Source organism: Actinomadura livida, assembly GCF_014648675.1.
Taxonomy (GTDB): Bacteria; Actinomycetota; Actinomycetes; order Streptosporangiales; family Streptosporangiaceae; genus Spirillospora; species Spirillospora livida.
Genome location: NZ_BMRO01000004.1, coordinates 510,785 through 558,351, shown reverse-complemented (window position 1 = coordinate 558,351; position 47,567 = coordinate 510,785). Strand labels below are relative to the sequence as shown.

Annotated in this window: 51 protein-coding genes and 1 tRNA gene; 19 read left to right on the top strand and 33 right to left on the bottom strand. The window is 72.9% G+C overall.

The genetic code is table 11. The annotated features are described in order from the left end of the window. Positions 1-124: 124 nt before the first annotated feature. The 3 genes from IEZ03_RS12390 to purU form a co-directional block, all read right to left on the bottom strand. Positions 125-685 carry a hypothetical protein gene (locus tag IEZ03_RS12390; protein WP_184888094.1) on the bottom strand — a complete coding sequence of 187 codons (561 nt, stop codon included), beginning with the start codon at positions 683-685 and terminating at the stop codon, positions 125-127. A gap of 1 nt (position 686) precedes the next feature. Further along, on the bottom strand, positions 687-1,295 hold the full coding sequence (locus tag IEZ03_RS12385) for a DUF6286 domain-containing protein (protein ID WP_184888096.1): 609 nt from the start codon (positions 1,293-1,295) through the stop codon (positions 687-689). 121 nt (positions 1,296-1,416) lie between these two features. Continuing rightward, a complete protein-coding gene (purU, locus tag IEZ03_RS12380) occupies positions 1,417-2,265 on the bottom strand; it encodes a formyltetrahydrofolate deformylase (RefSeq protein ID WP_132054874.1) in 849 nt (282 codons plus the stop codon). Positions 2,266-2,464: 199 nt separating this feature from the next. Between purU and IEZ03_RS12375 the strand changes: the two genes are divergently transcribed. The 5 genes from IEZ03_RS12375 to IEZ03_RS12355 all read left to right on the top strand — a co-directional run bounded on the left by IEZ03_RS12375 (position 2,465) and on the right by IEZ03_RS12355 (position 7,101). Beyond that, positions 2,465-3,409, top strand: a complete 945-nt coding sequence (locus IEZ03_RS12375) for a CE1 family esterase (RefSeq protein ID WP_184888099.1) — start codon at positions 2,465-2,467, stop codon at positions 3,407-3,409. Between the two features lie 52 nt (positions 3,410-3,461). Beyond that, a complete protein-coding gene (locus IEZ03_RS12370) occupies positions 3,462-4,646 on the top strand; it encodes an amino acid deaminase/aldolase (protein ID WP_184888101.1) in 1,185 nt (394 codons plus the stop codon). A 163-nt stretch (positions 4,647-4,809) separates the two neighbouring features. Then, entirely contained in the window at positions 4,810-5,484 is a 675-nt protein-coding gene (locus IEZ03_RS12365) for an SIMPL domain-containing protein (RefSeq protein WP_184888103.1), read from the top strand. Next, positions 5,481-6,749 carry a family 4 glycosyl hydrolase gene (locus tag IEZ03_RS12360; protein WP_184888105.1) on the top strand — a complete coding sequence of 423 codons (1,269 nt, stop codon included), beginning with the start codon at positions 5,481-5,483 and terminating at the stop codon, positions 6,747-6,749. The genes IEZ03_RS12365 and IEZ03_RS12360 overlap by 4 nt, the downstream gene beginning before the upstream one ends. A 52-nt stretch (positions 6,750-6,801) precedes the next feature. After that, positions 6,802-7,101, top strand: a complete 300-nt coding sequence (locus tag IEZ03_RS12355; protein WP_221480876.1) for an anti-sigma factor family protein — start codon at positions 6,802-6,804, stop codon at positions 7,099-7,101. Here IEZ03_RS12355 and IEZ03_RS12350 read toward each other — a convergent pair. Then, complete coding sequence (locus IEZ03_RS12350; protein ID WP_184888107.1) at positions 7,052-7,360, bottom strand: DUF3618 domain-containing protein; 309 nt, start codon at positions 7,358-7,360, stop codon at positions 7,052-7,054. The genes IEZ03_RS12355 and IEZ03_RS12350 overlap by 50 nt on opposite strands. Before the next feature lie 141 nt (positions 7,361-7,501). On the opposite strand from IEZ03_RS12350, the gene bcp reads away from it, so the two are divergent. Continuing rightward, positions 7,502-7,969, top strand: a complete 468-nt coding sequence (gene bcp / locus IEZ03_RS12345) for a thioredoxin-dependent thiol peroxidase (protein WP_184888109.1) — start codon at positions 7,502-7,504, stop codon at positions 7,967-7,969. A 56-nt stretch (positions 7,970-8,025) separates the two neighbouring features. Here bcp and IEZ03_RS12340 read toward each other — a convergent pair. Beyond that, a tRNA-Leu gene (locus IEZ03_RS12340) sits at positions 8,026-8,110 on the bottom strand. Then, entirely contained in the window at positions 8,073-9,686 is a 1,614-nt protein-coding gene (locus tag IEZ03_RS12335) for an MFS transporter (RefSeq protein ID WP_184888111.1), read from the bottom strand. The genes IEZ03_RS12340 and IEZ03_RS12335 overlap by 38 nt, the downstream gene beginning before the upstream one ends. A gap of 75 nt (positions 9,687-9,761) precedes the next feature. Here IEZ03_RS12335 and IEZ03_RS12330 point away from each other — a divergent pair, with 75 nt between their 5' ends. From IEZ03_RS12330 to IEZ03_RS12315, 4 genes are all read left to right on the top strand, one after another. Next, positions 9,762-10,478: a TetR/AcrR family transcriptional regulator gene (locus tag IEZ03_RS12330; RefSeq protein WP_184890882.1), complete on the top strand. Its 717-nt coding sequence runs from the start codon at positions 9,762-9,764 to the stop codon at positions 10,476-10,478. 74 nt (positions 10,479-10,552) lie between these two features. Next, a complete protein-coding gene (locus IEZ03_RS12325; RefSeq protein ID WP_184888113.1) occupies positions 10,553-11,608 on the top strand; it encodes an anti-sigma factor RsbA family regulatory protein in 1,056 nt (351 codons plus the stop codon). A 31-nt stretch (positions 11,609-11,639) separates the two neighbouring features. Beyond that, on the top strand, positions 11,640-12,554 hold the full coding sequence (locus tag IEZ03_RS12320; protein ID WP_184888115.1) for an MEDS and STAS domain-containing protein: 915 nt from the start codon (positions 11,640-11,642) through the stop codon (positions 12,552-12,554). Positions 12,555-12,559: 5 nt separating this feature from the next. After that, positions 12,560-13,501, top strand: a complete 942-nt coding sequence (locus IEZ03_RS12315) for an anti-sigma factor RsbA family regulatory protein (RefSeq protein WP_229808237.1) — start codon at positions 12,560-12,562, stop codon at positions 13,499-13,501. Here the strand turns inward: IEZ03_RS12315 and rdgB are convergent. The 13 genes from rdgB to clpS form a co-directional block, all read right to left on the bottom strand. Further along, complete coding sequence (gene rdgB / locus IEZ03_RS12310; RefSeq protein ID WP_184888119.1) at positions 13,498-14,103, bottom strand: RdgB/HAM1 family non-canonical purine NTP pyrophosphatase; 606 nt, start codon at positions 14,101-14,103, stop codon at positions 13,498-13,500. The two genes, IEZ03_RS12315 and rdgB, sit on opposite strands and share 4 nt — an antisense overlap. Then, the gene (gene rph / locus IEZ03_RS12305; protein WP_184888121.1) at positions 14,100-14,834 is read right to left on the bottom strand and encodes a ribonuclease PH; all 735 of its coding nucleotides are present in this window, start codon (positions 14,832-14,834) and stop codon (positions 14,100-14,102) included. Before rph ends, rdgB begins: the two co-directional genes overlap by 4 nt. Positions 14,835-14,854: 20 nt before the next feature. Further along, complete coding sequence (locus tag IEZ03_RS12300; RefSeq protein WP_184888124.1) at positions 14,855-15,604, bottom strand: MBL fold metallo-hydrolase; 750 nt, start codon at positions 15,602-15,604, stop codon at positions 14,855-14,857. Between the two features lie 30 nt (positions 15,605-15,634). Then, positions 15,635-16,516 carry a glutamate racemase gene (gene murI, locus IEZ03_RS12295; RefSeq protein WP_184888126.1) on the bottom strand — a complete coding sequence of 294 codons (882 nt, stop codon included), beginning with the start codon at positions 16,514-16,516 and terminating at the stop codon, positions 15,635-15,637. A 166-nt stretch (positions 16,517-16,682) separates the two neighbouring features. After that, on the bottom strand, positions 16,683-17,474 hold the full coding sequence (locus tag IEZ03_RS12290; RefSeq protein ID WP_184888128.1) for a thioesterase family protein: 792 nt from the start codon (positions 17,472-17,474) through the stop codon (positions 16,683-16,685). Positions 17,475-17,631: 157 nt separating this feature from the next. Beyond that, on the bottom strand, positions 17,632-18,579 hold the full coding sequence (locus IEZ03_RS12285; protein ID WP_184888130.1) for a PLP-dependent cysteine synthase family protein: 948 nt from the start codon (positions 18,577-18,579) through the stop codon (positions 17,632-17,634). Between the two features lie 15 nt (positions 18,580-18,594). Further along, positions 18,595-18,867, bottom strand: a complete 273-nt coding sequence (locus IEZ03_RS12280; protein WP_132051242.1) for a MoaD/ThiS family protein — start codon at positions 18,865-18,867, stop codon at positions 18,595-18,597. 308 nt (positions 18,868-19,175) lie between these two features. Further along, on the bottom strand, positions 19,176-19,604 hold the full coding sequence (locus IEZ03_RS12275; RefSeq protein ID WP_184888146.1) for a M67 family metallopeptidase: 429 nt from the start codon (positions 19,602-19,604) through the stop codon (positions 19,176-19,178). A 78-nt stretch (positions 19,605-19,682) separates the two neighbouring features. Next, entirely contained in the window at positions 19,683-20,660 is a 978-nt protein-coding gene (locus tag IEZ03_RS12270; RefSeq protein ID WP_229808236.1) for an anti-sigma factor RsbA family regulatory protein, read from the bottom strand. Further along, a complete protein-coding gene (locus IEZ03_RS12265) occupies positions 20,657-21,511 on the bottom strand; it encodes an MEDS domain-containing protein (RefSeq protein ID WP_184888149.1) in 855 nt (284 codons plus the stop codon). Before IEZ03_RS12265 ends, IEZ03_RS12270 begins: the two co-directional genes overlap by 4 nt. A gap of 18 nt (positions 21,512-21,529) precedes the next feature. Next, on the bottom strand, positions 21,530-22,441 hold the full coding sequence (locus IEZ03_RS12260) for an MEDS domain-containing protein (protein WP_184888151.1): 912 nt from the start codon (positions 22,439-22,441) through the stop codon (positions 21,530-21,532). 136 nt (positions 22,442-22,577) lie between these two features. Further along, positions 22,578-23,105, bottom strand: coding sequence for a DUF2017 domain-containing protein (locus IEZ03_RS12255; protein ID WP_184888156.1), 528 nt, complete (start codon positions 23,103-23,105; stop codon positions 22,578-22,580). Positions 23,106-23,153: 48 nt separating this feature from the next. After that, positions 23,154-23,450: an ATP-dependent Clp protease adapter ClpS gene (gene clpS / locus IEZ03_RS12250; protein WP_131979896.1), complete on the bottom strand. Its 297-nt coding sequence runs from the start codon at positions 23,448-23,450 to the stop codon at positions 23,154-23,156. Between the two features lie 103 nt (positions 23,451-23,553). On the opposite strand from clpS, the gene IEZ03_RS12245 reads away from it, so the two are divergent. Then, on the top strand, positions 23,554-24,906 hold the full coding sequence (locus IEZ03_RS12245; RefSeq protein WP_184888158.1) for a nicotinate phosphoribosyltransferase: 1,353 nt from the start codon (positions 23,554-23,556) through the stop codon (positions 24,904-24,906). Positions 24,907-24,981: 75 nt separating this feature from the next. Next, positions 24,982-25,563, top strand: a complete 582-nt coding sequence (locus IEZ03_RS12240; RefSeq protein WP_184888160.1) for an isochorismatase family protein — start codon at positions 24,982-24,984, stop codon at positions 25,561-25,563. 84 nt (positions 25,564-25,647) lie between these two features. Here IEZ03_RS12240 and IEZ03_RS12235 read toward each other — a convergent pair whose 3' ends face one another. The 5 genes from IEZ03_RS12235 to IEZ03_RS12215 form a co-directional block, all read right to left on the bottom strand. Then, a complete protein-coding gene (locus IEZ03_RS12235; RefSeq protein WP_184888162.1) occupies positions 25,648-26,910 on the bottom strand; it encodes a phospholipase D-like domain-containing protein in 1,263 nt (420 codons plus the stop codon). Positions 26,911-27,048: 138 nt separating this feature from the next. Further along, positions 27,049-28,791, bottom strand: a complete 1,743-nt coding sequence (locus IEZ03_RS12230; protein ID WP_184890884.1) for a DEAD/DEAH box helicase — start codon at positions 28,789-28,791, stop codon at positions 27,049-27,051. A gap of 36 nt (positions 28,792-28,827) precedes the next feature. Beyond that, positions 28,828-29,793 carry a zinc metalloprotease gene (locus tag IEZ03_RS12225; protein WP_229808235.1) on the bottom strand — a complete coding sequence of 322 codons (966 nt, stop codon included), beginning with the start codon at positions 29,791-29,793 and terminating at the stop codon, positions 28,828-28,830. A 259-nt stretch (positions 29,794-30,052) separates the two neighbouring features. After that, entirely contained in the window at positions 30,053-30,313 is a 261-nt protein-coding gene (locus tag IEZ03_RS12220) for a DUF3039 domain-containing protein (protein ID WP_184888166.1), read from the bottom strand. Between the two features lie 9 nt (positions 30,314-30,322). After that, the gene (locus IEZ03_RS12215) at positions 30,323-30,898 is read right to left on the bottom strand and encodes a YqgE/AlgH family protein (RefSeq protein WP_132051222.1); all 576 of its coding nucleotides are present in this window, start codon (positions 30,896-30,898) and stop codon (positions 30,323-30,325) included. Positions 30,899-31,068: 170 nt separating this feature from the next. Between IEZ03_RS12215 and IEZ03_RS12210 the strand changes: the two genes are divergently transcribed. Further along, the gene (locus tag IEZ03_RS12210; protein ID WP_184888168.1) at positions 31,069-31,686 is read left to right on the top strand and encodes a hypothetical protein; all 618 of its coding nucleotides are present in this window, start codon (positions 31,069-31,071) and stop codon (positions 31,684-31,686) included. Between the two features lie 167 nt (positions 31,687-31,853). Here the strand turns inward: IEZ03_RS12210 and IEZ03_RS12205 are convergent, their stop codons facing one another. The 3 genes from IEZ03_RS12205 to IEZ03_RS12195 form a co-directional block, all read right to left on the bottom strand. Further along, complete coding sequence (locus IEZ03_RS12205) at positions 31,854-33,257, bottom strand: NAD-dependent malic enzyme (protein ID WP_184888170.1); 1,404 nt, start codon at positions 33,255-33,257, stop codon at positions 31,854-31,856. 115 nt (positions 33,258-33,372) lie between these two features. Beyond that, positions 33,373-34,029, bottom strand: a complete 657-nt coding sequence (locus IEZ03_RS12200) for a cytidylate kinase-like family protein (RefSeq protein ID WP_229808234.1) — start codon at positions 34,027-34,029, stop codon at positions 33,373-33,375. Between the two features lie 94 nt (positions 34,030-34,123). Further along, positions 34,124-35,083: a tetratricopeptide repeat protein gene (locus tag IEZ03_RS12195; protein ID WP_184888174.1), complete on the bottom strand. Its 960-nt coding sequence runs from the start codon at positions 35,081-35,083 to the stop codon at positions 34,124-34,126. Between the two features lie 474 nt (positions 35,084-35,557). Here IEZ03_RS12195 and IEZ03_RS12190 point away from each other — a divergent pair, with 474 nt between their 5' ends. Both IEZ03_RS12190 and IEZ03_RS12185 read left to right on the top strand, forming a co-directional pair. Next, positions 35,558-36,385, top strand: coding sequence for an ATP-binding cassette domain-containing protein (locus IEZ03_RS12190; protein ID WP_229808233.1), 828 nt, complete (start codon positions 35,558-35,560; stop codon positions 36,383-36,385). Beyond that, the gene (locus IEZ03_RS12185) at positions 36,378-37,631 is read left to right on the top strand and encodes a hypothetical protein (RefSeq protein ID WP_184888178.1); all 1,254 of its coding nucleotides are present in this window, start codon (positions 36,378-36,380) and stop codon (positions 37,629-37,631) included. The genes IEZ03_RS12190 and IEZ03_RS12185 overlap by 8 nt, the downstream gene beginning before the upstream one ends. On the opposite strand, the gene IEZ03_RS12180 is transcribed toward IEZ03_RS12185, so the two are convergent. Continuing rightward, entirely contained in the window at positions 37,617-37,928 is a 312-nt protein-coding gene (locus IEZ03_RS12180; protein ID WP_184888180.1) for a DUF3817 domain-containing protein, read from the bottom strand. The two genes, IEZ03_RS12185 and IEZ03_RS12180, sit on opposite strands and share 15 nt — an antisense overlap. A 119-nt stretch (positions 37,929-38,047) precedes the next feature. Between IEZ03_RS12180 and IEZ03_RS12175 the strand changes: the two genes are divergently transcribed. Beyond that, positions 38,048-38,755 (top strand): DUF4230 domain-containing protein, encoded by a 708-nt coding sequence (locus tag IEZ03_RS12175; RefSeq protein ID WP_184888183.1) that lies wholly within the window; start codon positions 38,048-38,050, stop codon positions 38,753-38,755. Positions 38,756-38,909: 154 nt separating this feature from the next. Here IEZ03_RS12175 and IEZ03_RS12170 read toward each other — a convergent pair whose 3' ends face one another. Continuing rightward, on the bottom strand, positions 38,910-40,106 hold the full coding sequence (locus tag IEZ03_RS12170) for an acetyl-CoA C-acetyltransferase (RefSeq protein WP_184888184.1): 1,197 nt from the start codon (positions 40,104-40,106) through the stop codon (positions 38,910-38,912). Between the two features lie 107 nt (positions 40,107-40,213). On the opposite strand from IEZ03_RS12170, the gene mce reads away from it, so the two are divergent. The 3 genes from mce (at position 40,214) to IEZ03_RS12155 (ending at position 43,939) form a co-directional block, all read left to right on the top strand. Continuing rightward, on the top strand, positions 40,214-40,636 hold the full coding sequence (gene mce / locus IEZ03_RS12165) for a methylmalonyl-CoA epimerase (protein WP_184888186.1): 423 nt from the start codon (positions 40,214-40,216) through the stop codon (positions 40,634-40,636). Between the two features lie 341 nt (positions 40,637-40,977). Then, positions 40,978-42,315, top strand: a complete 1,338-nt coding sequence (locus IEZ03_RS12160; RefSeq protein ID WP_184888188.1) for a DivIVA domain-containing protein — start codon at positions 40,978-40,980, stop codon at positions 42,313-42,315. A gap of 151 nt (positions 42,316-42,466) precedes the next feature. After that, positions 42,467-43,939: an AI-2E family transporter gene (locus IEZ03_RS12155; protein WP_229808232.1), complete on the top strand. Its 1,473-nt coding sequence runs from the start codon at positions 42,467-42,469 to the stop codon at positions 43,937-43,939. 31 nt (positions 43,940-43,970) lie between these two features. Here the strand turns inward: IEZ03_RS12155 and IEZ03_RS12150 are convergent, their stop codons facing one another. From IEZ03_RS12150 to IEZ03_RS12135, 4 genes are all read right to left on the bottom strand, one after another. After that, entirely contained in the window at positions 43,971-44,762 is a 792-nt protein-coding gene (locus tag IEZ03_RS12150; protein ID WP_184888190.1) for an alpha/beta fold hydrolase, read from the bottom strand. Positions 44,763-44,875: 113 nt separating this feature from the next. Continuing rightward, the gene (locus IEZ03_RS12145; RefSeq protein ID WP_184888192.1) at positions 44,876-45,598 is read right to left on the bottom strand and encodes an alpha/beta hydrolase; all 723 of its coding nucleotides are present in this window, start codon (positions 45,596-45,598) and stop codon (positions 44,876-44,878) included. A gap of 9 nt (positions 45,599-45,607) precedes the next feature. Next, positions 45,608-45,850 carry an Rv1322 family protein gene (locus IEZ03_RS12140; protein ID WP_308427961.1) on the bottom strand — a complete coding sequence of 81 codons (243 nt, stop codon included), beginning with the start codon at positions 45,848-45,850 and terminating at the stop codon, positions 45,608-45,610. Between the two features lie 82 nt (positions 45,851-45,932). Further along, on the bottom strand, positions 45,933-47,507 hold the full coding sequence (locus IEZ03_RS12135; RefSeq protein WP_184888196.1) for a 3-hydroxyacyl-CoA dehydrogenase family protein: 1,575 nt from the start codon (positions 47,505-47,507) through the stop codon (positions 45,933-45,935). Positions 47,508-47,567: the final 60 nt, after the last annotated feature.

Genomic DNA, 47,567 nt, shown 5'->3' with positions numbered 1-47,567 from the left:
GCTCCGGCTCGCCTAGCGGCTCGCTGCGCGATCAGGTTTCTTGCTTCGCTCGAAACCTGCCTTCGGACGCGATCGCAAGCGTTGAGGTTGTCGCGGGGTTGCTGCGGTGGCTGAGGTGGTCGGGTCAGGCGGGTTCGGGTTGGGCGCGGTGGCGGCGGGGTGGGCGTGGGAGGTCCGGGCGGAAGCGGATCACCACGGGGAGGTCGGGCATGCCGACGGCTTCGCGGTAGCGCTCCACCGGGCCCGCGCCCAGTTCGCCGTAGACCTCGCTGATCAGCGTGTCGCCCGCGCAGGCGAGCCGCAGCAGCAGGCGGGGCCGGTCGGCCGTCCCCGAAAGGCGCACGCCGCAGTCGCGGACGCCGGGCATGGCGCGCGCGTCCCGGTTCAGGTCGTCCGCGGCCGCGCGGGCGCGGATGCGGGTCTCCGGGTCGACGTCCGGCCACCACCGGTGGACGACGCGGCGGACCTGGACGACCAGCCACAGCTGCCCGGCGAGCGCCAGGACCTCCGCGACGCCCGCGGCGACCGGCAGGAACCAGCCGTGGCCGCCGGCGAACCGGGCGAGCGCGGGGTCGAGCAGCGGGCCGTCCGCGGCGGCCGCGCCGAAGGCGCCGAGCCCGGCGGCGAGCGCCGCGGCACCGCAGGCGAGCAGGACGGCCCCGGTGGCCGCGATCGGGATGCGCATGTCAGTCCCTCCGCCAGCCGAGCCGGACGTCGACCTGCGGCCGGCGCATCGGCTCGATGCGGTCCAGCCGGGCGCCGACCGCCTGGCGGACGAGGTCCGCCAGGTTCGCCGGGTTGCGGTAGCCGGTCGTGACGCGGACGACGAGGACGCCGCGGAACGGCCCCGGGCCGCGCACGCGGGCGCGTTCGATGCCGGGGACGCCGAGCGCCGCGTCCGCGACCGTCCGGCGCAGCGCGGTGCGTCCGATGGCGCCCGCCTGCCGCGGGTCGGAGCCCGCGAGCGGGACGCCCCTGAGCCGCCCCGGCAGCGCCGCCAGCAGGAACGCGGCACCGGCGAAGGTGATCGCGCCCGCGGCCGGCAGGACGTCGCGCCAGGTGTGCCGCCGGAGCGCGTCCGCCACCGCGGCCACGCCCGGCACGGGGTGGACGCCGGAGCCGAGCGCGGCGGCCAGCAGTTCGATGGCGGCGACCCCGCACCCCGTGGTCACCAGCAGCGCGCCGGCGAAGCCCGCGAACGCGCGGCGCGGCCGGAACTCGCGGACGGCGAGCCGCCGCGCCTGCCGCCTGTTGTGCTCCTCCTCGATCAGGTCCCTGACCAGCATCTCGGCCATAGCCACCCCCGTGAGCCATCGGCACGTCCGGCATCATCACCCATGGTGAGGCATTGTCACGTGGAGTGAAACACGCCATGCCGACATCTCGCGCGTTCGCCGGGGTGGCGGGGGCCGCGGGTCAGCGGAAGACGACCGTGCGGTCCCCGTTGAGGAGGATGCGGTGCTCGCAGTGCCAGCGGACCGCGCGGGCGAGGGCGAGGCACTCGACGTCGCGGCCGACCGCCACCAGCTCCTCGGGGCTGTGGCCGTGGTCGACGCGGGCGACCTCCTGCTCGATGATCGGCCCCTCGTCCAGGTCGGCGGTCACGTAGTGCGCGGTGGCGCCGATCAGCTTCACGCCGCGCGCGTGCGCCTGGTGGTAGGGGCGGGCGCCCTTGAAGCTCGGCAGGAACGAGTGGTGGATGTTGATGATCGCGCCGGGCAGCTTGGCGCAGAAGTCGTCGGAGAGTATCTGCATGTACCGGGCGAGGACGACGAGGTCGGCGCCGTAGTGCTCGACCAGCGTCAGGATCTCGGCCTCCTGGGCGGCCTTGCCGCCCGGCCCGACCGGCAGGTGGTGGTAGTCGATCCCGTACGACTGGGTGAGGGGCCGCAGGTCGGGGTGGTTGGACGCGACCGCGACGATGTCTATGTCGAGCAGCCCGGAGCGCGTCCGGTACAGCAGGTCGTTGAGGCAGTGCCCGCCCTTCGACACCATGATCAGCACGCGCGGCCGCTCGGCGAGCGCGTGCAGCCGCCACTGCAGGCCGAGCTCGGGCACCAGCGCCGCGAACGCGCCGCGCAGCTCGTCCGGGTCGGTGTCGTCCAGGGTCGCGAACTGCACCCGCATGAAGAAGGTGCCGGAGTCGCCGTCGCCGAACTGCTGGCTCTCCAGGATGTTGCAGCCGCGCTCGGCCAGCAGCCCCGAGACGGCGGCGACGATGCCGGGCCGGTCGGGGCACGACAGGGTCAGCACATATTCGTTCAACGGTCTCAACTCTTGTGTTCGCGGTGGGACGAGGCGGGGCCCTGGCGCGATGGGGCAGCTCAGGGCGTGTCCCCATCGAGCTTACGCGGCGTCCGTCCCTCCCGCCGCCTTACCGCCCGCGACGGCGAGCCGGGAGGGACGGAGCGAGCGGCTACTCATCAGTAGTTTGGGGGCTCGCTTTGAGGTTAGTTTTGCTTCCATGCGGCGAATCGGGTTCGTGGTACTGGCGGTGACCCTCGCTCTCGCGGGATGCACGACCGAGACCGGCGACGGCGGCGGAGACGGGGACGGGGGCGGGGACAGACGGCCCGCGAAGGTGGACGGCATCCCCACCGCGCAGGGCACGCACAAGCAGAAGCTCGACGTGGGGACGATCGGGCACCGCGAGTTCCTGCTGCACGTGCCGGCGAAGGTGGCCGGCGGCGAATGGCGGGACGGCAAGCCCGCCGACCCGCCCGCGCTGGTCCTCGCCCTGCACGGCGGGCTCGCCACGATGGAGAAGATGGAGGAGATCTCCGGCTTCAACCGGCAGTCCGACGAGAACGGATTCCTCGTCGCCTACCCCAACGGCTTCATGACGACGTGGAACGCCGGCGACTGCTGCGGCGCCGCGAAGATCGGCGACGTGGACGACGTCGGGTTCCTCACCAAGCTGATCGACAAGCTCACCCGCGCGGGGCTGGCCGACCCGAGGCGGGTCTACGTGACGGGCTTCTCCAACGGCGCCGGGATGGCGTACCGGATGGCCTGCGAGCGGCCCGGCAAGGTCGCGGCGATCGGGGTCGTGGAGGGCGCGCTGGTGACCGACTGCGACCCCGGCGAGCCCGTCTCGGCGATGATCTTCCACGGGACGGCGGACGGGAGCGTCCCGTACAACGGCGGCGGGAACCGCGACTTCAACGACCGGCGGCCGTTCCCGCCCGTGTCGAAGGCGGTCGAGTTCTGGCGCCGGGCCGGCGGGCTGCCCGAGCCGGAGCGGCGGGTCAAGGCGCTGACCGGGAACACCGAGTGCCAGAGCACCGGGAAGGGCGACCGGGGCGTCGCGGTGACCTTCTGCAAGATCAACGGAGGCCGGCACGCATGGCCGGACCGGGCCGGGGCCATGCTGTGGGACTTCTTCGCCGCGCACCCGCGTCCCGAATGAGCGGTACGTGAGAGGTTCTCACATTCGGGGTTTCTATGGCAGTCTGACCACCATGAACCTCCGGGACCGCTACGACGCCGCGACCGCCGCAATCGAGGCGCCGTTCGCCGTCGTCGACCTGGCGGCCTTCCGCGCGAACGCCGCCGGCCTCGTCCGCCGCGCCGCCGGCAAGCCCATCCGGGTGGCGAGCAAGTCGGTGCGCTGCCGGCCGCTGCTGGAGGACGTCCTCGCCATGGACGGCTTCGCCGGGGTCATGGCGTTCACGCTCCCCGAAGCCCTCTGGCTGGCCGCGGAGGGCGTCAGCGACGACATCCTCGTCGCCTACCCCACCACGGACCGGACCGCCATCGCCGCGCTCGCCGCCGACCCCGCCGCCGCCCGCACCGTCACGCTCATGGTCGACTGCCCCGAGCACCTCGACCTGATCGAGTCCGCCGCCGGCGACCGCGACATCCGCGTCTGCATCGACGTGGACGCCTCCTACCGCCCCCTCGCCGGACGCGTCCGGATCGGCGCGCTGCGCTCCCCGCTGCGCACCCCCGCCCAGGTCCGCGCGTTCGCCGAGCAGATCCTCAAACGGCCTTCGCTCCACCTCGCCGGGCTGATGGCGTACGAATCGCAGATCGCCGGGGTCGGCGACGTCCCGCCCGGACGTCCCGCCCGCGGCCGCGTCATCCGCACCATGCAGCAGCGGTCCCGCCTCGAACTCGCCCGGCGCCGCGCCGCGATCGTCCGCACCGTCTCGGAACTGACCGAGCTCGAATTCGTCAACGGCGGCGGCACCGGCAGCGTCGAGAAGACCGCCGCCGAACGCGCTGTCACCGAGGTCGCGGCGGGCTCCGGCCTCTACCAGCCGCACCTGTTCGACCAGTACTCCAACTTCAGCGGACGCCCCGCCGCGCTCTTCGCCCTCCCCGTCGTGCGCCGCCCCGCGCCCGGCGTCGCGACCTGCCTCGGCGGCGGCTACCTCGCCTCCGGCCCCGCCGACGCCGTCCGCCTCCCCCAGCCCTACCTGCCGACCGGCCTCGTCTACGACCCCAACGAGGGCGCCGGCGAAGTGCAGACCCCCCTCCTCGGCCGCTCCGCCGACCTCCTCGCCATCGGCGACCGCGTCTGGTTCCGCCACACCAAGGCCGGCGAACTCTGCGAACGCTTCGACACCCTCCACCTGATCGAAGACGACAAGGTAGTAGGCACGGTCCCGACGTACAGAGGCGAAGGCCGCACCTTCTTGTAGCCCCCTGCGCCCCCCGTCCAAGCATCCCCATGGGCCGACAAGACGTTGACTTGCGGCGTGTTGTTGTTATGAAGCGCTTCATAACAACAACACGCCGCAAGTCAACGAAACGGTGGGGGGTGCTCTGGGCTCCTGGGGGTGGGTGGGGACGTAGGTTGGGGGGATGAGCGATGCTCCCTTGATCAGTGTTCGTGGTGAGGCCGTGCTTGAGGTCGAGCCGGAGATCGCGCGGGTGGTGGTGCATGTCCAGTCGCAGGAGTCCGACCGGCGGGACGCGCTCGACCGGCTGACCGAGCGCAACCGGCAGTGCCTTGAGCTGGTCAGGTCGTACGGGGACGCCGTCGAGAAGCTGGAGACGGGCGGGGTGTCGATCGTGCCGCTGCTGAAGTACAAGCGGCGGGAGGGCGACGTCCGCGCCTATCGGGGGACCGTGCAGATCAAGGTCGTCGTCGCGGACTTCGGGGTGCTCGGGGAGCTCGTCACCCGGCTGGGCGACATGGAGCGCACCTACGTGGACGGGCCCGAGTGGCTGCTGCGGCGGGACAGCGAGGTCTACGCGCGGGCCGCGCGGCAGGCCGCCCACGAGGCCGTCGAGCGGGCCCGCCGGTACGCCGAGGCGCTCGGGTCCCGGCTCACCGGGCTCGTCGAGCTGTCGGACGAGGGGCTCGGCAGGGCCCAGGACGCGGGCGGCCCGGTCACGCTGGCCGCCGCGTACGGGCGGGCCGCCGGGGCGCCCGAGGAGCCCGAGCCGATCGACCTGGAGCCCGCGAAGCAGGTCGTCCGGGCCGCGGTCGAGGCCCGGTTCACCGTGTCGCCGCCCGACCTGGAGCCCCGGTGAAGATCGCGATCATCGGGGCCGGCAGCGGCTACATGCCGGGCGTGATCCGCGGAATCCTGCACCGCGCCGAGGACCTGGCGGGCACCGAGCTGGCCTGCCACGACATCGACACCGGGCAGCTGGTGACCATGACGCGGCTGGCCCGCGCCATGTTCTCCGCCAGGGGCGCCGGCATCGCCGTCTCCGCGCACACCGACCTCAAGGCCGCGCTGGACGGCGCCTCCTACGTGTTCACGACGTTCCGTCCGGGCGGGCTCGCGGCGCGCCATCTGGACGAGTCGATCCCGCTCAGGCACGGCGTCGTCGGGCAGGAGACCGCCGGGCCGGGCGGGTTCCTGATGGCGCTGCGGTCCGTGCCCGTCCTGCTGGAGATCGCGGCGGCCGCGCCGGACGCCTGGATCGTCAACTACACCAACCCGACGAACATCGTCACCGACGCCGTCGCCCGCACCACCGGGGCGCGCGTCATCGGACTGTGCGATCAGGCCATCGGGGACACCGAGATGTGGGCCGACCTGCTGGGCCTGCCGTTCGAGGGGCTGGAGGCCGACTGGATCGGCCTCAACCACGCCACCTGGGCGCAGCGGCTCCGGCTCGACGGCCACGAGCTCGACCTGCCGGGGCTGCTGGACGAGCTGGAGATCCCGGGCGGCGGTGCGACGCCGTGGCGCGACCCGTCCCGCATGGCCGAACTCGCCAAGACGCTCGGATTCCTGCCGAACTCCTACGCCAAGTACTACTTCTTCCACGACGACGTGGTCGAGGAGCTGCGCGCGAAGGGCACGACCCGCGCGCAGGACATCCTCGCGATGCTCCCCGCCTACTACGAGCAGGTCGCCGCCGAGTCGCGGAAGGCCGACCCCGACCCGTCCCGCGAGCGCGGCGGCGGGGAGCACGGCGAGTTCGCCGTGGACGTCATCTGCGCCCTGCACCGCGACGAGGGCCGCCGGATGATCGTCAACACGCGCAACAACGGCGCGATCTCCTCGCTGGACGCCGACGCGATCGTCGAGGTCCCCTCGCTGGTCGGGCGCGCCGGGCCGGTCCCGCTGACGATGGGCCCGCTCCCCGGGCCGGTGCGCGGGCTCACCCAGGCGATCCACGCCTACGAGCGGCTCGCGTCCGAGGCGGCCGTCACCGGCGACCGCCGGACCGCCCTGCAGGCCCTCATGGCGCACCCGTTCGTCCGCGGCAAGCACACCGCGGAGAAGATCCTGGACGAGGGGCTCGCCGCGCACCGCGACCACCTGCCGCAGTTCACCTGACCGTGACCTCGTCCGCCTGAACGGGGGACGCCCCTGCCCCGTACCCAATGGTGTGGGAGGAACGGACTGCGGGGAGTACCGCATCGGCCTCGGCGTCTACGCCCTCGGACGGCTGCCCGGCGCCGAGGCCGACGAGCTGTCGGCGCATCTGCGCGACTGCCCGTCCTGCCGCGCGGAACTCGCCGAGCTGCGCGACGTCGCCGAGCTGCTCGCCCGCAGCGTCCCGCAGGCGCCCGGCCACGGCCCCGTGACGCGCAGAGGCGCCGGCCGCAGACCGCGGACCGGCGCCTCCCTGAACGGCCTCAACGGCGCCTGCGCCTACGGCTCCAGAGGACCAGGGCGGCCACGGTGACGGCGGCGGCGCCCGCCAGCACCACGCGCTTGTCGATCCCGCCGCGCTCCGGGTCGTCGGCGTCCGCGGGCGCGCCGATCATCGCGCCGACGGCCTTGGCGACCTGACCCGCCTCCTCTTTCAGCCGGTCGGCGCCCCGCCGCGCGACGTTCTTCGGATTCGTCCGGTCGGCGATCTCGTCGACCGTGCGTGCGAGCTCCTGGACGTTGCGCTCTATGTACCTTTCCAGCGCCTCCGGGTCGCTGGGCCTGTCGTCCATGCCGTGTCCTTATCGTGTGGGGCGAAACCGTGACCAGCGAAGCATGATCCGGACAGTCTCGCAGGTCTTCCCCCGGAACGCCCGCCGCACCCCCCGGCCCGGTACGGTTGGAGCCACCATCCGAGCGAAAGGCGGGACAGGGTGTCCGAGCGGCTGCAGCCGGGCGACGTCGCCCCCGAGTTCGAGCTTCCCGACGCCGACGGGTCCCCGGTGTCGCTGGCCGCGCTGCGCGGCAAGCGCGTGATCCTGTACTTCTACCCGGCGGCCATGACCCCCGGCTGCACCAAGGAGTCGGTCGACTTCGAGGGCAGCCTCGGCGAGCTCGACGCCGCGGGCGTCGCCGTCGTGGGCGTCTCCCCCGACAAGCCCGCCAAGCTCGCGAAGTTCCGGGAGAAGGAGGGCCTGACCTTCCCGCTGCTCTCCGACCCGGACGCCGAGGTCCTGAAGGCGTACGGCGCGTACGGGGAGAAGAAGCTGTACGGCAAGGTCGTCGTGGGCGTGATCCGCTCCACCTTCCTCATCGACGCCGACGGCAGGATCGAGAAGGCGTACTACAACGTGAAGGCCACCGGCCACGTGGACCGCCTCCGCCGCGACCTCGGCATCTGAACCGGAGACACGAAAGGACCGGCCCGCGTCGCGGGCCGGTCTTCGCACGCGGAGGGTGCGGGCGGGGGGATTCGAACCCCCACGGTGTCTCCACCAACAGGACCTAAACCTGCCGCGTATACCTGGTTTCGCCACGCCCGCCTGCGCCTCCCACCGGAGGCGCGTTCAGCTTAGCGGCTCGGTCCGCGGGGTGTGGGTGGTCGCCGTTCGCGGGCGGCCCGGCGGGGTCCGCCGTGCGGGCACGGCGGGCGCGGGACAGGGCGGCCACCGCGACGGCGGTGCCGGCGAGCGCGATCGCGGCGGTCAGCATCGCCGACTGGACGCCGGCGGCGAACGCCGTCCGGGCCTCCGCGGCGATCCCGGGCCCGGCCCGCAGCGCCATCGCCAGGGACTCCTTCGCCTGCTCGGCGACGGGTGCCGGCACGCCCTCCGGGGCCAGGTTCGCGCGGTAGCCGGACTGCAGGACGCTGCCGAGGACGGCGATGCCGAGCGCCCCGCCGAGCTCCCTGGCCAGGTCGTTCACCGCCGACCCGACGCCCTGCTTGTCGCGGGGCAGCGCGTCGATGATCGCGGCCGTGGCGGGGGTCATCGCGAGGCCCATGCCGGCGCCGAGCGGGAGCAGGCCCGCCAGCAGGAGCCAGTAGCCGCTGGTCTCGTCCAGCAGGGAGAAGACCAGCAGCGCCGCGCTCACCAGCAGCAGCCCGGCGGTGATGACGCGGGGCGCGCCGAACCGGGCGGCCAGCCGGGGCGCGACGACCCGGGCGGACGGCATCATCGCGAGCGCCATGGGGACGAGGCTCAGCGCGCCGATCAGCGCGCTGTCGCCCTTCACCAGCTGCAGGTACTGCAAGACGATGAAGATGAACCCGAAGAAGGCGAAGAACTGCAGCGTGATCGACAGCGTCCCGGCGGAGAACGGCCGGATACGGAAGAGCCGCGGGTCGAGCAGCGGGTGCGGCCGCCGCAGCTCCCAGGCGACGAAGCCGGCGAGGACGAGGACGCCCGCGGCGAGGCCCGCGAGTGTCCGGACGCTCGCCCAGCCCGCGACGGGCGCCTCGATGATCGAGTAGACGAGCAGGCCCAGCCCGGCGACGGTGATGGCGGCACCGGTGAGGTCCAGCTTCGGCGCGTCCGGCTCGGCGGACTCGGGGACGGCCGCGAGCGTCGCGATGAGCGCGGCCGCCGCCAGCACGACGTTCAGCACGAACACCGAGCGCCATGACCAGAACTCCAGCAGCGTGCCGGAGGCGAGCAGCCCGAAGACGGCGCTCGCGCCGGCGACGCCCGCCCACATGCCGACCGCCCGGGTGCGCGCCTCCGCGGCGAACGTCGAGGTGATCGTGGACAGCGTGGCGGGCATGACGAGGGCCGCGCCGACGCCGAGCACGCCGCGCATCGCGATCAGCCAGTTCGGGTCGCTGACCAGCGCGGCGGCGGCCGAGCCCGCGCCGAAGACGACGAGCCCGGCGGTGAGGGCGCGGCGGCGCCCGTAGCGGTCGCCGATGGCGCCGCCCAGCAGCAGCAGCGCCGCGAAGACGAGCGCGTACGCGTCGATGATCCACGCCAGTTCCGTCTGCCCGGCGCCGGTGTCGCGGGCGATGGACGGGACGGCGGTGTTGAGGGACGCCACGGCGGACACCACCGTGGCGAGGGAGAGCATCACGGTGGGCAGGACCGCGCGGTGCGCGGTTCGCCCCTCCGGAATGACGGCGGCCATGGCGAGCCTCCTAGTGCGTCTTCTCTCTTCGGCCACCTCGAATCTGGCCGCCGCACCGGCTATATTTCAACCGTGATGAATAAATCGGGGGCCTCGCGCGGGCGGCGGCGCGGGAGCCCGGACACCCGGCGGGAGATCCTCGCGGTGGCCCGCCGCCGGTTCCTGTCCGACGGCTACGGGCCGGTCACGATGCGCTCCATCGCCGCCGAGGCGGGCGTCGACGCCGCGCTGATCAGCTACTTCTTCGGGTCGAAGAAGGGGCTGTTCGGCGCGGTGCTGGGTCTGGTCGCCAACCCTCCGGAGGTGCTCGCGGGCGCGCTCCCCGGCGACCCCGCGACGCTGCCCGAACGCGTCCTGCGCGCGCTGCTCACCGCGTGGGACGACCCCGAGGGCGGCCGCCCGCTCGTGCTCATGGTGCGGGCGGCGGCGCAGGAGCCCGAGCTCGGACGGCTGCTGCAGGAGATCGTCCAGGACGAGCTGATCGGCCGCATCGCCGACCACCTGGCCGGCACGGGCGCGGTGACCGCCGACGTCCGGGGCCGGGCGGGCGTGTTCGGCGCGCAGCTCGCCGGCGTCATCTTCACGCGCCATCTCCTCGGCGTGGAACCGGTCGCGTCGATGCCGCGCGATGAATTGGCGGCGCGGCTCGCGCCGGGTCTGCGCGCGGTGCTGTACGGGCCGCCGCGCCGGTCCCGGCCCGGCGCCCCGGCCGGTGCACGGTCGGCCCGGGTAACGGACGGGTCCGCGCCAGAATTGCGGACAAAAACCCATGAGTTCGCCCGCATTATTTGAAAAACGACCTCGGCAGGGCCGCCGCGGGCGGCCTAGGCTTGATGAGTCCGCCCGTCGGCACAGTCGGTGACACCATGATCACAAGTTCGCCGGGGAACGTCGTGCACACGTCCTTCACGCACCGCCTGCTGCCCTACGACGGGGCGGACCGGTTCCTCGACGGCGCCCTCCCCTTCCTCGCGGACGGGCTCGCCGCGGGCGACCGCGTCGTCGCCGTCTGCGGGACCGGCCAGGAGATGCTGCTGCGCGACGCGCTCGGCCCCGCCGACGCCGGCGTCGAGTTCCAGGAGCCGCGGGACTGGTACCGCCACCCCGCGCGGACGCTGGCCGACTGCCTGAGCGCGGCCGACGACGCCACCGGGCGGGGAAGCCGGCTGCGCGTCCTCGGCGAGCCGGCGTGGACGTCGCGGACCCCGCCGGAGGTCGTCGAGTGGCAGCGGATCGAGGCCGTCCTCAACGTCGCGTTCCGCGACACCGGCGCCGCGCTCATGTGCCCGTACTCGACGTCGCTGCCGGCGGGCATCGTCGCGGCGGCCCGCAAGACCCACCCGGAGACCGTGCGCGGCGGGCAGGCCGTGCCCAACCCCGGTTTCGTCGACCCCTGGTCGTACTGCGCGCAGTGCGACCGCGAGCCGCTGCCCGCGCCGCCGCCGGACGCCGACGAGCTCCGGCTCGACAAGGCCGACCTGTACTGGCTGCGCGCCTACGTCACCGAGTACGCCCGCCAGACGGCGCTTCCCGACGAGGACCTCCAGCGCCTCCTGGTCGCGGTGACCGAGGTCGTGACCAACGCGATGCGGCACGGCGAGCCGCCCATCGTCCTGCGCATGTGGACGGAGCCGGGCACCGCGCCCGCCCTCGTCTGCGAGGTCGCCGACGAGGGCCGGTGGGCGCCCGGAACCGGCTACGGGCTCATCCCGCCGCGTCCCGGGAGCACCGCGTTCGGGAGCCGGTTCGGGCTGTGGGCCGTGCGGCTCCTGTGCGCGGCCGTCCAGATCAGGACGGGCGAGGGCGGCAGCACCGTCCGGCTCAGGCTCGCGCTCCCCGGCGCGGCCGGCGCCGGACCCCGGACGGAGAGTGAGGGCTTCCGTGCGTTGGGCTTCCAAAACCCTCCGAGCGGCGTACGCTGATGCACACACCACCGATCTCGATGGGCAGGCCATGGAGACACCCTGGTTCGCCGAACGTCCCGTCGGAGAAGTCCGGCCGGGCGATCACGGCTGGCTGGCCTACAGCGGTTCCGAGGAGCGCGACCAGGTCATCGGGACCTTCGTGCGGGAGGGCCTGCGGACCACCGAGAAGGTCGTCTACGTCACCGACGCCCCGGCCCACCGGCTGCCCGGCGTCGGCCCCCGGCACGGGATCGACGTGGACGCCTACAGCCGGGCGGGCCAGCTGCGGGTGATCTCGCGGCGGGACGCCTGCCTGGACCGTCGGGGCGGGTTCGAGCCCGCCATGATGCTGGACACGCTCGGCCGCGAGGTCGACAAGGCGTTCGACGAGGGCTTCCGCGCCGTCCGCCTCACCACCGACTACAGCTGGCTGCTGAAGCCGCCCGGGCCGCCCGACCTGGCCCGGATGCTGGGGTGCGAGCACCGCGTCGGCGACGCGGTGTCGCCGAGCACGATGGCGATGGCGATCTGCCAGATCGACAGGCACGCGCTCCGGCCGGACGAGCTCGCCGCCCTCCGTGACACACACGAGGTCCTCGTGGAAGTGAACCCCGAATACGACGACGGGATCCTGAAGATAGTGCGCACGTTCGAACCCGACGGCCTGCGGCTCGAAGGGGAGCTGGACGCGGCGCGGCACTCGGTGTTCGCCGAGCAGCTCGCCCAGGTGAGCACCGACCGCCGCCGCGTCCACCTCGACCTGTCCAGGCTCGGCTTCATCGACCTCGGCGGCCTGCACCTGATGGCCCGGCACGCCACCGGGCTGCCCGCCGGCGAGCCGCTGGTCCTCGACCACCTGGCGCCCGACGTGGAGAACGTCATCGAGATGGTCGGCTGGCACCGGCTCCCGGGCCTCGTCCGCGGCGGCCGGCGCACCTCCCCGGACCCGGAGGGGATCACCTGATGGCCATGGAGCACAAGGCTTTCCTGTACCGCGACATCGACGACTTCCTCTCGGTCACCGTGCCGTATCTGAAGGACGGGCTGGCGAACGACCAGAGCGTCATCGCCGTCGTCCCCGAACCGAGGCTGACCGCGCTCAGGGACGTCTTCGCCGGGCCCGGCCAGCCGATCGCGTTCGTCGACTCGGCGGAGTTCTACCGGCATCCCGTCCGCACCCTGCGCGACTACCAGCACGTCGTGAAGCAGAGCGCGCCGCGCCGCGTGTGCGCGCTGGCCGAACCCGTCTGGCAGGGCTGGGACGAGCGGCAGACGCTGGAGTGGATCCGGTACGAGTCACTCATCAACGTGGTGTTCGCGAGTTCCGGCGCGCGTGCGCTGTGCCCGTACGACACCGGCACGCTGCCGCCCCGCGTCGTCGCGGAGGCGAAGCGGACGCACCCCCTGCTGCTGTCGTCCGAGCACGAGGGGCTGAACCACGAGTACGTCGACCCGGTGACGGTCGGGACGGCCTGCGACCGCGGCCCGCGCACCGGCCGGCCCCGCGACGCCGAGTACCTCCCCGTCGCCGGCGCCGACCTGCACGTCCTGCGGGCGTTCGTCGGCGAGCGCGCCGCCCGGCACGGCCTCCCGAAGCGGCCGGCGCAGAACCTCGTCACGGCCGCGAACGAGGTCGCGGCCAACGCGCTGCAGCACGGCACGCCGCCGGCCGGCCTGTGGATCTGGCGGGACGGCGACGACGTCGTCTGCGAGATCGGCGACAACGGCTTCTGGCGCCCGCCCCCCAACCCGCTGACCGGGTTCATCCCGCCGGAAACCGCCCTCCAGCGCGGCTTCGGGCTGTGGACCGTCCGCCTCCTGGTCGACCTGGTGGAGATCCAGGCGGGCTGGGACGGCACCTTCGTCCGGCTGAGCGTCTCCCGCAGCGCCTCGGAGCCTGCCGGGGCCTAGGGGAGGCCGGCCGCGGCGACGATGTCGGCGAGGGCACGGAACGCCTTGCCGCGGTGGCTGATGGCGTCCTTCTCCTGCGGGGCCATCTCCGCGGTCGTGCGGGTCTCGCCGTCCGGGACGAAGACCGGATCGTAGCCGAAGCCGCCGGTGCCGCGCGGCTCGCGGATCAGCGCGCCGCGCATCCGTCCCTCGACGCAGTGCTCGGCGCCGCCGGGGACGACGAGGACGGCCGCGCACACGAACGCCGCTCCCCGCTGCTCGTCGGCCACGTCGGCGACCTGGTCGAGCAGCAGCTGGAGGTTGGCGAGGTCGCGGTTTCCTCCTGCGCCGAACCGTCCCGACCAGCGGGCCGACAGCACGCCCGGCATGCCGTTCAGCGCGTCCACGCACAGGCCGGAATCGTCCGCGACCGCGGGCAGGCCGGTGAACGCGGCGATCGCGCGGGCCTTGAGCAGCGCGTTGCCCTCGAACGTCAGCTCGGTCTCGGCCACGTCAGGAGCGCCGGGGAACTCGTCGAGGCCGACGATGTCGAGACCGCCGAGGATCCGCCGCAGCTCGGCGACCTTGCCCCCGTTGTGGCTCGCGAGGACGATCCTGCTCATCGGGCTCGGGCCCCCGCGCCGAGGGCCTCGGCCTGGAGGCGGGTCAGCTCGGCGCAGCCGCCCGCCGCGAGGTCGAGCAGCGCGTCCAGCTCGGAGCGGTCGAACGGGGTGCCCTCGGCGGTGCCCTGCACCTCGACGAACCGCCCGTCGCCGGTGCACACCACGTTCATGTCGGTGCCGGCGGCGGAGTCCTCCTCGTAGCAGAGGTCGAGGCGGGGCTCCCCGTCCACGACGCCGACGCTGATCGCCGACACCGAGGCGATGAGCGGGTCGCCCTTCAGCAGCTTGCGCTCGCGCATCCAGCTCACCGCGTCGGCCAGCGCCACGTACGCGCCGGTGATCGCGGCGGTGCGCGTGCCGCCGTCCGCCTGGAGGACGTCGCAGTCGAGCTGGACGGTGTTCTCCCCGAGCGCCTTGAAGTCGAGGCAGGCCCGGACGGAGCGGCCGATCAGCCGGGAGATCTCGTGGGTGCGCCCGCCGATCCGCCCCTTGACGGACTCGCGGTCGTTGCGGGTGTTGGTGGCGCGGGGCAGCATCGCGTACTCGGCGGTGACCCAGCCGAGGCCGCTGTCGCGGCGCCACCGGGGCACCGAGTCCTGCACGGACGCCGCGCACAGCACCCGGGTCGCGCCGAACTCGATCAGCACCGACCCTTCCGCGTGGTCGAGCCATCCGCGCTGGATGCGGACGGGACGGAGCTGGTCGGGCGCACGGTCATCGGGGCGAGGCATGGCTCCAACCCTAGTGGGCCTCAGAGGGTGTACCGGGCGCCCACGCGGGCCAGCTCGATGTCGCCGCCGTAGGGGCTGGCCTTGGCCTCCTTGAGCGAGAGGTCCGCGTCGTTCCACGGCACGAGGTGGGTCAGGACCAGCCGCCCGACCTCGGCGCGGGCGGCGTGCTCCCCGGCCTCGCGGGCGGTCAGGTGCAGCTCCGACGGCAGGCCCGGCCCGTCCAGGAACGACGCCTCGCACAGGAACAGGTCGGCGCCGGAGGCGATCTCGACCAGGTCGTCGGAGGCCCCGGTGTCGCCCGAGTACGCGAGCGTCTTGCCGTTGTGCTCGATGCGGAACGCGTACGCCTCGACCGGGTGCGGCATCAGCGCGGCCGTGACCCGGAACGGTCCGATCTCCTGGGTGCCGCGGCGCAGGGTGCGGAAGTCGAAGGTGCCGCTCATGCCCGGGACGGGATCGAGGTCGTAGGCCCGCGCCATCCGCGCCGCGGTGTCGGCGGGGCCGTACACCGGGATGGGCGGCGGCGGGCCGCCCGGCCGGTAGGTGCGCGCGACCCAGTACCCGCACAGGTCGAGGCAGTGGTCGGCGTGCAGGTGCGAGATGCAGACGGCGTCGATCTCGTACAGCGACCGGAACCGCTGCAGGGACCCGAGCGCGCCGTTGCCGAGGTCGAGCACCAGCGCGTAGCCGTCCGCCTCGATCAGGTAGCTGGACGCGGGGCTGTCCGGCCCCGGGAAACTGCCGGAGCAGCCGATCACAGTGACCCGCACGCTCAACTCCTCCTTTGGATTCCCGAGGAATCAGGTCGTCAGCGCCGTGCCCGGCGTGGTCTCCACGGTCTCCACCGAGCCGATCTCCGGGCCGAGGAACCGGCGGCCGAGCTCGGCGAACACGCCGGGGTCACCGGTGGCGCGGAACCGGTGCCGCGGCCGCGGCGTCGCCTCGGCGCGGGCAAGCCCCCGATCGTGCAGCACGCGATACACGTCCTTGGCGGTCTCGTCGGCACTTGACACCAGTGTGACCCCGTCGCCGACGACATACGAGATGACACCTGCCAGCAGTGGGTAATGCGTGCAGCCCAGGATGAGGGTGTCGCACCCGGCGGCCACGATCGGACGGAGGTAGCCGCGGGCCGCCTCCAGCAGCTCCGGGCCCATCGTCACGCCCGCCTCGACGAACTCGACGAAGCGGGGGCACGCGGCGCTGACGAGCTCGATGTGCGGCGCGGCGGCGAACGCGTCCTCGTAGGCGCGGCTGTTCACCGTCGCCTGCGTGGCGATCAGCCCGACCCGGCCGTTGGACGTGGCGCGGGCCGCGCGGCGGGTGGCCGGGTTGATCACCTCGACCACCGGGACGTCGTACCGTTCCCGGGCGTCGCGCAGCATCGCCGAGCTGGCGCTGTTGCAGGCGATGACCAGCAGCTTCACGCCCTCGGCGACGAGCCGGTCGAGCATCTCCAGGGCGTAGGCGCGGACCTCCGCGATGGGCCGCGGCCCGTACGGCTGCCGCGCCGAGTCGCCGAGGTAGCTGATCGGCTCGTTCGGCAGCTGGTCGAGGATCGCGCGGGCCACGGTGAGCCCGCCGAAACCGCTGTCGAAGACCCCGATGGGGGCGTCCGGGGGGCCGTCCCCCCGGGACGCGTCCCGTCCCCGGGACGCCGCCCCCCAGGATGCCTCTGACATGGTGCACAAGGCTAAGCGAGAAGGCTCCGCTCAGGTGCGTCATGCGTTGGACATCACACCGTCACAAGCCGGAAAACCGTCCAGTTCAGGCCATGCGGCCGCCGGCGGCACCCGATCGGGGGCGAAACGCCGAGGGAAACGCCGGGGAACCGGACCGGGGATCGCCTCAGCCGCGGGTGCGCGGCACCCGGGCGATCTGCCGGCTCTGCGCGACGAGCCGGTCCGCGGAGTCCCAGACCTCGACCTCCTCGTCGAACCAGCCGTCGGCGAGGAGCCGGCCGGTGCCGTGCACGGCCAGCCAGCCCTGCGCGGGCACGGCGCGCATGTGCCAGGTCAGCTCGACGGTCGGCGCCCAGCCCTGCGCGTCGAGGTTCAGGACGACGGGCGGCAGCGCGTCCACGGCGAGGGCGAGCGAGTAGGCGTCGAGCGGCTCGTCGCCGTGGTGCCGGAACCAGCCGCGGACCTCGGGGCGCCCGCTCGGCCGCCCGTCCAGCCAGCCCATCGTGGACCGGTCGAAGCGCATGTCGACCTGGTCGGCGAACCCCCCGCCCGACGGCGGGCGGAAGTCGGTGCACTCCTCCAGCGGCGGCATCGCCGGGGGCCCCTCGCCGGCCCAATCGGGCTCGGCGGCGGCGTCGAGGGTGCCGGTGGTGATGAGGGCGTCCACGACGGAGCGGCCGTCCTGGACGAGGCTGACCAGCGACGCCGCGGCGGTGCGGCCCGCCTTGCGGGACTCCACGACGACCTCGGCGGGCCCGGCCTTGGTGACCCGGTGGAAGTTCGCCGCGGTGGAGATCGGGTGGGCGTGCGGGGAGGCGTCGACGGCGGCGCGGGCCATCACGGCCATGAGGTAGCCGCCGTTCAGCGCCTCGCCGATGGCGTAGCCGCCGTCGAGGACGATCTCGTACCGGCCCTCGCCGACCTGCTTCACGGCGGTCGCGTCGCCGAACCCGCTCATCCGCACTCTCCCGCGTCCGGCCGCGCGGCGGGCGCCGTCACCCGTCCGACACGGTTCTAGAATCACATTCGATAGGGAACTCTACCGTGCCGGCCGGACCGCGACCGTGGTCAGGACGCCGCCCGCGCCGGCACGGCGGCCGGGAAAGGGACGGGGCTCAGGCCCAGAGCTGGCCCTCGAGGCGGGCTTCCGCCTCCTCCAGGGTCCCGCCGTACGCGCCGGTCGACAGGTACTTCCAGCCGCCGTCGGCGATCACGAAGACGATGTCGGCCCGCTCGCCCGCCTTGACCGCCTTCTTCGCCATCCCGATCGCCGCGTGCAGCGCGCCGCCGGTCGAGATGCCCGCGAAGATCCCCTCTTGCTCCAGCAGCTCGCGGGTGCGGCGCAGCGCGTCCCCGGACGTGACCGAGAACCGCGTCGTCAGCACCGACTCGTCGTACAGCTCCGGGATGAAGCCCTCGTCGATGTTGCGCAGCCCGTACACCAGGTCGCCGTACCGGGGCTCGGCCGCGACGATCTTCACGTCCGGCACCTGCTCCCGCAGGTACCGGCCGACGCCCATCAGCGTGCCCGTGGTGCCGAGCCCGGCGACGAAGTGCGTGACCGTGGGGAGGTCCTCAAGGATCTCCGGGCCCGTCGTCTCGTAGTGCGCGAGGGCGTTGGCCTCGTTGCCGTACTGGTAGAGCATCACCCACTCGGGGTTCTCCTCGGCCAGGCCCTTCGCCACCCGGACCGCCTCGTTCGAGCCGCCCGCCGCCGGGGAGAAGATGATCCGCGCGCCCCACATCTCCAGCAGCTGGCGGCGCTCGTCTGAGGTGTTCTCCGGCATCACGCACACCATCTCGTAGCCGCGCAGCTTGGCGACCATGGCCAGCGAGATGCCGGTGTTGCCGGACGTCGGCTCCAGGATCGTGCAGCCCGGCGTCAGCAGCCCCTCCTTCTCCGCCTTCTGGATCATGTAGAAGGCGGGGCGGTCCTTCACCGAGCCGGTGGGGTTGCGGTCCTCGAGCTTGGCCCAGAGCCGGACGCCGTCGCTCGGCGACAGCCGCGGCAGGCCCACCAGCGGCGTGCGGCCGAGCGAGTCCAGCAGCGAGTCGAATCGCATGTGCCGCGACCCGGCTCAGCCGCCGGCGACGGCGGGGAGGATGGTGACGCTGTCGCCGTCGGCGACCTGCGTCTCCAGCCCGCCGAGGAAGCGGACGTCCTCGTCGTTGAGGTAGACGTTGACGAACCTGCGCAGGCCCTTGTCGTCCACCAGCCGGTCGCGCAGGCCGGCGTGGCGCGCGTCCAGGTCGGTGAACAGCTCGTCCAGTGTGGCGCCCTTGCCCTCGACGGACTTGGCCCCGTCGGTGAGGTTGCGCAGGATCGTCGGGATGCGGACCTCGATCGCCATCGCGGTGATCTCCTTCTACGTCGTACGGGGGCTTCCCGCCCTCTGCGTCACAACCGGGCGGGAAGCGGGAAGATTCCAGGCATGATCAGCGCGTCAGCGACAGTCGTAGACGACCTCGGCGCGCGAGTGCCCGAACAGGAAGCTCTGCACGGGTGGCACCGCGGAGGAACCGGCGCGGCGGCGCACAGCGCCCGTCCGGTGACCGCTCGTCCACATGACCGCCAGTTTACCGGCCGTCCTCCGGGGCCGCCCCGCCGCCTTCGGCCGTCCGCCGCCCAGCCCGTCGCTCAGCCCACCGCCCGCCGCGGTCAGCCGTACGACTCGACGATCTGGACCTCTTCCTCGACCGGCTCGCCGTCCACCAGCAGGTACGAGCGGAACTCCACCTCGTCCGGCGCCTGGGTCGACACGATCACCCGGTGCACCCGCGGGTCGGCCAGCGACGACCGCAGGTAGTCGAGGTCGGTCCGCGACGGGTACGCCTCGGTCGAGGTGTGCGAGTGGTAGTGGACGATCATCTCCTCGTCGTTGTCGAACATCTCGTTCGCCACCCGGAACCACTCGTCGTTGTCGAAGCTGTGGTAGGTCGGGGACCGCTCGGCGTTGGTCATCGGGATGAACCGGGCCGGCCGGTCCGAACCCTCGGGTCCGGCCACGATGCCGCATGCCTCGTCGGGGTGGTCGGCGCGCGCGTGCGCGATGATCTTGTCGACTATGGCACGTTCGATCGTCAGCATGCCCGCAGGCTACCCGGCGGCGCCCGCCCGCCCCGGCCGCGCCCCGCCGCCCATGGCGGGGCACGGCATCCGGCACGCTCAGCCGATCCGGACGCGCATGCGGACCTGCGTGCCCTGCGGGCCCGAGCGGGTCTCCACGATGTGGCACAGCCGCCGGACGGCCCACATCGCGGCGTCGTGCCCCTTGGCGCCCGGCGGCTCGTAGCCGAGGAACCGGTCGGCCAGGACGCGCACCGGGTCGGCGACGTCGCAGATCAGCTCGCCGGCCTCGGCCCACACCCGCAGCGAGCCGCGGCCGCCGCCGTCCCGGATGATGCCGGTGGCGACCTCGTTGACCGCGAGCACGAACGGGAGCGTCCGGTCCTCCGGCAGCCCGAGCCGCGCGGCCTCGGTGAACAGGAAGCTCCGCAGCCCCGGCAGCCCGCCCGTCGCGAACGACCTGCGGGCGGCCACCGCAGGCGGCGGCGGCAGCGGGCCCGCGTCGCACTCGGCGCAGAACTCCGCGGGGGCGGTGTACCGCGCGGCGGCGGCGGGCCCGTCCGGCCCGGCCAGCTCCGGGTGGGTGCGGGCCGCGGCGTCCAGCACGTGGCCGGGCAGCACCGCCGTGTCGTACGCGCACATGATCATGGTCGGGGTGCCGGCGAACACGACGTTCAGCAGCGCGTCGTGCCGCTTCCACTCGCGGGTCTCCAGCGGCGTCCGGCCGCGCCAGACCGGCTCGGCCAGCAGCCGCAGCCGCCCGCGCGGCCACCAGTCGGCGCGGGCCCGGTCGTGGCAGGACGCCAGCGCGTGCATCGGGCCCCGGGACCACTGCGCCGCGTCCAGGAACTCGATCTCCGCGGCGGTCTCGCGGCCGAGCTGCCCGCGCAGCGCCGCCGCCACCGGCGGCTCGACCAGCACGACGACCGCGTCCCCGGCCCGGCGCCCGGCGCGCAGGTACGGCACGGCGGTCAGCAGGTACTCGTGCCGCGACCCGTACATCAGCGCCTGGTGCACGAGGACGTCCTGCGCGCCCTGGGCGTCCACGGCGGGGCCCCACGGCCCTGGCCCGTTCACGCGGTCGCCTCCGCGACGATGCCGGGCGCGGTGTCCCAGCCGCAGACGCGCATCATCAGCTCCATGCAGCCGGGCATGGACCGCAGGATCACCTGCCGGTCGAGGACGGTGCTCAGCTCGTTCGCGCGGATCAGGGTGCGCAGCCCGTCCAGGTCGCAGAACTCGAGCCGGGAGAGGTCGAGGCACAGGTGCGCGGAGCCGTCGCCGGCGTCGCGCAGCGCCTCGACCAGGCCCGGCAGCGTCGACTCGTCGATCGCGCCGGACAGCCGCAGGCCGGGCGGCGCGAACAGCGGGACGATCGTCAGCACCCCGTCGTCGAAGACCGCGTCGGCGCCGGCCCGCCCGCCGTGGTGGCGCTCCACCTCGCGCAGGTGCTCGGCCGCGAACCACCGGCGGTCGAACTGGCACAGCGCCATCGCCGGGCTGCCCGGCCGGGCGACCGCCCGGTGGACGGCGTCCTCGAACGCCGCGAAGCGCGCCGTCCCGGGCCAGCCGCGCAGCGACGGGCACGCCTCGCCCGCGATGCGCACCCCCGGATGGCCGAGCGCCAGCGCCGACTCCAGCACGGTGTCGAGGTCGGCGCCCGCGGTGGGCAGCACGGTCAGCCGGCCGTCGTCGAGCGCCGCTCCGAAGCCGTGCCGCAGGCGCCCGGCGGCGGCGCCGGCGGGCTCGCCGTCCACGAGGTAGACCAGGGCGTCCCCGGCGCGCAGGCCGTCGTTGAGGAACGCCGTCAGGACGGCATGCCGCTCCTCGGCGTTGACGTAGGGGAGGCACAGGTGGTCCCCGGGCCGCATATCACCGACCGGGGTGGCGGGCTCGCCGGACCGGGGACGGGTCTGCTCGGTGACCATGCGGCCTCCTCATCCGCATCAGGCGCGGTACTCGACGGAGATGCCGGGGGCGTCGTCCAGGCCCTCCTCGCGCAGCCGGTCGCGGAGCGCGGGCGGCACGCCGCGCAGCAGCAGCCCGCCGTGCCCCCGGCCGCCGGCCCCGGCCAGCAGGCGCAGCCCGTCCGCGTCGCAGTCCGTCACGCCGCCGAGGTCGAGGCACAGCAGGCCCGTCCGGGTCGTGATCGACTCCAGCACGTCCTCGGCGGCGGAGAGGTTCGACCGGTCGATGGTCCCGGCCAGCGCGGCGCCGGGCGGGCTGAAGATGGGCGTGATGCGCAGCGAGCCGTCGTCGTAGTAGTCGTTGACGCGGACTCGGCCCATGTGGCTGGCGTCCACCGCCGCGAGCCGCACGTCGTCGAACCAGCGGCGGTCGAACTGGCAGATCGCCATCGCCTTCAGGTCGGTGGTCATGAAGACCTCGTCGAGCATCCGCTCGAAGTCGCCGTGCTGGTCGGTGCCCGGCCAGCGGCGCAGCGAGAAGCGCGCCTCGCCGGCGATCCGCACGCCCCGGTAGCCCTGCACGAGCGCGAGGTCGATCTCCGTCGCCATCAGCTGGAGGCTCTCCTGCGGGTCGAACCGGCCGCTCGCGAGGAACGTCTCCTCGGCGGTCCGGACGACGAAGTGCCCGGCCTCCATCGCGGCGGCGAGGTCGATGTCGCCGCCGTCCGGGTCCGGGCCGGCGCCCGCGTCGGCGGCCAGCAGCCAGGCGAGCACGTCCGCCGCGGGGACGCCGTCGGAGATGTAGATGACCTTCTCGCCGGCGCGGACTCCGTCGCGCGCGTAGGCGGCCATGATCGACCGGCGTTCCCCGTCGTCGTCGAAGACGAGGGCGAGGTGGTCGCCCAGTTCCATCGCGCCGACCGGCTTGGGGTGGGTGCCCGCTACGGGCATGACGGCCTCCGAATGGTCTTCGGCCCGCCGCGGGCGGACCGTGAACGCCCCCTGGAGGCAACGTTAACGACCCTCCGCACCGCCGTCCCGACAATCGGTAATGCCCTTTATGACCAGGTGTGGACGCGGGAGGCGGTCACCAGAGCGCGCGGACGAGGCTCTCCTGCAGCATCGTGAGCCAGTCGTAGGCCGCGAACATCGGCGCACGAGGGTCGCGCGGGTCCATGCCCTCCGCCTCCTCGTACCACTCCTCGGTGATGTCGAGCCGGGTGCCCAGCGCCAGCCGGACGTCGTTCAGCGCCCGCAGCCACACCTGCGCCTGCTTCTCGTCCAGCATCACGTCGCCGCCAGGCTCGCCCAGCGTGTTCAGCACCGTCTCGGCGGCCTCGCGCTTGCCGTCGCGCAGCCCCATCTCGGTGTAGCGGCGGAACTCGCCCGCCGCCTCGCCGTCGTCCTGGTACGCGTCGGGGAACAGCCGGGCCAGCACCGGGTCGTCCGATTTGGTGGCGTTGTCGGCGATGCCGATGGACGCCAGCTCGTCGTCCGCGCCGGGCGCCTCGCCCAGCAGCGCGAGCAGCTGCTCCATCAGGGCGCGCACGAGCGCGGCCTCCTCGGCCTCAAGGCGCACCCTGATGCCCTGGCGGGTCCTCTTCACATGGCTCACGGGTCGCTCCGCTCCGGACGGCTCATCGGATCGCTCCGCCCATCGGCACTAGTCGTCCCGCTTCACGGTGGCCCACAGGCCGTAGGAGTGCAGGATCTCCACGTCCCGCTCCATCTCCTCGCGGGTGCCGTTGGCCACGACGGCGCGCCCCTTGTGGTGCACGTCGAGCATCAGCTTCTCGGCCTTGGTCTTCGGGTAGCCGAAAACGGCCTGGAACACGTACGTGACGTACGACATCAGGTTGATCGGGTCGTTCCAGACGATCGCCAGCCAGGGCCGGTCCGCGCTGACGTCCTCCTCGACGTCCGGCCGCTCCAGTTCGACGGGTGCGGGCGCCGTGCTCATGGCGCTCATGTCCGCGTCTCCCCCTCTCCGCGTGAAGTCCGTCCGCCCATCGCACCCGATGCTATGCGCCGCCGCCCCGTCCGGTGCGACGGTCCGGACCTCCATGGTGCACGCGGCAAGGCTTAGGGTTCCAGATGTGGACCATGGTGACGGCACCGCACTGCTGACCGACCAGTACGAGCTGACCATGCTGCAGGCCGCACTCCGCAGCGGGACGGCCGACCGGCGCGCGGTCTTCGAGGTGTTCGCCCGGAGCCTGCCCGCGGGCCGCCGGTACGGGGTCGTGGCGGGGACGGGGCGGCTGCTGGACGCGATCGAGGCGTTCTGCTTCGAGCCCGCGCAGCTGGAGTTCCTGGCCGCGAACGACATCGTGGACGAGCCCACGCTGCAGTGGCTGGAGAAGTACCGCTTCACCGGGAACGTCCACGGTTACGCCGAGGGCGACTGCTTCTTCCCGGAATCGCCGATCCTGGTGGTCGAAGGGACGTTCGGGGAGGCCGTCCTCCTGGAGACCCTCGCCCTGTCGATCCTCAACCACGACTGCGCGATCGCGTCCGCGGCGTCCCGGATGGTCCAGGCGGCCCAGGACCGGCCCCTCATCGAGATGGGTTCGCGGCGCACCCACGAGCGCGCCGCCGTGGCCGCCGCCCGCGCCGCCTACATCGCGGGGTTCGCCACCACGTCCAACCTGGAGGCGGGCCGCCTCTACGGCGTGCCGACCGCCGGGACGAGCGCCCACTCGTTCACCCTCCTGCACGACAGCGAGCGGCACGCGTTCGAGGCGCAGCTCGCCTCGCTCGGGGCGGACACGACGCTGCTCGTCGACACCTACGACGTCGAGCGGGCCGTCGGCACCGGCGTGGAACTGGCCGGGCCCGCGCTCGGCGGCGTGCGGCTCGACAGCGGCGACCTCGGCGCGCTGGCGCGCCGCGTCCGGGAGCAGCTCGACGCGCTGGGCGCGGCCGGCACCCGCATCGTGGTGACCGGCGACCTGGACGAATACGGCATCGCGGCCCTCGCCGCGGCGCCCGTGGACGGCTACGGCGTGGGGACGTCCCTCGTGACCGGCTCGGGCGCCCCGACGACGTCGCTCGTCTACAAGCTCGTCGCGCGGGCGGACGGCCCCGGCGAGGACGCCCCCGTCCGCCCGGTGGCGAAGCGCTCCCCCGGCAAGCCGAGCCGCGGCGGGCGCAAGACGGCCGTCCGCCGCCTCGACGGGCACGGCGTCGCGCATGCCGAGGCCATCTTCCTGGGGGAGGCCGCCCCGGGTCCGCGCGACCGCGTCCTGCACGTCCCGCTGGTGCGCGACGGCGAGGTCGTCGGACGCGAACCGCTCACCGCGAGCAGGGAGCGCCACGCCCGCGCGGTCGCGGAACTGCCGGCGTCGGCGGTGCGCCTCTCGCGCGGCGAGCCCGCCGTCCCGACCGAGTTCGTCGGCGACGGCACTCGCCCCTGAACCGGTCCCGCATTCTGGGATAGCGTCCCTAGTGTCTGGGCAAGTCCGGAGGAGAGACCTGAACAGGGAGCGCTCATGGGCAAGAAGGCTCTGATCATCGTGGACGTGCAGAACGACTTCTGCGAGGGCGGCTCGCTCGGCGTCGGCGGCGGTGCCGACGTGGCGGCCCGGATCTCCCGGCACGTGTCCGAGAACCGGTCGGGCTACGCCCATATCGTGGCGACCCGCGACTTCCACCTCGACCCGGGCGACCACTTCTCCGAGCAACCCGACTTCGTCGACTCGTGGCCGGCGCACTGCGTGATCGGCACCCCGGGCGCCGACTTCCACCCCGACCTCGCGCTCGCGCCCATCGAGGCGGTGTTCAGCAAGGGCCGCGAGGAAGCCGCCTACAGCGGCTTCGAGGGGGTCTCCGACGACGAGCAGCCGCTCGCCGACTGGCTCGCCGGCCGCGGCATCGACGAGGTGGACATCGTCGGCATCGCCACCGACCACTGCGTCCGCGCCACCGCCGTGGACGCCTCCCGCGCGGGCCTGCGCACCACCGTCCTCCTCGACCTCACCGCCGGTGTCGCCAAGCCCACCGTCGACAAGGCCCTGGAGGAGATGGCGCAGGAGGGGGTCGCCCTCAACGGCGCCCCAGTGGTGAGCACCTGACCGAGACCCGACCAAGGGTCACCGTCACCGGAGTGTCCGGAAACGGGTAGATCACCATCGGGTCCCGACTCGCCGCCCGCGGGGTCACAGGAAGCGGCGGAGCGGGGTGATCGCCGCCTCCTTGGCGCGCTGCCTGGCGGAGCGGCGCGCCCAGCGAGCGTGGTCGACCCGCTCGCTGCGGGCCAGGTCCTCGTCGAAGTGGGCGTGCAGGGTCGCGGTGAGGTCTTCGTCGATGACCGCCAGCATGACCTCTTCGTCGTGGTCGAGGGACCGGCGGTTGAAGTTGGTGGAGCCGACGAGCGCGACCGTGTCGTCCATCAGGATGATCTTGGTGTGCAGCATCGTGGGCTGGTACTGGAAGATGCGGACGCCGCACTCCAGGAGCGTCTCGTAGTGGCGCTGGGCGGCCAGCCGGCTGACGCGCTTGTCGGCGTTCGGGCCGGGCAGCAGCAGCTCGATCTGGACGCCGCGCCTCGCCGTCGCGCACATCAGCTCCGTGAAGTAGGCGTCGGGGGCGAAGTAGGCGGACGCCAGCCGGATGCGGTGCTGCGCCGATTCCAGGACGATGCGGACGAGGGTCTGCATGTCCTGCCAGCCCAGGCTGGCCGAGCCCCGGACGACCTGGATGACCGCGTCCCCGACCGGGGGCTGCGGAGTGAAGCGGTCGCGCTCGCCGATCAGGTCCTCGTGGCATTCGGCCCAGCTCTGCGCGAACGCGGCGGCCACGCCGTCGACCGACGGCCCGCGGATCTGGAAGTGGGTGTCCCGCCACTCGCCGGAGTCGCGGGCGTCGCCGCACCACTCCTCGGCGATGCCGACTCCGCCGGTGTAGGCGACCTCCTCGTCGACGACGAGGACCTTGCGGTGGCAGCGGTGGTTCTGCTTGAACGGTGACAGCTGGTGGGGCTTGCGGAACCAGGCCACGATCACGCCGGCCTCCTCCATCCGCTCCACCAGGTCCTTCTCGATCTTCAGGCTCCCGACCCCGTCCAGCAGCAGCCGGACGCGCACTCCGGCGCGAGCCCGGTCGGCCAGGGCCTCGGCGAAGCCGGTGGCGATGTCCCCGCGCCAGTAGACGTAGGTCATCATGTCGATCGTGTTCCGCGCGGCTCGGATCGAATCCAGCATCGCCGGGAAGATCTCGTCGCCGTTGCGCAGCGGGGCGACCGTGTTGCCCTCGGTCGCCGCGATCCCGAGCAGCCGCTCCAGCCGCCGCCGGATGCGGTCGCGCTCGTCGCCGTTCCGCGGCTTGCGCTGCCTCGGGACGGACGCCGTCGCCGGAGCACCCGGCGGGTGCTCCGTCCGGTCCGCGGGCAGGTCGTCTGGGGGGCTGGCTCGGTCGGTCATCGCGGCTCTCCTCGGCGCCCTGATCGAAAGGGGCAGAGTCACCTTATGGCCGCTTTTTCGTGCTATACGCAGTTCACCGCTGTGAGCTGCGTTGCGGCGCTCGCCGGGCCGGTGCGAGCCCCCGGCTCCTCGAAGACGTCAGTGGCGGCGCTTGGCGGCCCATTCGCGGATCTTGGCGATGCGCTTCTTGACGTCCTCGGCGGTGGCCTGCGCGATGGCGGGGCCGCCGCACGCGGCGCGGAGCTCGGTGTGGATCACGCCGTGCGGCTTGCCGGTGCGGTGGTTCCAGGCTCCGACCAGGCCGTTCAGCTCGCGGCGCAGGGCGGCGATGTCCTCGGCGGCGGTGCGGTCGGCGCGCGGGTCGCCGGTCTTGCGCCTGCGCTCCCCGGCGATCTGGTCGGCCTGCCGCTTGCGCAGCAGCGCCGACACCTGCTCGGGCTCCAGCAGGCCGGGGATGCCGAGGTACTCCTCCTCCTCGGCGGAGCCCGGCTCGGCGTGCATGCCGAACTCGCCGCCGTCGTAGAGGACGCGGTCGAACGTCGCGGACGCCTCGACGGTCTCGAACGGCAGCTCCTCGCCGACGTCGGAGGTGTCCTGCCTGCGGTTGGCCTCGGCGAGCAGCTCGTCGTCCAGGCCGTCCTCCCGGACGGGCCGGTCGAGGACGTGGTCGCGCTCGGTCTCCATCTCGGCGGCGTGCCCCATCAGCGTCGGCACCGACGGCAGGAAGACCGAGGCCGTCTCGCCGCGCCTGCGGGCGCGGACGAAACGGCCGATGGCCTGCGCGAAGAACAGCGGCGTGCTGGTGGACGTGGCGTACACGCCGACGGCGAGGCGCGGGATGTCGACGCCCTCGGAGACCATCCGGACCGCGACCATCCAGCGGTCGTCGGTCTCCCCGAACTGCTTGATCTTCTTCGACGCGGTCGGGTCGTCCGACAGCACGACCGTGGCGCCCTGCCCGGTGACGGCGCGCAGCATCTTCGCGTAGGCGCGGGCGGTCTCGTGGTCGGTGGCGATGACCAGGCCGCCCGCGTCCGGGATGGCGCGGCGCAGCTCGGTGAGCCGGCGGTCGGCCGCGCCGAGGACCTGCCTGATCCAGTCGCCCTTGGGGTCGAGGGCGGCGCGCCACGCCTGGGCGGTCTGGTCCTGGGTGAGCGGCTCGCCGAGCGTCGCGGTGATCTCGTCGCCGGCCCGGGTGCGCCAGCGCATCTCCCCCGCGTACGCGAGGAAGATCACCGGGCGGACGACGCCGTCGGCGAGGGCCGGGCCGTAGCCGTAGGTGTAGTCGGCGCGGCTGCGCCGGACGCCGTCCGGCCCCTCCTCGTACTGGACGAACGGGATCGGGTTGACGTCGGTGCGGAACGGCGTACCGGACAGCGCGAGGCGCCGCGCGGCGGGCTCGAACGCCTCCCGGACGGCGTCGCCCCAGGAGAGCCCGTCGCCCGCGTGGTGGACCTCGTCGAAGATGACCAGCGACTTGCGCGACTCGGTGCGGTTGCGGTGCAGCGCGGGGCGCGCCGCGACGGTCGCGTAGGTGACGGCGACGCCGTGGAAGTCCTTGCCGACGGGCCCCTGCCCGTTCTGGTACTCCGGGTCGATCCTGATGCCGACGCGGGACGCCGACTCGGCCCACTGCCGCTTGAGGTGCTCGGTGGGGCACACGATCGTGATCGCGGAGACGACGCGGCGTTCCATCAGCTCGCGGGCGAGGCGGAGCGCGAACGTCGTCTTCCCGGCGCCGGGCGTCGCGACGGTGAGGAAGTCGCGCGGGCCCGGCTTCGTGCCGTCCATCCCGAAGTAAGCCTCCAGCGCCTGCTGCTGCCAGGCGCGCAGGGACGACGCCGTCCCCCAGGCGGCCCGCTCGGGGAAGGCGGGAGGCATGCTCGATGCGGCGAAGGTGCTCACGGTCATTGAAGGCTACCGAGGCGCACCGACAGATAGTGCTCCGGCCGCCGGTCCTGTGCCGAGATCCACACTCCGGGCGCCGCGCCGCGGGGCGCGGTAGGCGGCCCACGCCGCCCGGATGCGGCGCCCCTGACCTGCGGTGAACTCCCTCATGCAGGAGTCGTGGGCGTAGTCCATGAAGTTGTGGATGGGGTCGCGGCCCCGCTGCCGGCAGGTGTCCCGGGAGTAAGGGCACCCTTCCGCCGGCCGCGCCTCGTACGGGGTGTCGGCGATGCCGTCGCCGGGCGTGCGGCACCCGTTCTCGAACGTGTGGAAGAGGCCGAGCCAGTGCCCGATCTCGTGGACGGCCGTGTACCCGCGGTCGTAGTGGCGGAACGATCCGCCCGGCAGGCTGCGGTAGTCGATGACGACGCCGTCCATGTGCGGCTTCCTCCGGTACCACTGGGGGAACGTGGAGAAGCCCAGGACGTCCGTGCCCACGGCGGCGGTATAGACGTTGAGCGTGTTGCGTCCACCCTTGCGCAGCCGCCTTTTCATCGAGTTCTCGTACAGCCGCGGGCTGTAGAACCACGCCGCGCTGTCGGTGTGGCCGTGGCTGGCCAGACGGAACCGGACGTGGGTGTCCACCCCGCCCTTCGCTCCCCCGTACGCGGCGTTCAGCGTGGAGATCTGCCGGCGGACGTCTTTGTTCGACAGCCACCCCCTGCGCCCGTTGTGGATGACGTGGAAACGCACGGGGACGACGAGGCGGCCCGCCCGCCGCAGCGTGGAGTCGAGGCGCCGTTCGTCGGAGGTGCCGTAGCGGTCGGCGAGCGTCCGGCGGAGATCGGCGAGCATCGCGACGACCTCCTCGTGCCCGAGGTGGGCATGGTCGCGGGGATGCGGGCCCGGGTGGGACGTCCGGGCGCCGGAATCCGGGCCGCACCCGTCGTCCGGCTCCGCCACCGGCGCCGCCCGCACCCGCGCCCGGTCACTCACCGGGACAGATAGAGAACACACCGTAACCATCAGTGCGCACAGCGAAACCCCGGCCAACCGCCGCATACATCCCCCCGAATGTACGAACCCCGTATTTGCGTAATGGAAGTCCCGCGGTCAGCGACCCCACCGGGGAGAACCCGGCAAGGGACCGCTCACCGCGGGACCCTGCGCGCACGCCGAAACGGACGGCGCGCCGTCGGCCGCCTCCCGGCGGCCGGTGGCTAACGCTTCTCGACCGCGACCGGAAGAGAAGTGGTCACTCCTTGCCCTCGCCGCCCGACTTCATGGACTCGTAGATCTCCTTGCACTCCGGGCAGACGGGGTACTTCTTCGGATCCCGGTTCGGCACCCAGACCTTGCCGCACAGCGCGATCACCGGCGTCCCGGTCACCGCACTCTCGGTGATCTTGGCCTTCTTCACGTAGTGGGCGAACCGCTCGTGGTCGCCGTCACCGTGCGATAGGTCGGGCCGGACATCGCTCTGGGTGTCGCCGTCGGGAAGGATCTTCGTACTCACGTGTTCACCTTAGTTCAGCGTGGGGTCCTCGGGAAAAGTGGAGACGAACGCCAGGTCGCCGCCCTGCCTGCGCAGCACCTCCTGCCAGAGCCGGTCCGGGTCGGCGGCGAAGACGTCCCCCGCCTCGGCCGGCACGAGGTACCACGAGCCGTCCTCGATCTCGGCGCGCAGCTGGCCGGCCGCCCATCCGGCGTAGCCCGCGAACACCCGCAGCTGCAGCAGCTCGGCGGCCAGCAGTCCGGGCGGGGCCTCCAGGTCGACCAGGCCCACCCTGGCCACCTCGGCGCCTCCGTCCAGCGCCCGCCACCCTAGCGGCTCGTCCTCACCGGGGAGCCGGGCCAGGGCGAGCGCGTTCTCCAGCGCGACCGGGCCGCCCTGGAACACCACGGCGGGCCCGGTGGCGAGCTCGGCCCAGGGCGGCAGCACGCGGTCGACGGGGATCTCGGTCGGCCGGTTGAGGACGACTCCCAGCGTGCCGCCGTCGCCGTCGTGCTCGACGAGCAGGACGACGCTCCGCCGAAAGTTGGGATCCTCCAGCTGAGGGGTCGCGACCAGCAGGAGTCCCACCCTGATGCCGTCTTCCATGGGTTCCATGATGCGTTGCGCGGACCTCCGGCGGCACGCTCCCCCACTCGTTAGCCTGTTACGCATTCCTATCGATGGGGATATCGGCACCACAAGGTCCTAGGTTAAGAATGATCTAGCACCATCGGCCACCCGCTTGGCGTACGCCCGGCGGGCCGAGGAGGACAGCGATGCAGTTGCCGCGGGTCGTCATCGCCGCCGTGTTCTTCGTCATCGGGGCGCTGATCGCGATCCCGGCCCTCATCAACGGCACGTCGGGCGAGTCGAGCGCGTCCACCTCGGCCACCACGTCCGGCAGCCCGAGCCCGTCGGAGTCGCCGAGCCCGTCCGGGACGTCGGCGACGCCCGCCGCTCCGGTGACCGCCTCGATCGGGTCGCAGGTCTCCTGCCCGGCCCGCACCGTGCAGGTCACCGTCCGCAACACCGGCAAGCGCACCGAGGACTTCGGGATCGAGAAGAACGACGACACCGCCGCGATCCCCGGCGAGATCCCCGCGAACTCGACCCGCACGGTCGCCGTCAAGCTCCGCGAGGACCGCACCACCCGCGTCACCGTCAACTGGGCCAACAAGCGGATCGGGAGCGCGACCGTCAAGGCCAACTGCGAGAAGGCGGGCGCGGCCCCGGCACCCACCAAGACCCCGCCGGAAGAACTCCCCAACACCGGCCCCGACACGGTCCTCTGGGCCCGCGGCGCGACCGGCGCGGCCATCATCCTCACCGGCGCCATCATCTTCTGGTACGGCGGAATCTGGCCCCGCCGCCGCGAACAGGTCTTCAAGAAGTAGCTGTGTTGGCCCAGGGGGGCGACCCCCTGGAACCCCCGTTGCGCACGGCGCCCCGTGCGGCGGTTCGTGCGACCTGCGCTCGCTGCACTCGCTCCGGCCTCACGAACCGTGAGTGATCACTGAGGTAGGTGGCTGGAGGGGTTCCAGGGGGTCGCCCCCCTGGAGGACTACGCTTCGGTTCGGGGGCGGCCGCCTGCGGCTTCGCGGACGGCGCCGGCGACGAAGTTGCTCACGTCGGGGTGGAAGACGCTGGGGACGATGTAGTTGGGCCCCAGCTCGTCGGGCGTCACGACCTCGGCGAGGGCCTTGGCGGCGGCGGCGAGCATGTCCACGGTGACGATGTCGGCCTGCGCGTCCAGGAGGCCGCGGAAGACGCCGGGGAACGCCAGCACGTTGTTGATCTGGTTGGGGTAGTCGCTGCGGCCGGTGGCGACGACCGCGGCGTGCTCGCGGGCCTCGTCCGGGTCGACCTCGGGCTCGGGGTTGGCGAGCGCGAACACGATCGCGCCGTCGTTCATCGTGGCGATGTCGTCGCCGGTCAGGATGCCCGGGGCCGAGACGCCGATGAAGACGTCCGCGTCCTTGACGGCGCCGCGCAGGTCGCCCGCGTAGCACTCGGGGTTGGTGTGGTCGGCTATCCAGGACAGCGAGTCGTCCATGTCCTCGCGGCCCTTGTGGACGGCGCCCAGGTAGTCGCAGACGACGAGGTCGCGGGCGCCCGCGTGCATGAGCAGCTTCAGGATGGCGTTGCCGGCGGCGCCCGCGCCCGCCATCGTGATGCGGACCGAGCCGATGTCCTTGCCGACGACCCGCAGCGCGTTCGTCAGCGCGGCGAGCACGCAGATCGCGGTGCCGTGCTGGTCGTCGTGGAAGACCGGGATGTCGAGCAGCTCGCGCAGCCGGGCCTCGACCTCGAAGCAGCGCGGCGCGGAGATGTCCTCCAGGTTGATGCCGCCGAACGCGGGCGCGAGGATCTGGACGGTCCGGACGATCTCGTCGGTGTCCTGGGTGTCGAGGCAGATCGGCCACGCGTCGATCCCCGCGAACCGCTTGAACAGCGCGGCCTTGCCCTCCATCACGGGCAGCGCCGCCTCTGGGCCGATGTTGCCCAGGCCGAGCACCGCGGAGCCGTCGGTGACGACGGCGACGCTGTTGCGCTTGACCGTCAGCCGGCGGACGTCCTCGGGGTTGCGGGCGATGGCGAGGGAGACGCGGGCGACGCCCGGCGTGTAGGCCATCGACAGCTCGTCGCGGTTGCGCAGCGGCACCTTGGACTGCATCTCTATCTTGCCGCCGAGGTGCATCAGGAACGTCCGGTCGCTGACCTTGTGGATCTTGACGGACTCGATCTGCTCCAGCGCGGCCGCTATCGCCTCGGCGTGCTGGGTGTCCCGGGTCGCGATCGTGACGTCGATGCGCAGCGTCTCGTGGCCGGCGGTGTTGACGTCGAGGGCCGTGACGATGCCGCCGGCGTTCTCGACGACGTGGGTGATCTGGCTGACGGCCCTGCCGCCCGCCGGGACCTCCAGCCGGACGGTGATGGAGTACGACACGCTCGGCACGCTCGCCACGGCAAATGCTCCCTCTGCTCCGGGTTGTCCACGTCCCGCGCGCGTCGCTCCGGTCCGGGGGCGGGCGGGCCGGGACGGTGCGTCCGGGGGCCGCGGCCCGGTCGCGTCCCGCGGCTCACACCGCCAGGGCCGCGACGACGATCAGCTCGACGGTCGCGGACACGGGCAGCCTCGTGGTGTCGATCACCAGGTGGTAGAGCCGCGGATCGGCGGGGTCGGCCCCGTAGAAGTGCTTCACGTAGGCCGTCCGGGCGCGGTCGTTGTCATCGAGCATACGCTCAACATCGCGATCGGGTGGCCCGCTCCGCGCAGGTCGCCCCGTCTCCGGGGACATCTCCGCCGGCATCTCGGCGGCGGCGGGCGCGAGCCGCCGGTCCCGCGGGCCGTCCAGCCGGACGTGCAGCACGCCCCGGCGCCCGGCCAGCACGACGGCGGCGGCCCTGCCGAGCAGCACTCCCCCGCCCCGGTCGGCCAGCCGGTTGAGCACGGCCTCGGTGTGCGCGACGAAGTCCTCGGGCTGCGCGATCGTGCGGTCGGGCAGGTAGACGTCCATGCCCAGGGCGACGGTGGGCAGCCGCGCGGCCCCGGCGAGGATCCGGCCGATGCCGCTCAGCGCCCGGTCGTCGTGGACGAGCGCCTCCTCCAGCGTGCAGCCGATCTCACCGGCGACCATCTCGGGGATCGCACGGTCGACGAACCGCATCCCGAGCCGGTCGGCCACCGCCGGCCCGACGACCGGCCCACCGGCCCCGAACGCAGCCGAAACGGTCACGACGTGCGCACTCACACCCGACTAATGCCCGCTCCACACCCGCGCAGAACCGGTCAGCCCACGTCAGAGCAGGGCAAGGCAGGCATGAAGCCGGTCAGAACAATGCTGACTGGAGTGAGCGGCGGGCCTTTGTCACGCGCGGGTCGTCCGGCGGGAGGAGGTCGAACAGCGACAGCAGGTGTTTGCGGGCCGCGTCGCGGTCGTCGCCGGCGGTGGCGCGTACCGCGGACACCAGCCGGTCGAACGCCTGCTCCATCAGGCCGGACACCATCTCCACGTCGGCCGCGCGGATCTGCGTCTGGACGTCGCCGGGCTTGGCGGCGGCCTCCTGGAGGGTGCGGTCGGGGTCCAGCGACTCCACCCGGCGGCTCAGCTCCACCAGCGCGACGCCCTGCTTGGCCTGCGGGTTGCGCGGGTCGGCGGCGAGGAGTTCCTCGAAGGCGGCCTTGGCGCCGTCCAGGTCACCGCGCTGCAGGGCGTCCTCGGCCCGCTGGGTCACCGGGTCGGCCATCGGCGCGTCCGCACCGGCGGCGGGCTGCTCGCCCTCGGGGGCGTCCGGCAGGATGCCCTCCTTGCGGAGCGCCTCGAAGAGCTGGTCGATGGCCTGGCGCACCTGCGGCTCGGGGGCCGCGCCGTTCAGGAACGGCAGCAGCTGCCCGGCGACGACCGCCGCCACGAACGGGATGCCGCGCACGCCCATCTGCTGCATGTACGCGCCGAGCTGCGGGTTGGCGTCGATGTCGACCTTGGCCAGGATCCACTTGCCGGCCGCCTCGTTGGCGAGCTTCTCCAGGATGGGCCCGAGCTGTTTGCAGGGCCCGCACCACTCGGCCCAGAAGTCGACGAGGACGGGAACGGACTGCGACCGCTCCACGACCTCCGTGTTGAACGTCTGGTCGGTGACGTCCACGACGTACTGGCCGCCGGCCGCGGGCGCGCCGACACCGGCGCCCGCGCCGCCGCCCTGGGCCTGGCGGCCCGGCTGCTTCCTGGCGGCCGACTGACGCGCCCCCAGGTCGATGGCCCCGTGCAACGAAAAGTCCCGAGAAGGCATGGGTCCATCCTGCCCCATGAGGGCGCGTGGCCGTGCGTCCGTACGCTCCCAGCGGAGCGCGTCGCCCGGCACCGGAGGCCCGGCACGCCCCAATTCGTTGCACAATTCGACACTTGTCGGCTTTTTTGGAATTCGCCATCGCGGACGCCGGGCAAAGATTCGAGACGTCCTGCCGTAAAGGCGAAAAGATTGCTGGCAGCCATCACCAAGCCCGGTTATAGTCACGATGTCGATGCATCGCGGCACGGGCAAAAGCGACCGCGCGCCGGGCCGCCGAACGGCGGCCGGGACGGCGGGCACCGCGTGGCAGGGTTGGGGGACCGAGGCCACCGGATGTACCCGGACACGGGAATCGCGCCCCGGCGCCGCGAGGGCATGACGAGCAATGGGGGGAAACTTGTGATCGCGGAGCATTCCGTGATCGTGGCCCGAGGAATGGGTGTCCGCCGCGGGGGGCGGTGGCTCCTGCGCCCGGTGACCTTCGGCGTGCCCGAAGGCGTGGTCGGCCTGGCCGGTCCACCTGGTGCCGGTAAATCCACTCTGCTGGCCACGTTCGCGACCTTGCGCAGGCCGAACGCCGGCGTGCTGCACATTCTCGGACACGACGTCGCGCACGCCGCCGGGGTACGGGCCGCACGGGCCGCCATCGGCTACCTGCCCGCCCGGTTCTCCCGGGCGGAGCACATGACGGCCGGGGAGTTCGTCGAGTACGCGGCCTACTACAAGCGGACGAGCGCGTCCGCCGCCCGTTCCATGGTGCGGCGCCTCGACCTCGGCGAGGCCGCCGGCACCGAGCTGGCGCTGCTGCCGCCCGACGTCCGGCTGCGGGCCGGGCTCGCCGCGGCGTGCGTCCACGAGCCCGAGGTGGTGCTGCTGGACGACCCGTTCGGCGAGCTGTGCGCCGCCGCCGAACCCTGGCCCACCGGCGCGGGCGGCCCCGGACGCCACGCGCTGACCGCCGCCATGGCGGAGCTCGTCCCGGTGCTGCGCACCCTCGCCCCGACCGTGCTCGTCACGGCCGACGCCACCGAGACGCTCACCGGCTGGTGCGACCGCCTCCTCACGCTCGCCCGGGGCAGGCTGACCGAGCAGGCCACCGGCTCGGCCGGCGCCCGCCGCGGCCGCAGCGCCACCGACCGCCGCGCCGCCGACCCGGCCGGCCCGCCGCCCCCGCCCGTGCCGGTGCGGCACCGGCCCGCGCGGCTCGCGCCGCCGCAGATGACGCTGCCCGGCGTGCCGCTGCCGCAGCTGACGAGGCTCAGGGTGCGGAGGCCGCCCGCCGGAAGCGCCACCGGTGTCTGACCTCGGCCGGGTGCTCCGGCTGGACGCCCGCCGCACGGCGCTGCTGGTCGCGATGCCGGTCCTCACCGCGGTGGGGACGGCGGCCGCCGTGCCTTCGCTCTACCCGGCGGTCGCCTACTGGGACAACGCCGTCGTCGCCCTGGTCAACGCGGTCCGGTTCGTTGGCCCGGTGGCCGCGGCGATCGCCGCGTGGACGACGGTCCGGGAACGCCCGCTCGACTACCTGCGCGACCTCACGGCGCGCTCCCCCGCCACCGGCGCGCTCCTGGACCTGCTGCTGCTGTCCGTCGCCGCGCTGCTCTCCTACGCCACGGTCACGGCGCTGGTCGTCGTCGTCACCCTCGCCCAGGACGGCGCCGGGCACCTCCACCTGGTGGGCGTGGCGGCGGGCGCGGGTTCGCTCGTCCTGCACGTCGTCGCCGGCTACCTGATGGGACGCGCCGTACCGCACCGCGCCACGGCCGTCCTCGTCCTCGCCGTGACGTCCCTGTGGGCCGCGCTCCGCGTCCCCGGCATGTCCTGGCTGAGCCTGCTCCCCCCGGCGGCCTTCGACCAGATCGCCCTGTTCACCACACTGCGCCCCCGCGTGCTCCTCGACCAGGTCACCTGGACGGCGGGGCTGACCACCGCGCTGATCCTCGGCTACGTCGTGTGGGTGACGCGGCGGTTCCTGATCGTCCTCCCGCTGCTGGTCGCGCTGGCCGTGACGGGCACCGCCACGCTCGGCCTGCGCGCCTCCAGCGGCACGATCACGCCCGTCCACACCGAACCGGTGTGCCGGGAGTGGCCGATCACCGTGTGCGTCCATCCGGCACTGCGGGACGCGCTGCCCGTGCTGACCGCGGCGGCCACTCCTCTTGCCGCCCGCCTCCACGAGACGCCCGGCGCGTTCACGCGCGTGGAGCAGCGCCCGGCGTGGAAGCCCGTCTCGGTATCGGGCGGCGTCGCCACCGTCCACCTGGACGAGACGCTCTCCCCCGGATACGCGTCACGCGCCGTCCGGCAGATCAGCCGGAGCCTCCGCGACGCCCACGCCTGCGCGGCCTCCCCGGACGTCCCCGACCACTACCGCGCGCTGGTCGACGCGTGGCTCCTCGGCGAGGACCCGCCGTCCGTCCCCGACACCCGCGCCGCCCGCCGCTTCGGATCCTGGAGCGAGGCGCGCCGCCGCGCCTGGCTGCGGCTCAACTTCGCCGACTACCACTCCTGCGCCCTGGGGCCGGCCGACTTCCTAGGGGGCGCTTGACGCGGGCGCGCCCGCCGCGTGCGGGGGCCTGGCCCATTGGCGCTCGACGAGGAACGGGGCGATCGGGAGCACGGCCGCGGCCAGCGCGAGGACCGTGCGCTTCAGGTCCCAGCGGAGCGCGTCGCGGACGAGGAAGACCATCCCGACGTAGGCCATGAACAGGACTCCGTGGATCGGGCCGACCAGTTGGACGCCCACCTCCGCCTCCGCGCCGTACTTCAGCGGCATCGCGATCAGCAGCAGGGCGAGGAAGGAGACCGCCTCGGCGATGGAGACCAACCGGAAAACGCGAATCATGTCCACGCCGGGTGAACGCGCAGGTCCCCGCCCAGGTTGCGCGGCACGCTATGGCTTCGCTCACACCGACCTAACCGGCCCGACAGGTAAGAGGCGGTCCTTGCGGGAATGTCCCGTACATGGCTCGCTCGGAAACGAAGAACGACTCGCCCCGGAAGTCGTCCGCCGTCCGGTCCCGCCCCCGGTGGCGCGGACTGCTCACCCCCGCCCTGCTCATCATCGCGACCATCGCGATCGTGCTGGTGGCCCAGCAGGCGCTGCGCGGCCTTCCCGGGTGGCTGGACCCGTTCGGCGTGGAGACGAAGGACCGCAGCGGGCCCGTCCTGCTGAAGTCGATCCGCGACCTGCACCGCTACGAGGCGGCCAGCGGCAACTTCCAGGTCGTCGTCGACCTGGAGAAGGACGCGAAGTTCCTGCCGGACTCCCTGCGCGGCAACCGCACGCTGTTCGTGGGCAACGGCTCCGTCGACGCCTACGTCGACTTCTCCAAGGTGGGCGACGGCGCCGTCAAGGTGAACGCCGACCGGACGGCCGCGACCATCACGCTGCCGCCCGCGCAGCTGGAGCGGACCAACCTCGACCAGAAGAACAGCTACGTCTACGCCACCGAGCGCGGCCTGATCGACCGCTTCGGCGACTTCTTCAGCAGCAACCCCAACAACCAGCAGCAGCTCTACGTCCTGGCGGCCCAGAAGATCCAGACCGCCGCGGCCCAGAGCGGCCTGAAGGAACGCGCCGACGCCAACACCAAGACGATGCTGGAGAACATGCTCCGCGCCCTGGGCTTCACCAAGGTCACCGTCCACCAACAGCAGAATCCGCAGTGACTCAAGCCACCACAGCAACCACGCAACGACCTGAACCGTCGCGATCGCGACCGAAGGCAGGTTCCGAGCCTGCGAGGAACCTGATCGCGCAGCGAGCCCCTGGGCGAGCCGGAGCGATGCAGCGATCGCGCGTGGTCCGATCGGTTCCGAGCCGCTAGGCGAGGGTTCGGGTCGGAACACGAATAAGTAGAGCATCGCCCTGGCCGCCGCCGCCGCAGAGGCCGGCGGCGCCGAGGCCGCCGCCGCGGCGCTTCAGCTCGTAGGCCAGGGTCAGCACGATGCGGGCGCCGGACATGCCCACCGGGTGGCCGAGGGCGATGGCGCCGCCGTTGACGTTGACCTTGTCCGGGCCGACGCCGAGGTCGCGCATCGACTGGATGCCCACGGAGGCGAACGCCTCGTTGATCTCGATGAGGTCGAGGGCGGCGACGTCCAGTCCCTCCTTGCCGAGCGCGTGCTTGATCGCGTTGGCGGGCTGGGACTGCAGCGAGTTGTCGGGGCCCGCGACGTTGCCGTGCGCGCCGATCTCGGCCAGCCACGTCAGCCCGAGCTCCTCGGCCTTGGCCTTGGACATCACCACGACGGCGGCGGCGCCGTCGGAGATCTGCGAGGACGAGCCGGCGGTGATCGTCCCCTCCTTGCTGAAGGCGGGGCGCAGCTTCGCGAGGGTCTCGGCGGTGGTGTCGCCGCGCACGCCCTCGTCGGTGGAGAACACGACCGGCTCGCCGCGCCGCTGGGGGATCTCGACCGGCGCGATCTCGTCGTCGAACAGGCCGTTCTTGACGGCCTCGGCGGCGCGCTGGTGGGAGCGGGCGGAGAACTCGTCCTGCTCCTCGCGGGAGATGTCCAGCTTCGCGTTGTGCCGCTCGGTCGACTCGCCCATGGAGACGCCGTCGAACGCGTCCGTCAGCGCGTCGTAGGCCATGTGGTCGAGGACCTCGACGGAGCCGTACTTGTAGCCGCCGCGCGACTTCGGCAGCAGGTGCGGGGCCTGCGTCATCGACTCCATGCCGCCGGCGACGACGACGTCGAACTCGCCGGCCCTGATCAGCTGGTCGGCGAGCGCGATCGCGTCCAGGCCGGACAGGCACACCTTGTTGATCGTGATCGACGGGACGTTCATCGGGATGCCCGCCTTGACGGCCGCCTGCCGGGAGGGGATCTGCCCCGCGCCCGCCTGGAGGACCTGGCCGAGGATCACGTACTGCACCTGGTCGCCGGAGATCCCGGCGCGCTCCAGCGCCGCCTTGACCGCGTGCGCCCCGAGGTCGGCGGCGGAGAAGTCCTTCAGCGAGCCCGTCAGGCGCCCGATGGGGGTGCGTGCTCCGGCGACGATCACGGACGTGGTCATGTGGGGGCCTCCAGGGTGGTGCTGCGGCGACGTTTGCCACCATACCCAGGAGAACCTCGTCCGGTTCAGTTCGCCCCCGCCTGTCCGCCCGAGTAGGGAGAAAGCCCATGCTGACCCGTATCGACCACATCGGTATCGCCTGTCACGACCTGGACGCCACCGTCGAGTTCTACAAGGCCACCTACGGCTTCACCGACGCGCACTTCGAGGTGAACGAGGAGCAGGGCGTCCGGGAGTGCATGCTCAAGATCAACGACACCGGCGACGGGGCGGCGAGCTACCTGCAGCTGATCGAGCCGATCCGGGACGACTCGCCGGTGGCCAAGTGGCTCGCGAAGAACGGCGAGGGCGTGCACCACATCGCGTTCGGGACCGACGGGACGGTCGAGGACGAGGCGGCCGGCATCGCGGGCAGGGGCGTCCGCGTCCTGTACGACGCGCCGCGCAACGGATCCATGGGATCCTTGATCAACTTTTTGCACCCCAAGGACTGCCACGGCGTCCTCACCGAGCTGGTGCAGAAGCGCTGACCGGACCGCATGATCTTCAGGGCCCGCCGCCACGGGGGCGCGACCGGATCGTGACGTGTTCGATATCACGGTGACGGGCGGCGGGCCTTTGACTGCCGCTCTGTGACCGTTCCGCCACATCTGGTGCATTTGTGGGGCCCGTACCTGCGCCGGAACCGACCCGGAGACGAGGGCCATAAAAGGGACAAAACACGCAGCGCGTCAAGATGAGCCCCCAACACGGCAGTGTCCGGAGTACGCTTCATTCGCCGGAAGAGGTCTGGGGCACTGCGCCCGTCATGCCAGGCGATCAACCGGTCCCCGGAACTACCCGTAGCCCCGTCACATCAGGATTGAGCCACATGCAGTCCGACATCGACGCCCAGCTCAGCAACTTCTTTGAAGACACGCCCCCGCGCGAATTCGACGTGGTGCTCCGCGGCTACGACCGGCACCAGGTCGACGAGCACATCAAGTCGCTCGACAACGAGGTCCGGCAGACCCGCGAGCAGACCCAGGCCCTGCAGCGGGAGCTGTCGGACGCCCATCGTCAGCTGCAGGAGCAGGAACGTCCCACGTACTCCGGTCTCGGCGCGCGCATCGAGCAGCTGCTCAGGCTCGCCGAGGAGCAGGCCACCGAGCTCGTGCAGGCCGCCCGCTCCGAGGCGAACGAGATAAAGGCCGCGGCCAAGGTCGACGCCGCCGAGCAGCGCGCCACCGCCGAGAACGACGCCGCGGAACTGCGCGCCAACGCCCAGCGCGAGGGCGACGACATGCGCAACGCGGCCGAGCGCGAGGCCGAGGAGGTCCGCACCTCCGCCCGCCGCGAGGCCGACGAGCTGACCTCCACGACCGAGCGCGAGGTCGCCAAGCTGCGCGCGACCGCCGACCACGAGGTCGCCGAGAAGCGCGCCGCGGCCGAGCGGGAGATCGCGAAGCTGCGCACCACCACCGAGCGCGAGGTCGCGCAGCTGCGCGCGTCCACCAAGCGCGAGCGGGACGAGATCCTCACCACCGCCAAGCGGCAGGCCGACGAGATGCGGGCCCAGGCCCAGCGCATCCTGGAGGAGAGCGAGGCCCAGCGCGCCCAGGCCGAGGCCGAGTTCGAGATCCAGCTCGCCGCCCGCCGCGAGGAGGCCGACCGGCAGGACGCCGAGCGCCACTCGGCCGCCCAGGCCGCCACGCAGAAGCTCGTCGCCGAGGCCGAGCAGCGCGCCGCGTCCGCCGAGCAGCGGGCCGCCAAGGCCACCCAGCAGGCCGAGCAGACCCGGCGCGAGGCCGACTCGCACGCCAAGCAGCTCATGGCCAACGCGCGCAAGAACTCCGACAACGTCATCGCCGAGGCCAAGGCGCAGGCCGAGCAGCTGCTCGCCGAGACCAAGGCCGAGGCCGACCGCGTCCGGACGGCCGCGCAGCGCCAGGTGGACGAGCTCACGCGCCAGCGCGACAGCATCACCAGCCACCTCAACCAGCTGCGTCAGCTGATCGGCGGTGTCGCCCCGAACCTGGGCGGCGACGCCGAGCTGGCCGCGCCGCCGGAGCCGGCCGCGATCCCCGCGGCCGAGCCCAAGCCGGCCCCGCAGCAGGCCGAGCCGCCCCGGCAGCAGCCCGGCCAGCAGGCGAAGCAGGCCGCGCCCGCCAAGCAGGCCGCCCAGGCCAAGAAGTCCGACGAGGACGACGAGGACTGGTGGCAGGAGTGATCCGGCCGGCCGCCTGACGCGGCCGACACGTGACGGGAAAGCCTAGAGGCAGCGGAAACGCCTCTAGGCTTTCCGTCGTCTGACCCAGTAGCGCACTGTCCGCGGCTCCGGACGGGTGCCCCGGGAACGCAGGACGGAAGAGGAGAGCGGCGTGTCCGACGAGACCCCCCACGAGGACGGACCGGAGGCGAAGCCCGGCACGGAACGGCCCGCCGCCGACCGCAAGGTCCCCGCTCCCACCCCACCCGCCGACGACGCCGTGCCCGCGGAAGAGGACACCCCCGACCGGGAGGACCGCCCCGACGACGACGCGACCCCCCGTTCCGAGGACGAACCGTCGGGCCAGGAAGACACAGCGGAGCCGGATGAGAGTCTCGTCGCGCCCAGCGGTGCGCTGAAGCCCGAGGAGATCCAGGAGCCCGCCCGCGAGCGCGACCCCGCGACCGGCACGCCCGTCAGCCTGCCGGCGACGATCCCCGCGACCGAGAAGGCGCCGCCCGCCCCGGGCGCGCCCGACCCGGCGTACAACGTCGAGCAGCGCAGGCGCGAGGCGGGCGTCGACCAGATGTTCCCGTTCGGGCGGCCCGGTCAGCCGCTCGGCCGCGCGCACCCGTTCGTGTTCGGGTTCACCGCGGCGCTCGGCGTCATCACCGCCTGGCTGCTGGTGCAGGCCGCGTCCAACGCCAAGTCCGTGATCGTGATGATCGTGGTGGCGATGTTCCTCGCGGTCGGGCTGAACCCGGCGGTGGAGCGGCTCCGCGGGATCGGGCTGCCGCGCGGGGCGGCGGTCGCGGCGGTGTTCCTGCTCGTGCTGCTGTTCTTCTCGGGCTTCGTCGCCTCGCTCGTCCAGCCGATCACCGAGCAGGTCACCGAGCTGCGCAAGAGCATCCCCGAGTACGTCGAGCAGTTGCAGAACAACAAGACGCTGGCCGAGTGGGACAAGCGGTACGGGCTGCTCGACCGCGCCGAGAAGGCCGTCAACAGCCCCGACTTCCAGAACAGCCTCACCGACACGGCCACCGGGATCGGCAAGGTCGCGATCAACGGCGTCTTCCAGACCCTGACGATCCTGATCCTGACGCTGTACTTCCTCAGCTCGCTGCCGCAGATCAAGACGTTCTTCTACAAGCTCGCGCCGCGTTCCCGGCGGGCGCGGGTCGCGCTGCTCGGCGACGAGATCCTCGACCGGATAGGCGGCTACGTCGCGGGGCAGTTCACGATCGCGTTCATCGCCGGGCTGTCCTCGTACATATTCCTGTCGATCCTCGGGGTGAAGTACGCCCTGGCGCTGTCGCTGATCGTCTCGGTGACCGCGCTGATCCCGCTGGTGGGCGCGACGATCGGCGCGGTGGTGGTGGCGCTGGTCGCGTTCCTGACGGGGTCCACCACCGATCTCATCGCCTGCGTGATCTTCTACGTGATCTACCAGCAGGTGGAGAACTACGTCGTGTACCCGCGCGTCATGAAACGGACGGTGGACGTCCAGCCCGCGGTGACGATCGTGGCGGCGCTGGTCGGCGCCGCGCTGCTCGGCGTGGTCGGGGCGCTGCTCGCGATCCCGACCGCGGCGGCGATCTCGCTGCTCATCCGCGAGGTCGCGATGCCGAGGCAGGAGACGCTCTAGCCCGGCGCCCCGGCGGGCGGGCCGCGGCGGTTCAGCGGCTGGTCCTCGCCAGCGCGGCGGCGAACTCGGCGACGGCCTGGTTGAACAGGTCCGGCTGCTCGACCGCGCACAGGTGCCCGGCGCGCGGAATGACCAGCAGTTCCGCGTTCGGCAGCGCGTCGGACATGGCGCGGGCCTCGTCCTCGGTGGCGAGGGCGTCCTCGTCACCGATCATGACGAGGGCGGGCACCCGCAGGTTGCGGAGCGTCTCGAACGCCTCCCGGCGCCCGGCCATGGCCCGCTGCGCCCAGGCGGCGGCGAGCGGCGGGGTGGCCTGGACGAGCCCGCGGACGCGCCCGTAGATCAGGGCGCGCCGCTGGAGCGTCGTGGGTCCGATGAGGCCGGGCAGCACCTCGTCCACCAGGACCTTCGTGGCGCCGTCGCGTTCGAGCCGCTCCGCCTGCCGCAGCCGCGCCTCCCGGACGGGCTCGGCGTCGGCGGTGGCGCGGGTCGCGGCCAGGACCAGGCCGAGGACGAGGTCGGGGTGCCGCCGGCACAGCGCCATCGCCACGTACCCGCCCATGGACAGCCCGCCGACGACGGCGCGCTGGACGCCGAGGGTCCGGAACATGCGCGCGACGTCGTCGGCCATCGCGTCGATCGACGGCTCGTCGTCGCCGAGCACGGAACCGCCGAAGCCGCGCAGGTCGGGGGTGACGACGCGGAACCGGCTCGCGAGCCCCTCCCGCTGGGCGAGCCACATCGCGGAGGAGAGCGGGAAGGCGTGCAACAGGACGAGCGGCGTGCCGGACCCGACATCCCTGGCGTACAGCTGCACGGTCATGGACGATCCCTCCGAACGGCGTCCCGGCGGCCGCCGGGAACGCGATCGCTAAGCCATCGTTACCCGCTATCGAGTCGTGCGTGACGAGAGTGGCCGCGATCGGCCGCGTGAGACTATTCGCCCGGTTCGTCCCATTCGGCGGGCAGTGGGGCCGCCGCCGGGGCGACCCGCCGCACGATCTCGTTCAGGACGATCCGAACATACGGCTCGCCCACCCACAGGTGCTTGGCGTTCTCCACCGCGACGACCTCGGCCTGCGGGATGCGCTTGAAGCGCTCCCTGGCCTCCGCCGGGCGCAGGAAGTCGTCCAGCTCCGGGACCAGCGCCACCACCGGCCGGCCGTCCGCAGCCCAGGCGTCCAGGTCGGCGTCGCCCGCGCGGCGCAGCGGCGGGGACAGCAGGAGCAGGCCCTCCACCAGGGGGTCGCGCCCCCACTTCAGCGCCAGCTCGGTGCCGAACGACCAGCCGAGCAGCCACGGGCGCGGCAGGTCGTGGTACTCGGTGTACTCCAGCGCCGCCGCGACGTCGTACCGCTCGGTCTCGCCCTCGCCGAACTCGCCCTGGCTCGTGCCGCGCGCCGACGACGTCCCGCGCGTGTTGAACCGCAGCACCGCGATGTCGGCGAGCGCGGGCAGCCGGTAGGACGCCTTGCGCAGGACGTGGCTGTCCATCATCCCCTCGGCGGTGGGCAGCGGGTGCAGGCACACCAGCGTCGCCACCGGCGGCCGTTCGGCGGGCAGCGCCAGCTCGCCGACCAGCTCCAGCCCGTCGGCGGTGTGCAGCGTGATCTCCTCTCGCCGCGCCGGCAGCACCGTGGACGCCCTGATCTCCGCCATGACCCTCCTCTAATAGCGCGGCGCGCCGCGCGACCGCATGATGCGGGGCGAGCGCCTGCCTCTGGCCTGCCAGCAGGGACGATGCCAGTGCCGCCGGTCACGCCCGTCCCGGTCGTCGGACCGCCACGCGACGACGTGCGCGACGCCGGGCGGAATCTCCTGATCGCATCCGGGACACCGGTACGCCTTGACCGCACCGCCCCCGGAGATCGCCCGGACGACCCAGTCCCCGTCCGGCCCTTCCTCGGTCACCTGAACCCAGGACGCCCCACCCGGAGACGCACGTCCCCTCATTGCACGACGATTCTTCCGGGGGCTCATGCTCCGAGCATATTCAGCGCAAAGGCCGTGCCGCGGTGACGTGCTCTGTGAGGAGGGGCACGGGGGCCAGGGCCGGGTCGCGGGTTTCGGTATGGAGGGCGTTGAGGACGGTGACCGCGCGGTCCAGGCCGAGGCGGTCGAGGTCGGCGATCGGGCCGGTCGGGTAGCCGCAGCCGAGCGTCATCGCGGCGTCGATCGAGTCGGCGTCGGCGTATCCGGCGCCGAGCATGGCCGCGGCGTCGTTCAGGTAGGGGAAGCGCAGGGCGTCCACGATGAACCCGGCACGGTCGCGGCAGCGGACGACCGTCAGGCCGAGGCGGCCGAGGAGGTCGGCGGCGCGGTCGGCGGCCTCCGGGGCGGTGGCGACCGTGGCGGCGACCTCGGCGAGGGTCCCGGCCGGGTCCGGCAGGTGCAGGCCGACGGTGCCGGCGGGACGGCCGGTGGCCATCGCCTGGCCGATCACCGGGCCGTCCGCCGAGGTGACGGCCAGCACCGCGTCCGGTGCGGCGGCCTGGGCGGCGGCCGACAGCAGCGCCCGCCCGGCCTCGGCGTCCTCGGCCGCCTCGATGATCAGTTCGCAGCCGGCGAGCCCGGCGGCGGAGTCGCGGAGCTCGGCGCCCGCCCGGTCGCACAGCGCGGCGATCGCGTCCGCGAGCGGGCCGACGCCGACGACGCCCACGACCGGCGCCGGGCCTGCGGCGGCCTCCGCGGCGGACTCGGCGGCGGACTTGTCGTAGGTGTAGAAGCCGCGGCCGGACTTGCGGCCGAGGAGCCCGGCGGTGACGAGTTCGCGCAGCAGCGGGGAGGCGGCGTGGCGGCGGTCCCGCGACTCGGCGTAGATCGCGTCCAGCACCTCCAGGCAGGTGTCGAGGCCGATCAGGTCCATGAGGGTGAACGGCCCCATGGGCAGGCCCGCGCCCGTCTTCATCGCGGTGTCGATGTCGTCGCGGGTGGCGTGCCCGGACTCCAGCATCGACGCGGCCTGGTTCAGGTAGCCGAACAGCAGCCGGTTCGCGACGAATCCGGCGCGGTCCCCGATCGTCACCGGGGTCTTGCCGAGGCTCCGCACGAGGTCGGCGACGCGGGTCACGGCGTCCGGCTCGGTCAGCACGGTCGCGATGACCTCGACGAGCTTCATCACGGGCGCCGGGTTGAAGAAGTGCACCCCGACGATCTTGGTGGGCCGGCCGGTGCTGACCGCGATGTCGGTGACCGGCAGCGACGAGGTGTTGGTGGCGAGGACGGCGTCGTCGCGGCACACCCGGTCCAGCTCGGCGAACACCTTGCGCTTCAGGTCGAGCCGCTCGGGGACGGCCTCGATGACGAGGTCGCAGTCGCCGAGGTCGGCGAAGTCGGTGGACAGCGCGACCCGGCCGAGGATCTCCCGCTGCGCGTCCTCGGTGAGCCGTCCGCGCTTGACGGCGCGCCCGGTGGAGTTCTCCAGGTGCCCGCGCCCGCGCTCCAGCGCGTCCTGGTTCACCTCGATGCCGACCACCGCGAGGCCGCCGCGCGCCAGCACCTCGGCGATGCCCGCGCCCATCGTGCCCAGTCCGACGACCCCGACTCTGCTGAACGAACCACCAGTCATGAACGGCAGTCTCGCAGAAGTGCCCGCGGCTTCCCCTGGCGGGTACGACGGTTAGGTGCG

Coding starts and splice junctions, on each gene's coding strand:
- IEZ03_RS12135 (WP_184888196.1), bottom strand. CDS start 47,507: ATGACTGGTGGTTCGTTCAGCAGAGTCGGGGTCGTCGGACTGGGCACG.
- IEZ03_RS12280 (WP_132051242.1), bottom strand. CDS start 18,867: ATGGCGATCGAGGTCCGCATCCCGACGATCCTGCGCAACCTCACCGAC.
- IEZ03_RS12330 (WP_184890882.1), top strand. CDS start 9,762: ATGAATAAATCGGGGGCCTCGCGCGGGCGGCGGCGCGGGAGCCCGGAC.
- IEZ03_RS12335 (WP_184888111.1), bottom strand. CDS start 9,686: ATGGCCGCCGTCATTCCGGAGGGGCGAACCGCGCACCGCGCGGTCCTG.
- rph (WP_184888121.1), bottom strand. CDS start 14,834: ATGCCTCGCCCCGATGACCGTGCGCCCGACCAGCTCCGTCCCGTCCGC.
- mce (WP_184888186.1), top strand. CDS start 40,214: ATGCTGACCCGTATCGACCACATCGGTATCGCCTGTCACGACCTGGAC.
- IEZ03_RS12325 (WP_184888113.1), top strand. CDS start 10,553: ATGATCACAAGTTCGCCGGGGAACGTCGTGCACACGTCCTTCACGCAC.
- IEZ03_RS12230 (WP_184890884.1), bottom strand. CDS start 28,791: ATGCCTCCCGCCTTCCCCGAGCGGGCCGCCTGGGGGACGGCGTCGTCC.
- IEZ03_RS12315 (WP_229808237.1), top strand. CDS start 12,560: ATGGAGCACAAGGCTTTCCTGTACCGCGACATCGACGACTTCCTCTCG.
- IEZ03_RS12215 (WP_132051222.1), bottom strand. CDS start 30,898: ATGGAAGACGGCATCAGGGTGGGACTCCTGCTGGTCGCGACCCCTCAG.
- clpS (WP_131979896.1), bottom strand. CDS start 23,450: ATGAGCACGGCGCCCGCACCCGTCGAACTGGAGCGGCCGGACGTCGAG.
- IEZ03_RS12150 (WP_184888190.1), bottom strand. CDS start 44,762: ATGACCGTGCAGCTGTACGCCAGGGATGTCGGGTCCGGCACGCCGCTC.
- IEZ03_RS12180 (WP_184888180.1), bottom strand. CDS start 37,928: ATGATTCGCGTTTTCCGGTTGGTCTCCATCGCCGAGGCGGTCTCCTTC.
- IEZ03_RS12240 (WP_184888160.1), top strand. CDS start 24,982: ATGGGCAAGAAGGCTCTGATCATCGTGGACGTGCAGAACGACTTCTGC.
- IEZ03_RS12160 (WP_184888188.1), top strand. CDS start 40,978: ATGCAGTCCGACATCGACGCCCAGCTCAGCAACTTCTTTGAAGACACG.
- IEZ03_RS12260 (WP_184888151.1), bottom strand. CDS start 22,441: ATGCCCGTAGCGGGCACCCACCCCAAGCCGGTCGGCGCGATGGAACTG.
- IEZ03_RS12265 (WP_184888149.1), bottom strand. CDS start 21,511: ATGGTCACCGAGCAGACCCGTCCCCGGTCCGGCGAGCCCGCCACCCCG.
- rdgB (WP_184888119.1), bottom strand. CDS start 14,103: ATGAGCAGGATCGTCCTCGCGAGCCACAACGGGGGCAAGGTCGCCGAG.
- murI (WP_184888126.1), bottom strand. CDS start 16,516: ATGTCAGAGGCATCCTGGGGGGCGGCGTCCCGGGGACGGGACGCGTCC.
- IEZ03_RS12210 (WP_184888168.1), top strand. CDS start 31,069: ATGCAGTTGCCGCGGGTCGTCATCGCCGCCGTGTTCTTCGTCATCGGG.
- IEZ03_RS12385 (WP_184888096.1), bottom strand. CDS start 1,295: ATGGCCGAGATGCTGGTCAGGGACCTGATCGAGGAGGAGCACAACAGG.
- IEZ03_RS12145 (WP_184888192.1), bottom strand. CDS start 45,598: ATGGCGGAGATCAGGGCGTCCACGGTGCTGCCGGCGCGGCGAGAGGAG.
- IEZ03_RS12285 (WP_184888130.1), bottom strand. CDS start 18,579: ATGCGATTCGACTCGCTGCTGGACTCGCTCGGCCGCACGCCGCTGGTG.
- IEZ03_RS12350 (WP_184888107.1), bottom strand. CDS start 7,360: ATGGACGACAGGCCCAGCGACCCGGAGGCGCTGGAAAGGTACATAGAG.
- IEZ03_RS12170 (WP_184888184.1), bottom strand. CDS start 40,106: ATGACCACGTCCGTGATCGTCGCCGGAGCACGCACCCCCATCGGGCGC.
- IEZ03_RS12375 (WP_184888099.1), top strand. CDS start 2,465: ATGCGGCGAATCGGGTTCGTGGTACTGGCGGTGACCCTCGCTCTCGCG.
- IEZ03_RS12365 (WP_184888103.1), top strand. CDS start 4,810: ATGAGCGATGCTCCCTTGATCAGTGTTCGTGGTGAGGCCGTGCTTGAG.
- IEZ03_RS12275 (WP_184888146.1), bottom strand. CDS start 19,604: ATGCTGACGATCGAACGTGCCATAGTCGACAAGATCATCGCGCACGCG.
- IEZ03_RS12370 (WP_184888101.1), top strand. CDS start 3,462: ATGAACCTCCGGGACCGCTACGACGCCGCGACCGCCGCAATCGAGGCG.
- IEZ03_RS12235 (WP_184888162.1), bottom strand. CDS start 26,910: ATGACCGACCGAGCCAGCCCCCCAGACGACCTGCCCGCGGACCGGACG.
- IEZ03_RS12390 (WP_184888094.1), bottom strand. CDS start 685: ATGCGCATCCCGATCGCGGCCACCGGGGCCGTCCTGCTCGCCTGCGGT.
- IEZ03_RS12195 (WP_184888174.1), bottom strand. CDS start 35,083: ATGCCTTCTCGGGACTTTTCGTTGCACGGGGCCATCGACCTGGGGGCG.
- IEZ03_RS12175 (WP_184888183.1), top strand. CDS start 38,048: ATGGCTCGCTCGGAAACGAAGAACGACTCGCCCCGGAAGTCGTCCGCC.
- IEZ03_RS12320 (WP_184888115.1), top strand. CDS start 11,640: ATGGAGACACCCTGGTTCGCCGAACGTCCCGTCGGAGAAGTCCGGCCG.
- IEZ03_RS12290 (WP_184888128.1), bottom strand. CDS start 17,474: ATGAGCGGGTTCGGCGACGCGACCGCCGTGAAGCAGGTCGGCGAGGGC.
- IEZ03_RS12245 (WP_184888158.1), top strand. CDS start 23,554: ATGGTGCACGCGGCAAGGCTTAGGGTTCCAGATGTGGACCATGGTGAC.